Consider the following 56,460-nt stretch of genomic DNA (forward strand, 5'->3'; position numbering starts at 1 on the left):
ATGCGCTGCACGCCGGCCGACAGGGCGACCAGCTTGTGGTCGAAGCCCTGGTGCACGCGGTAGGAAATGGCACGGTCGTTGAAAAGGGAGGCGAACACTTCCTTGGCCGCGCGGATGACGTTGTCAACGCCACGGATGTTCAGGAAGGTTTCCTGCTGACCGGCGAACGAAGCGTCCGGCAAGTCTTCGGCGGTGGCGGAGGAACGCACGGCCACGGCCACATCAGGATTACCGGCCGACAGCGCGGCGAACGCGGTGCGGATCTCGGTGTTCAGTTTTTCAGGGAATTCGGCCTCCATGATCCATTGGCGGATCTGGGCGCCGGTCTTGGCCAGGGCATTGACGTCATCGACGTCCAGCGCATCGAGGGCCTTGTGGATCTGATCGTTCAGACCGCTCAGTTCCAGGAAGTCGCGATAGGCTTGCGCCGTGGTGGCGAAGCCGCCGGGGACCGAAACACCGGCACCGGCCAGGTTACTGATCATCTCGCCCAGGGATGCGTTCTTGCCCCCCACATGCTCAACATCGTGTTTGCCGAGCTTATCGAGGGAAACTACGTACTCTACCAAGGTGATCTCTCCACTAACTGTGTTGGAAAAGCTCAGAAACCGGCGGCTCGGGGGAGCGTTGGCCGGCTGTATGGCCTGGACCTGGAAAATAAGTGAGAATGCGGGCCGATGGCGGCCGGCAAATCGCGCCTATCATATCCAGAAATGCTCATTAGCTTAAGGCCCAAGGTGCAAATGAAACGATCTGCTTTCTTTATCTCCGATGGCACCGGTATCACCGCCGAAACCCTGGGTCAAAGCCTTCTGGCGCAGTTCGAAAACATTACCTTCAGCAAATTCACGCGGCCGTACATCGACAGCGTTGAAAAAGCGCGGGCCATGGTACAACAAATCAACAAAGCCGCTGAAACCGACGGTTTCCGGCCGATCATCTTCGACACCATCGTCAATCAGGACATCCGTGAGATTCTCGCAACCTCCAATGGTTTCATGATCGACATCTTCTCGACGTTCCTCGCCCCGCTCGAGCAGGAATTGACCGAGCATTCTTCCTACACCGTCGGCAAATCCCACTCCATCGGCCATAACTCCAACTACATGGAGCGGATCGAGGCGGTGAACTTCGCCCTCGACAACGACGATGGCGCCCGTACGCACTATTACGACAAGGCCGATCTGATACTAGTGGGCGTGTCGCGTTGTGGTAAGACGCCGACGTGCCTGTACATGGCGATGCAGTTCGGCATCCGCGCGGCCAACTACCCGCTGACCGAAGACGACATGGAACGCCTGCAACTGCCGGCCGCCCTGCGCGCCCACCAGCACAAGCTGTTCGGCCTGACCATCGACCCGGACCGCCTCACCGCGATCCGCAACGAACGCAAGCCCAACAGCCGTTATTCGAGCTACGCCCAGTGCGAGTTCGAAGTCCGCGAGGTGGAAAACCTGTTCCGCCGCGAGAACATTCCGCACATCAACTCCACGCATTTTTCGGTGGAAGAAATCTCCGCGAAGATCCTCGTGGAAAAAGGCGTGGAGCGGCGTTTCAAATAGATTTGTAGCGCCCTTGCAGCCGCCATCGCTGGCAAGCCAGCTCCCACAGGGTTTTGTGGTGTACGCAGATTTTGCATTCACAACAAAACCCTGTGGGAGCGTGGCTTGCCCGCGAAGAACGATCACGCAGTCCCTCAGATAACAAACAAATCGACAAACCGGTTCACCGGCGTGGCTTCAAGCCGCGCCTGATCCTTGCACAGCGCCACAATCTCCCCGCTGCGCTGCCCGGTGAACCGGGTGGCCAGATTTGCCCTGAACTTGTCCTCCAGCAATGGGATACCCTCGGCGCGGCGCCGGCGATGCCCGATCGGGTATTCCACCACCACGTTTTCCGTGCTCGAACCGTCCTTGAAAAACACCTGCACCGCATTGGCAATCGAGCGTTTGTCGGCTTCGAGGTATTCGCGGGTGAAACGCGGATCCTCGACGATGACCATTTTCTCGCGCAGCACGTCGATGACCGGATGGGCCTTGTGGAAATCATCCTCGTAGTGCTCGGCCACCAGATTGCCGAACGCCAGCGGCACAGCGGTCATGTACTGGAGACAGTGATCACGGTCGGCGGCGTTGGCCAACGGCCCGACCTTGGAAATGATGCGGATCGCCGATTCGTGGGTGGTGATGACGATCCGGTCGATTTCATGCAGACGATTGCGCACTTGCGGGTGCAGGGCCACGGCGGCTTCGCAGGCGGTTTGCGCGTGGAATTCGGCGGGGAAACTGATCTTGAACAAAACGTTTTCCATCACGTAACTGCCGAACGGCCGCGAGAAGCTGAAGGCGCGTTTGTCTTCGGGCTTGAGCGCCAGATCGTTGTTGGTGTGGCTGAAGAGAACGTCGTAAAAGCCCCATTGTCTGGCAGTCAAGACGCCGGGAATCCCCATTTCGCCACGCATCGCGATATCCGCCAGCCGCACGCCCCGGCTCGATGCATCCCCTGCCGCCCAGGATTTTCGCGAGCCGGCGTTCGGCGCATGGCGGTAAGTACGCAATGCCTGACCATCGGCGAACGCATGGGACAACGCGGATAACAGCTGCTCACGGTTGGCGCCCATCAGTTTGGCGGTCACGGCAGTCGAGGCGACTTTCACCAGAATGACGTGATCGAGTCCTACGCGGTTGAAGGAGTTTTCCAGGGCAATCACGCCCTGAATCTCGTGGGCCATGATCATCGCTTCGAGCACATCGCGCACCGTCAGCGGCGCCTCGCCATTGGCCAGACGCTTTTGCGACAGGTGATCGGCCACCGCGAGAATCCCGCCGAGATTGTCCGACGGATGACCCCATTCAGCGGCGAGCCAGGTGTCGTTGTAATCGAGCCAGCGCACGATGCAGCCGATGTCCCACGCGGCTTTCACCGGGTCGAGGCGGTAGGACGTGCCAGGCACTCGGGCGCCGAACGGCACGACGGTGCCTTCGACGATGGGGCCAAGGTGTTTGGTGCATTCAGGGAAACGCAGGGCCAGCAGGCCGCAGCCCAGGGTGTCCATCAGGCAGTTGCGGGCGGTGTCGAGGGCTTCGGCGGATTCGATTTTACAGGTGAGGACGTAATCGGCGATGTCCTGCAGGACACGGTCGTAGTCGGGACGGTTGTTCAGGTCGACGTTGGCGCTCATGTTCGATTCACTCTTCAAAGTGGTTCGTTGATGGGACCTCGGTTCAGGGCTAATTTTTCTTGTTATTTAAATGCGCAAAGCGCTGAGAGCGATCAGGCTCGCTCTCAGCGAATGTTCGTCAGAACGAATCCCCAGGCACGCGGACGTAACCTTCCATCAGGACGCGCGCACTACGGCTCATGATCGCTTTCTTCACGATCCATTCACCGTTTTCCAGACTGGCCTCAGCCCCGACGCGCAACGTTCCGGACGGATGCCCGAACCGCACCGCATTCCGCTCAATACCGCCCGCCGCGAGGTTTACCAAGGTGCCGGAAATGGCCGCGGCGGTACCAATCGCCACCGCCGCCGTGCCCATCATCGCGTGGTGCAGCTTGCCCATCGACAACGCCCGCACCAGCAAATCCACATCACCGGCGCCAATCGTCTTGCCACTGGACGCCACGTAATCCGCAGGCTTGGCCACGAAAGCCACCTTAGGCGTGTGCTGACGCTTGGCCGCTTCATCCAGATTGGAAATCAGCCCCATGCGCAAAGCACCGTAAGCGCGAATGGTCTCGAACATCTGCAACGCTTTCGGGTCGCTGTTGATCGCGCTCTGCAATTCGGTCCCGGTGTAACCAATATCTTCAGCGTTGACGAAGATCGTCGGGATACCCGCGTTGATCATCGTCGCCTTGAGCGTGCCGACGCCCGGCACTTCCAGCTCATCGATCAGGTTGCCGGTGGGGAACATCGAGCCACCGCCGCCCTCTTCTTCCGCCGCCGGGTCCAGGAATTCGACCTGGACTTCGGCCGCCGGAAAGGTCACGCCGTCGAGTTCGAAATCACCGGTTTCCTGGACTTCGCCATTGGTGATCGGCACGTGGGCAATGATGGTTTTGCCGATATTGGCCTGCCACACGCGAACCACCGCCACGCCGTTGTGCGGAATGCGGCTGGCGTCCACCAGGCCATTGCTGATGGCGAACGAACCGACCGCTGCCGACAGGTTGCCGCAGTTGCCGCTCCAGTCCACGAACGGCTTGTCGATGGACACCTGACCGAACAGGTAATCGACGTCGTGATCGGCCTTGATGCTTTTCGACAGGATCACGGTTTTGCTGGTGCTGGAAGTGGCGCCGCCCATGCCGTCGATCTGTTTGTCGTAGGGGTCGGGGCTGCCGATTACCCGCAGCAACAGGGCATCGCGGGTCGGGCCGGGAATTTGCGCCGCTTCAGGCAGGTCGGTGAGGCTGAAAAACACGCCTTTGCTGGTGCCGCCACGCATGTAGGTAGCGGGGATTTTGATCTGCGGTGCGAACTTAGCTGCGTGAGCCATGGTGCTCCTTATCCGCAAACGCGGGTCTACTGACCCGCGCTCGCACTAACTGATTTAAACGGCAACCGCCGACTCTTCGAGGAAGTCCTGAGCGAAGCGCTGCAATACGCCGCCGGCCTCGTAGATCGACACTTCTTCGGCGGTGTCGAGGCGGCAGGTCACCGGTACGTCGACGCGCTCGCCGTTCTTGCGATGGATCACCAGCGTCAGGTCGGCGCGAGGGGTGCGCTCGCCGATCACGTCGTAGGTTTCGCTGCCGTCGATACCCAGGGTCTTGCGGTCGGTGCCCGGTTTGAATTCCAGCGGCAACACGCCCATGCCCACCAGGTTGGTGCGGTGAATGCGCTCGAAACCTTCGGCGACAATCGCTTCCACACCCGCCAGACGCACGCCTTTGGCCGCCCAGTCGCGGGATGAACCCTGGCCGTAGTCGGCGCCGGCGATGATGATCAGCGGCTGCTTGCGTTCCATGTAGGTTTCGATGGCTTCCCACATGCGCATCACTTTGCCTTCCGGCTCAACGCGCGCCAGCGAACCCTGCTTGACCTTGCCGTTTTCCACGACCATTTCGTTGAACAGTTTCGGGTTGGCGAAGGTCGCACGCTGCGCGGTCAAGTGGTCGCCACGGTGGGTCGCGTAGGAGTTGAAGTCCTCTTCCGGCAGGCCCATTTTCGCCAGGTACTCACCGGCGGCGCTGTCGAGCATGATCGCGTTCGACGGCGACAGGTGATCGGTGGTGATGTTGTCCGGCAGCACCGCCAGCGGGCGCATGCCCTTGAGCGGCCGCGCCCCGGCCAGCGCACCTTCCCAGTACGGAGGACGGCGGATGTAGGTGCTCATTTCGCGCCAGTCGTACAGCGGCGTGACTTTCGGGCCGGTGTCTTCATGGACGGCGAACATCGGAATGTAGACCTGACGGAACTGCTCAGGCTTGACCGAAGATTTCACCACCGCGTCGATTTCTTCGTCGCTCGGCCAGATGTCTTTCAGGCGGATTTCCTTGCCGTCGACCACGCCGAGCACGTCTTTTTCGATGTCGAAACGGATGGTCCCGGCAATCGCGTAGGCCACCACCAGCGGCGGCGAAGCGAGGAACGCCTGCTTGGCGTACGGGTGAATCCGCCCGTCGAAGTTGCGGTTGCCGGACAGCACAGCGGTGGCGTACAGATCGCGGTCGATGATTTCTTGTTGAATCACCGGATCCAGCGCCCCGGACATGCCGTTGCAGGTTGTGCAGGCAAACGCGACGACGCCGAAACCGAGCTGCTCCAGCTCCGTGGTCAGCCCTGCTTCATCGAGGTACAGCGCCACGGTTTTCGAACCCGGCGCCAGCGACGACTTGACCCACGGCTTGCGGGTCAGCCCGAGCTTGTTGGCATTGCGCGCCAGCAGGCCGGCGGCAATCACGTTGCGCGGGTTGCTGGTGTTGGTGCAACTGGTGATGGCAGCGATGATCACTGCGCCGTCGGGCATTTGCCCCGGCACGTCTTCCCACTGGCCGGCGATACCTTTGGCCGCCAGATCCGACACCGCCACACGGGCGTGCGGGTTGCTCGGGCCGGCCATGTTGCGCACCACAGAAGACAGATCGAAGGTCAGGCCGCGCTCGTATTGCGCACCTTTCAGGCTGTCGGCCCACAGACCGATCTGATTGGCGTACTGCTCGACCAGTTGCACTTGCTGGTCTTCACGACCGGTGAGTTTCAGGTAATCGATGGTCTGCTGGTCGATGTAGAACATCGCCGCCGTAGCGCCGTATTCCGGAGCCATGTTGGAGATGGTGGCGCGATCGCCTAGGGTCAACGCGCTAGCACCTTCACCGAAGAACTCCAGCCATGCGCCGACCACTTTCTGTTTGCGCAGGTACTCGGTCAGCGCCAGTACCATGTCGGTGGCGGTGATACCCGGTTGCAGCTTGCCGGTCAGTTCGACGCCGACGCTTTCCGGCAGGCGCATCCATGACGCGCGGCCAAGCATCACGCTCTCGGCTTCAAGCCCACCGACGCCGATGGCAATCACGCCCAGGGCATCGACGTGCGGGGTGTGGCTGTCGGTGCCGACGCAGGTGTCCGGGAATGCCACGCCGTCGCGCACCTGGATCACCGGGGACATTTTCTCCAGGTTGATCTGGTGCATGATGCCGTTACCCGGCGGGATCACGTCGACGTTTTTGAACGCCTTCCTGGTCCAGTTGATGAAGTGGAATCGGTCTTCGTTGCGACGGTCTTCGATGGCGCGGTTTTTCTCGAACGCCTGCTTGTCAAAACCGCCCGCCTCCACCGCCAGCGAGTGGTCGACGATCAATTGCGTCGGCACCACCGGGTTGACCTGCGCCGGGTCGCCGCCCTGCTGGGCAATCGCGTCGCGCAGGCCGGCCAGATCCACCAGCGCGGTCTGGCCGAGAATGTCGTGGCACACCACGCGGGCCGGGAACCACGGGAAGTCGAGGTCGCGTTTGCGCTCGATCAGTTGTTTCAGGGAATCGGTGAGCGTGGCCGGGTCGCAGCGACGCACGAGGTTTTCCGCCAGCACGCGGGAGGTGTACGGCAGGGTGTCGTAGCTGCCGGGCTGGATCGCATCGACAGCCGCACGGACGTCGAAAAAGTCCAGCGGCGTGCCGGGCAGGTTCTTGCGAAATTCTGTGTTCATCGGTCAGGACTCGGTCACGGTGATAACAAAAAGGTGGGGCCTGGCACGGGTCTCAAGATTCACACAGCCCCTTGTGGGAGCGAGCTTGCTCGCGAAAGCGGACTGACATTCAACACTGATGTCGACTGATGTACCGCAATCGCGAGCAAGCTCGCTCCCACAGGGTGTATCGGTGTTCTCAAGCTCCAGGTCAGCCCACCATTCAGCGACGTTCGATTGGCACGAACTTGCGCTGTTCGACGCCTACATACTCGGCGCTTGGACGGATGATGCGGTTGTTGGCGCGCTGTTCGAACACGTGCGCCGCCCAGCCGGTCAGGCGCGAGCAGACGAAGATCGGGGTGAACAGCTTGGTCGGGATGCCCATGAAGTGGTACGCCGAGGCATGGTAGAAGTCGGCGTTGGGGAACAGTTTCTTCTGCTCCCACATGGTCTTGTCGATGGCTTCGGAAACGGGGAACAACACCTTGTCGCCCACTTCGTCGGCGAGTTTTTTCGACCAGCCCTTGATCACCTCGTTGCGCGGATCGCTGTCCTTATAGATCGCGTGGCCGAAGCCCATGATCTTGTCCTTGCGCTCGAGCATGCCGAGGGTGCCTTTGATCGCCTCTTCCGGCGACGAGAAGCGCTCGATCATTTCCATCGCCGCTTCGTTGGCGCCGCCGTGCAGCGGGCCGCGCAGCGAGCCGATGGCTGCCGTGATGCACGAGTACAGATCGGACAGGGTCGAAGCACACACCCGAGCGGTGAAGGTCGAGGCGTTGAATTCGTGCTCGGCGTAGAGGATCAGCGACACGTTCATCACTTTGACGTGCAGTTCACTCGGTTTCTTGTCGTGCAGCAGGTGCAGGAAGTGGCCGCCGATGGACGGCTCGTCCGTCACGCAATTGATGCGTTTGCCGTCGTGGCTGAAGCGATACCAGTAGCACATGATCGCCGGGAACGCGGCCAGCAGGCGGTCGGTCTTGTCGCGTTGCTCGGAGAAGTCTTTCTCCGGTTCGATGTTGCCCAGGAACGAGCAACCGGTACGCATCACGTCCATCGGGTGGGCGTCGGCGGGGATGCGTTCCAGCACTTCTTTCAGCGCTTGCGGCAGGTCGCGCAGCTTGCTCAGTTTGCCTTGATAGTCGGCGAGTTGTGCCTGGGTCGGCAGCTCTCCGTAGAGCAGCAGGTACGCCACTTCTTCAAATTGTGCGTCTGCCGCCAGTTCGCGCACGTCATAGCCGCGATAGGTCAGCCCGGCACCGGCCTGGCCCACGGTGGACAGTGCGGTTTGCCCGGCAACCTGGCCCCGGAGCCCGGCGCCACTGAGTACTTTTGCTTCAGCCATTGTTGTCTCCAATCTTGAATTTATTAGGGAGTACAGTTGCGGCTTACTTCTTCGCCGCAAACAACGCGTCGAGCTTCTGCTCGAAGGTGTGGTAATCGATGCGATCGTAAAGCTCCATGCGAGTCTGCATGGTGTCGATGACATTCTGCTGAGTGCCGTCGCGGCGGATCGCGGTGTAGACGTTTTCCGCAGCCTTGTTCATCGCGCGGAACGCCGACAGCGGGTACAGCACCAGCGACACATCTGCTCCCGCAAGCTGCTCGGTGGTGTACAGCGGCGTCGAGCCGAATTCGGTGATGTTTGCCAGGATCGGCGCTTTCACGCGGCTGGCGAACAGCTTGTACATCTCCAGTTCAGTGATGGCTTCCGGGAAGATCATGTCGGCGCCGGCCTCGATGCACGCGGCAGCGCGATCCAGTGCCGATTCCAGACCTTCAACGGCCAACGCGTCGGTGCGGGCCATGATCACGAAGCTGTCGTCGGTGCGAGCATCGACGGCGGCCTTGATGCGGTCGACCATTTCCTGCTGGGTCACGATCTCTTTATTGGGGCGGTGGCCGCAGCGCTTGGCGCCGACCTGGTCTTCGATGTGAATCGCCGCCGCGCCGAACTTGATCATCGACTTCACGGTGCGGGCCACGTTGAACGCCGAGGCGCCGAAACCGGTGTCCACGTCTACCAGCAGCGGCAGGTCGCAGACATCGGTGATGCGGCGCACGTCGGTCAGTACGTCATCCAGGCCGGTGATGCCCAGGTCCGGTACGCCGAGGGAGCCGGCAGCCACCCCGCCACCCGACAGGTAAATCGCCTTGAAACCGGCGCGCTTGGCCAGCAGCGCGTGGTTGGCGTTGATCGCCCCGACCACTTGCAGCGGATGTTCGCTGGCGACCGCATCGCGGAAACGCTGGCCTGGAGTGCTCTTGTTGGAACTCATGACTCACCTCGTTCAGTGGCTGTCTTGTTGTCGGCGCCGTCCTGGTAGTGACGGGCGATGTTGCGTTTCGAGGCGCCGATGTGACGGCGCATCAACAATTCCGCGAGCTCGCCGTCACGGTCGGCGATGGCATCGAGAATCCGGTGGTGTTCGGCAAAGGCCTGGCGCGGGCGGTTGGGCGTGGTGGAAAACTGGATGCGGTACATGCGCACCAGCTGGTAGAGCTCGCCGCAGAGCATTTGCGTGAGGGTGCGGTTGCCGCTGCCCTGGATGATCCGGTAGTGGAAGTCGAAGTCGCCTTCCTGCTGGTAGTAACCGACGCCGGCCTGAAACGCCGCGTCGCGCTCATGGGTTTCCAGCACCCGGCGCAGTTCGTCGATTTCTTCGACGCTCATGCGTTCGGCCGCCAGACGGCAGGCCATGCCTTCGAGGGATTCGCGGATTTCGTAGAGTTCGAGCAATTCGGCATGGCTGAGCGACACCACCCGCGCACCGACGTGCGGTACGCGCACCAGCAGACGCTGGCCTTCCAGACGATGGATCGCTTCGCGCAGCGGCCCACGGCTGATGCCATAGGTGCGCGCCAGTTCCGGCTCGGAGATCTTGCTGCCCGGAGCGATCTCACCTTTGACGATGGCCGCCTGAATGCGCCGGAAGACGTTTTCCGAGAGCGTCTCGGAGTCGTCGCCATTGATCACCGGGGGATCGAGTTGATCCAGCATATTGTCGACACCTTCAAATCCAATGCGGCAAAAACTAGCGAATCAACCCGCATCAGTCAAAGGATAAATCGAGATTGTCGACAATCGTCTAACAAGCCTTCAAATCAACCCCAAGGGTTATAGACCGGTCCCGACGCTGGCGCCATAAAACCACCGTGCTAGAATGCCGCCCGCATTTGCGAGTCATTTGCACGGCTTGTCATAAAAAGCTGATAGGCACACGAAGGCGCATGGGCAGACAGGATTACCTGATGCCATGGCCCTGAACCGAGAAACGGAACGCTGCTCGCCAGGATTTATGAGACTCAAGCCCTTCCCCACATTCTTTGCATTGTTTTGCCTGCCCGGCCTTGCTGCGGCGGGGGAAAAGACCGTGTACGGCCTCAACGAATACGCTGCCCTCGACGGGATCAACCTGGAAGTGGCGGCGAAACTCGACACCGGGGCGAAAACCGCCTCCCTGAGCGCCCGCGACATTAAACGCTTCAAGCGCAACGGCGAGTCCTGGGTACGTTTCTACCTGGCCATCGACGCCGCGCATTCGCACCCGATCGAACGGCCGCTGGCCCGGGTCAGCAAGATCAAGCGCCGCGCCGGCGACTACGACCCGGAAGAAGGCAAGAAGTACACCGCCCGCCCGGTGATCGAGCTGGACATCTGCATGGGTTCGGCAATGCGCAGCATCGAAGTGAACCTGACCGACCGTAGTGCGTTCCAATACCCGCTTTTGATTGGCTCCGAGGCGCTGAAACGCTTCGATGCGCTGGTCGATCCCAGTCTTAAATACGCTGCCGGCAAACCCGCCTGCACCATCGCCGCTCATACCGCCGAGTAATTTCCATGCGTTCTCTAACCTTCCACCTGAAAGTCTTGATCACCATCCTGGTGTTGCTGGGCGTTTCGGTTACGGCCTATCAGATTTTCGTGCTCGGCATTCCGGTGACCGAAGATGCCACCGACGACTTGTGGAACATCGACGCCAAGGTCGAGTTCGTCGCCAGCACCAAGGATCCGGTGAAGATCCAGATGTTCGTGCCGCCCCTGAGCCGCGATTACGTCAGCCTCAATGAAAGCTTTATCTCCAACAATTACGGCGTGGCGGTCAACCGGGTCGACGGCAACCGCAAGGTCACGTGGTCGGCACGCCGGGCCAAGGGCAACCAGACCCTTTATTACCGTCTGGTGCTGACCAAGCGTTACACCGCTGAAAAAACCAAGATCAAGGGCCCGACGTTCCGTGACAGCATGGCCATCGAAGGCCCGGAAAAGATCGCCGCCGAAGCCCTGCTCGCCCCGATCCGCCAGCACTCGGCCGACGTCGAGACCTTCATTGGCGAAGCGATCAAACGCGTCAACAACGTCAACGACGACAACGTGAAACTGCTGCTGGCCGGCGATCCGTCGACGCCGCACAAAGCCAAAATCGTCGAATTGCTGCTGTCCATCGCCCACGTGCCGGTGGAAAAAGTCCACACCATCCGCCTCGTCGCCGATCAACCACAAACCCCTGAACTGTGGCTGCGCAGCTTCAACGGCACCGACTGGCTGTACTTCAACCCGGAAACCGGCGAGCAAGGCCTGCCCACTGACCGCCTGCTGTGGTGGAGCGGTGATGAAAACCTGATCACCGTCGACGGCGGCAAGAAAGCCAACGTGACCTTCAGCCTGAACAACAGCGAGATGAACGCGATTCGTCTGGCCAAGCTGACCGATGAAAACACCGACGCCAACTTCCTTGAATACTCGCTGTACGGCCTGCCGCTGCAAACCCAGCAGACCTTCATGATCATGGTGATGATCCCGATCGGCGTGCTGGTGATCCTGATCCTGCGCAACCTGATCGGCCTGCAGACCCTCGGCACGTTCACGCCGGTGCTGATCGCCCTGGCCTTCCGCGAGACGCAGTTGGGTTTCGGCATCCTGCTGTTTACCGTGATCACCGCACTTGGTTTGTCACTGCGCTCGTATCTGGAACATTTGAAGCTGCAAATGCTGCCGCGCCTGTCGGTGGTGCTGACCTTCGTGGTGGTGCTGATTGCGGCGATCAGCCTGTTCAGTCACAAGCTCGGACTTGAGCGCGGTCTGTCGGTAGCGCTGTTCCCGATGGTAATTCTGACCATGACCATCGAGCGCCTGTCGATCACCTGGGAAGAACGCGGCGCCAGCCATGCCATGAAAGTGGCGATCGGCACGCTGTTCGCGGCGTCCCTGGCGCACCTGATCATGACTGTTCCGGAACTGGTGTACTTCGTATTCACCTTCCCGGCGATCCTGCTGATTCTGGTGGGCTTCATGCTGGCCATGGGTCGCTACCGCGGTTATCGCCTGACCGAGCTGGTGCGTTTCAAGGCATTCCTGAAGAAGGCTGACGGCTGATGTTCGGTTTCTGGAAGACCTGGAAGGCCCTGGAAGCCCGGGGCATCATGGGCATCAATCGGCGTAACGCCGACTACGTGCTCAAGTACAACAAGCGCAGCCTGTACCCGATCGTCGATGACAAGATCATCACCAAGGAACGCGCAATCAAGGCCGGCATTCACGTGCCGGAACTGTATGGCGTGATTTCCACGGAGAAGGAAATCGACAAGCTCGGCGAGATCATCGGCGGGCGCAACGACTTCGTGATCAAGCCGGCCCAGGGCGCCGGCGGTGACGGCATCATCGTGGTCGCCGACCGTTTCGAGGGCCGCTATCGCACGGTGTCGGGCAAGATCATTGCCCATGAAGAGCTGGAGCATCATATCTCCAGCATCCTCACCGGTCTGTATTCGCTGGGCGGCCATCGCGATCGGGCGCTGATCGAATATCGGGTGACCCCGGACCAGATCTTCAAAAGCATCAGCTACGAAGGCGTGCCGGACATCCGCATCATCGTGCTGATGGGTTACCCGGTGATGGCGATGCTGCGCCTGCCGACCCGTCAATCCGGCGGCAAGGCCAACCTGCACCAGGGCGCCATCGGCGTCGGCGTCGACCTGGCTACCGGCCTGACCCTGCGCGGTACGTGGCTGAACAACATCATCACCAAACACCCGGACACCACCAACGCGGTGGACAGCGTGCAACTGCCCTACTGGGACGGTTTCATGAAGCTCGCGGCCGGTTGCTATGAGCTGTGTGGCCTGGGTTACATCGGCGTGGACATGGTGCTGGATCAGGAAAAAGGCCCGCTGATTCTGGAGCTGAATGCGCGGCCGGGGCTGAACATTCAGATTGCCAATGATTGCGGCCTGACGTTACGCACCCATGCGGTGGAAGCGCATCTGGAAGAGCTCAAGGCGCGCGGGGTGACGGAGTCGGTTGAAGAGCGCGTGGCGTTTGCTCAGGAGTTGTTTGGGCATGTTCCGGCGGTCGAAGGCTGACATCGTTCATGATCGTTCCCACGCTCCGCGTGGTAACGCCACCATGGACGCTCCGCGTCCATGGTGACGCGGAGCGTCACGGGATGCATTCCCACGCAGAGCGTGGGAACGATCAAGCGATCGAGCGCGATACCTGCCGCCAATCTGCCAATCCACGACATCCCCTCTAGGAGCCATTCCCGGAGGGGACTACAATCCCCTCCCCGCCTCGATGGCCGATCTGCCCCGCCCATGTTGACCTGTTCCGTACACCCGCTGCCCTACCGCGCCAACCCCGCCGACTATTTCGCGGCCGTCCGCCACGCGCCCGGCGCCGTGCTGCTCGACAGTGGCCGGCCGAGTGCCGACCGTGGCCGTTATGACCTGCTCAGTGCCTGGCCGCTGGAACAGCTGGCGGTTTTGCCGGACGAGCGCGGCGACCATTTCCTGCAACGTCTGCGGGACAATCTGACCCGATTGGGCGAAGCGCAATTGCCCGACGGGTACGAATTGCCCTTCGCTGGCGGCCTGATCGGTTACCTGAGCTACGACTTCGGTCGGCATCTGGAAAACCTGCCGAGCCAGGCCCGGGATGACCTGCAACTGCCCGATGCACGTTTTGGTCTGTACGACTGGGCCTTGATCAGCGATCACCAATCGGCCACCAGCCAATTGGTGTTTCACCCCTCTGTCAGCGCCAGCGAGAAACAGCGGCTGATCGATGTATTCAGCCAACCGGCAAGCACCGCTCTGACCCCGTTCAAGCTCAACAACCCGATGGCAGCCGATCTTTCGGCCGATGAATACCGTCAGGCATTCGAGCGCATCCAGCATTACATCCAGGCCGGCGACTGCTATCAGGTCAACTTCGCTCAACGTTTCCGCGCACCGTGCCAGGGCGATCCATGGCTGGCCTACTGCAAATTGCGCGAAGCCTGCCCGACACCGTTTTCAGGATTTCAGAGCCTGCCCGACGGCAATGCGGTGTTGAGCCTGTCGCCCGAGCGCTTCGTTAAAGTCAGCCAGCGTCAGGTGGAAACCCGCCCGATCAAGGGCACCCGCCCCCGTGGCGCGACCCCGGCCGAAGACGCGGCGAACGCTGCCGAACTGCTGGCCAGCCCGAAGGATCGCGCGGAAAACCTGATGATCGTCGACCTGCTGCGCAACGACCTGGGCCGCACTTGCCGCATCGGCTCGGTGCGGGTGCCGGAGTTGTTCAGCCTGGAAAGTTATCCGAACGTGCATCACCTGGTCAGCAGCGTGACCGGTGAGCTGGCGGAAGATCGCGACGCTCTTGACCTGATCGCCGGCAGCTTCCCCGGCGGCTCGATCACCGGCGCACCGAAGATCCGTGCGATGCAGATCATCGACGAACTGGAGCCGACCCGACGCGGTTTGTATTGCGGTTCGTTGCTGTACCTGGACGTGCGCGGCGAGATGGACAGCTCCATCGCCATTCGCAGTCTGCTGGTAAAGGATGGACAGGTGTGCTGCTGGGGCGGCGGCGGGATCGTCGCCGATTCGGACTGGCAGGCGGAGTATCAGGAGTCGATCACCAAGGTCAGAGTGCTGCTCGAAACCCTGCAGAACCTCTGACCAGGACGCTTGATCGTTCCCGTGTCGCGGCGACTGCGGTGATCGTTCCCACGCTCCCCGTGGGAATGCAGCCCGGGACGCTCTGCGTCCCAAAGCGGACGCAGAGCGTCCATTGAGGCATTCCCACGCAGAGCGTGGGAACGATCATGTGGTTGCTACAAAGTCAGGTCGCGGTTCGAAGCCTTGAGGAATTCCTGCTTCAACTCGGCAAACGTATGCACCGCCGGAAACTGCGGAAACTCGCGAATCACGTTATCCGGCGCATGGAACAGAATCCCCGCATCCGCTTCGCCCAGCATGCTGGTGTCGTTATAGGAATCCCCCGCCGCAATTACACGGTAATACAGGCTCTTGAAGGCCAGAACCGACTGACGCTTCGGATCTTTCTGACGCAACTGGTAGCTCGTCACCCGCCCGGTGTCATCGGTAATCAGTCGGTGACAGAGCAAGGTCGGAAAGCCCAGCTGACGCATCAGCGGCTGGGAAAACTCATAGAAGGTGTCCGACAGAATCACCACCTGAAACCGCTCGTGCAGCCAGTTGACGAACTCCGCAGCGCCGTCCAGTGGCTTGAGGGTGGCGATCACTTCCTGAATGTCCGAAAGTTTCAGGCCATGCTCGTCGAGGATGCGCAGGCGCTGCTTCATCAGCACGTCGTAGTCGGGAATGTCCCGGGTGGTGGCCTTGAGCGATTCGATTCCGGTTTTTTCGGCGAAGGCGATCCAGATTTCCGGCACCAGCACCCCTTCAAGATCAAGACAGGCGATTTCCACAAGACACTCCCGTTTGTAATGTTTATTGAGTCGAGCGAGCCCGAACTCTAGCGGCTCGACCTGGAGCGCGCAACGCAGAGGCTACCCCGGCGGACGTTGCTTTTTGTTACCATCGCCGCCATATAGAGCGCCCAGCGCCACCGACCTGTAGGAAGCCGCCCTGATGAGCCCAACGTTCGACGTCGTGGAACTCGCCACGACCTATGCCAACAAATCCGCGCAGGACATCCTCAAACTCGCGTTCGCCGAGTTCGGCGATGACCTGTGGATATCTTTCAGCGGCGCCGAGGATGTGGTGCTGGTGGACATGGCCTGGAAGCTGAACAAGAACGTCAAAGTGTTCAGTCTCGACACCGGCCGCCTGCATCCGGAGACCTACCGCTTCATCGATCAGGTGCGCGAGCACTACAAGATCGACATCGAACTGATCTCGCCGGACTACACGAAACTTGAACCGTTCGTGAAGGAAAAAGGCCTGTTCAGTTTCTACAAGGACGGCCATGGCGAATGCTGCGGGATCCGCAAGATCGAGCCGCTGCGCCGCAAACTGTCCGGCGTCAAAGCCTGGGCCACCGGCCAGCGCCGCGACCAGAGCCCCGGGACCCGCAGCGCTGTTGCGGTGATGGAAATCGATACAGCGTTCTCCACCCCGGAGCGCACCTTGTACAAATTCAACCCGCTTGCACAGATGACCAGTGAGGAAATCTGGGGCTACATCCGCATGCTGGAGCTGCCGTACAACAGTCTGCATGAGCGCGGTTTCATCAGCATCGGCTGCGAACCGTGCACCCGCCCTGTCCTGCCGAACCAGCACGAGCGAGAGGGTCGCTGGTGGTGGGAAGAAGCGACCCAGAAGGAATGCGGGTTGCATGCCGGGAATATCATCAGCAAGGGGTAAATCCCCAGCCCCGATGATGCGACTGTGGGAGCCAATCAGCTCCCACAGTGTTCTCTACCCGCCTTGAAAAATGTGTACACACGAATGTCACCATCGGTGCCATTTATGTGTGCACTTTTCGTTTCTGCGCCCTGAAAAGTTACATCAAGCTCCAGAAGCACTCCCTCCAGACGCTCGCAAAAATTCCTTTCGAAAAATAAATACCTGTTCGAACGGTCAATTTATATCGCCCGTATTTCAACGACTTGGCGCTCTTCAATAACTTTTCGAAATCAGCGGTCTTTTTCATAGATCGCGGACTGGCACAGATCTGGCTTTAGTGCATACATGTTTTGTATACAAAACCGCAAAACATGAACCCACACTTTCGATCCGCAAGCCTGAAGCGCCCTATCCCGTACAGGCTGCAGATGCCCCGTAACCAGTGATGTTCCAGCGCTGCGACGAAGATCTGCCGAGCCCGAGCGCTCATGCACAGTCATCGCCGCCTGAACATCAGGAGCCTGCCGGAATGCGTACGAGTCTCTCCAACAACAACATCGCGCTGAATCTGCCCGCCTCTTCCACCCTCGACCACAGCGCGCCCGGTGACGGCATCACCGAACCGCTGCAACTGAGCCCGCGTCTGCACAACAGTGACCTCGCACCGACCAGGGTCGAAGGACGGCGCTGGGGCAAATACAGCATCTTCGCCCTGTGGACCAACGATGTGCACAACATCGCCAACTACTCGTTTGCCATCGGTCTGTACGCCCTGGGGCTGGGCGGCTGGCAGATTCTGCTGTCGCTGGGGATCGGCGCGGCGCTGGTGTACTTCTTCATGAACCTGTCCGGTTACATGGGGCAGAAAACCGGCGTGCCGTTTCCGGTGATCAGCCGGATCAGTTTCGGCATTCACGGGGCGCAGATTCCTGCATTGATCCGGGCGGTGATCGCCATCGCCTGGTTCGGGATCCAGACGTACCTGGCGTCGGTGGTATTTCGCGTGTTGCTCACGGCGATCCATCCCGGATTCGCCGATTACGACCACAACTCGATCCTCGGCCTGTCGAGCCTGGGGTGGGTGTGTTTCGTGGCGATCTGGTTCGTGCAATTGGCGATCCTCGCCTACGGCATGGAAATGGTCCGCCGCTACGAAGCCTTCGCCGGGCCGGTGATTCTGCTGACCGTCGCCTGCCTCGCCGCGTGGATGTACACCCAGGCCAACGCGACCATCGCCTGGTCAATCCGCGAGCCACTGACCGGCGGCGAGATGTGGCGCAACATTTTTGCCGGCGGTGCCTTGTGGCTGGCGATCTACGGCACGCTGATCCTCAACTTTTGCGACTTCGCTCGTTCCTCGCCGTGCCGCAAAACGATCAAGGTCGGAAACTTCTGGGGTCTGCCGGTAAATATTCTGGTGTTCGCCGGGATCACCGTCCTGCTGTGCGGTGCGCAATTTCAGATCAACGGACGGATCATCGAAAGCCCGACCGAGATCATCGCTTCGATCCCCAATACGTTCTTTCTGGTGCTCGGCTGTCTGGCCTTTCTGATCGTCACCGTGGCGGTGAACATCATGGCCAACTTCGTCGCCCCGGCCTTCGTGCTCAGCAACCTGGCGCCGAAGTATCTGACTTTCCGTCGCGCCGGGCTGATCAGCGCAACGATTGCCGTGCTGATTCTGCCGTGGAATCTCTACAACAGCCCGCTGGTGATCGTGTATTTCCTGTCCGGCCTCGGCGCCCTGCTCGGCCCACTGTACGGCGTGATCATGGTCGACTACTGGCTGATCCGCAAAGGCCGGATCCATGTGCCGCAGCTGTACAGCGAAAGCCCGAACGGGGCGTATTACTACAGCCGCGGGGTCAATCTGCGGGCGGTCGCGGCATTCATTCCGGCCGCGCTCATCGCCATCGTCCTGGCACTGGTGCCGGGCTTCCATAACGTTTCACCCTTCTCCTGGCTGATCGGCGCCGGCATTGCCGGGATGCTCTACCTGATCATCGCCAAACGCCAGCCGCACTACGCCGATGTGGATGGTGAAGCCATTGCCGTCGACAACGTCAGCCACTGAATCTTTTGGCGGCTCTTCACAGGGCCGCAGAACCAACCGTAATAAGGACTTCCCATGCGAATTCTCGTGGTCAACGTCAACACCACCGAATCCATCACCCAGGCCATCGCCCGTTCGGCGCAGACTGTCGCCTCGCCCGGCACCGAGATTGTCGGCCTGACCCCGCATTTCGGCGCCGATTCAGTCGAGGGCAATTTCGAAAGTTATCTGGCCGCCATCGCCGTGATGGACCGGGTGATGTCCTACGACCAGCCGTTCGACGCCGTGATTCAGGCCGGCTACGGCGAACACGGTCGCGAAGGTTTGCAGGAACTGCTCAACGTACCCGTGGTGGACATCACCGATGCGGCGGCGAGCACTGCGATGTTTCTGGGCCATGCGTATTCGGTGGTCACCACACTGGATCGCACAGTGCCGCTGATCGAGGATCGGCTGAAACTGTCCGGCCTGTGGGACCGCTGCGCCTCGGTGCGCGCCAGTGGCCTGGCGGTTCTGGAGCTGGAGCACGAGCCGCAACGGGCGTTGGAAGCGATCGTGCATCAGGCGGAACTGGCGGTCATTCAGGATAAGGCCGAAGTGATCTGCCTCGGCTGCGGCGGCATGGCCGGACTTGATGAGAAGATTCGTCAGCGCACCGGAGTACCGGTGGTGGATGGCGTCACTGCGGCCGTGACCATCGCCGAATCGCTGGTGCGACTGGGGCTGTCGACATCCAAGGTGCGCACGTATGCGACGCCGCGTCCAAAAACCATCATCGGTTGGCCAGCTCGTTTTGCGCGTTGAACCGTTCGGCAAGGCCCAGGGTTGAAAACTGCTCGATGACAAAATCGACGAACGCACGAGTCTTGCCCGGCAACAGTTTGTGTTCAGCGTAATAGATGGAGATGTTGCCATCGTCGACGTACCAGTCCGGCAGGACGCGCTGCAAAGTCCCCGCCTCAAGGTAGCCGACGGCGAACGGCATGCTCACCAGCGCGATCCCCAACCCCTGCGCCGCCGTGGCGCAGGCGGCTTCGGAATCGCTCATGGTCATTCGGGCCTTGAGGGTCAGAGGGCTGTGTGGTCGGGTGCGATGCGTCAGCTGCCAGGAGCGTACACGCCCGGTTTGCGGTGAGCGGATCAGGATGCCGTCGTGCAACTTAAGGTCGTCCGGCTCGTTGATCGGTGCGTACCGATCCAGATAATCGGCGCAAGCCACCAATACCCGATGCGCCGGCGTCAGCCTGCGCGCCACCACGCCTTGGGGCAATTCGAAACCACCACCAATCGCCGCATCGAAACCCTGGCCGATCAAATCGACCTGACGGTTATCGAAGTGCCAGTCCGGGTTGATCGCCGGAAACCTTTTCAGGAACTCTCCCAACAACGGCACGATGTACAAGCGGCCGAACACCGTGCCCATGCTGACTTTCAGTGTGCCCGCCGGTTGCCCGCCAGCGCTGGCCAGATTGTTTACCGCATTCTGGATGGTGGTCAGGCTGCCGCTGACCTCACTCAGAAACAATTGCCCCGCTTCCGTCAGAGTCAACCGACGGGTGCTACGCTGGAACAGCCTCACGCCGAGGCGCACTTCCAGTTTCGCCACGCTTTTGCCCACGGCGGCCGGTGTCAGGCTCAGGCGTCGTGCGGCTTCGGCAAAGCTGCCGACTTCGGCGCTGCGCACGAAGCATTCGATACTGCTGAAGGTTTCCATGGCCACCACTCTAAACTTTTGGTTTACACAGACTATAGCAACCACGGTCTACTCGCCTGGGGGCGAGAGGCAGATACTCGACACCACACCAAGGCAGCCCGCCTTGAAACTTCTGGAGATCGAACATGACCACTCAACACCTCAGCGGTAAAGTCGCTCTGATTCAAGGCGGCTCTCGCGGCATCGGTGCCGCCATTGTCAAACGTCTGGCCGCTGAAGGCGCCGCGGTTGCCTTTACCTACGTCAGCTCGGCCGCCAAGGCTGAAGAACTGCAAAACAGCATCACTGCCACCGGCGGCAAAGCCCTGGCGATCAAGGCTGACAGCGCCGACGCCGACGCCATCCGCAACGCGGTGAACGCCACTGTCGAAACCTTTGGCCGCCTCGACATTCTGGTCAACAACGCCGGTGTGCTGGCCGTCGCGCCGCTGGAAGACTTCAAACTGGAAGACTTCGACCAGACCCTGGCAATCAACGTACGCAGCGTGTTCATCGCCAGCCAGGAAGCCGCCAAACACATGGGCGAAGGCTCGCGCATCATCAACATCGGCAGCACCAACGCCGACCGCATGCCCTTCGCCGGTGGCGGCGTGTATGCGATGAGCAAGTCCGCCCTGGTCGGCCTGACCAAAGGCCTGGCCCGCGACCTCGGTCCACGCGGTATCACCATCAACAACGTGCAACCCGGCCCGGTCGATACCGACATGAACCCGGCTCACGGCGATTTTGCCGACAGTCTGATACCGTTGATGGCAGTGGGTCGCTACGGCAAGGCCGAAGAGATCGCCAGCTTCGTTGCCTACCTGGCAAGCCCGGAGGCTGGTTACATCACCGGTGCGAGCCTGACCATCGATGGCGGTTTCGGCGCCTGATTGATCAGATGGTCGATAACGAAAAACGCCGCCCTCCTTTAACAGAGGGGCGGCGTTTTTATGTCGGCGGTTTGATCAGGCCCAGTCGAGCGCCGGCAATCCGCATGCACTCGGCGTGAACGCTTTCAATGTACGAAGAATCCCGTCGGCGTGTGCGTATTTTTCATCGGCCATGGCGGCATCGGGAATGGCGATGGCGGTCATGCCGGCTGCTTTCGCGGCTGTCACGCCGAACGGTGAATCTTCGAACACCAGGCAATCTTGCGGCGCAACACCCAGGCGCCGAGCGGCGGTGAGGAAGATGTCCGGCGCCGGCTTGGCCGCGCCGACTTCCGGATCGTCAGCGGTAACAATGAAGTCGAACAACGCGAACCAGTCGCGGTGCAACGTGGTTTTCTGACCGAACGACTGGCGCGATGAACTGGTGCCGACCGCAATCGGAATGTTGTGCGCCTTGAGGTGGCGGATCAGTTCCTCGGCACCCGGCATCGCCTGCGCGGTGGGAAAGCGCTCGCGCATCAGTGGCTCGCGGATCACCAGAAACTCTTCGGCGGTAATCGGCAGATCCAGCGCCTCGACCACATAACGGGCCAGATCACCGGCGCCACGCCCGATAATGTTCTGCTTGATGCTCCAGTCGAACGTGCGCCCGTAACGCTCGGCAATCAGCGAGGTGACCTCGGTGTAGATGCCTTCGGTGTCCAGCAGCAAACCGTCCATATCGAAAATCACGGCCTTGATCGGGCCGAACGCCTTCAGCGGTGCATTCATCATCGGATCCGTTATCAAAGACATCCCGGGCGGCGTGGGGAGCGCCGCTGCTCGGATCTGATTAAAGGTTTCAGCAGCATAACGAGCGTGGCCGAGGTTGAGCAACGGGCAATGTCGGTTGTCCGCCGAACGCTCTCCCGCACATTTAGAGAATTGCCCTACAGACATCGCCTACTCGGCTGACTTCTTTCCTGTTTGATCCCCCGCAAAGTTTCGCGCCATTCCCCTGATGCGCGCGAGTGACTGCATGCTTCCATCTGACCAGCTCCTGAAACTGAACAACAGCATTGGTTTGCTGGTGGTCGCTGCGCTGAACCCTGACAAGCCTGACGTCGAAAAGCTGGTTCGTGAGTTTCGCCTTTGTCTCAACAACTATGACGCCTGGGCCGAGCAGTTCTGGACGGTAACCGCGCTGGGTGTCGAGCAAGTGTTCCAGGTCGGCAACGACGTCCGGCTCAGTGCACCGGTTACCAGCCGCAAACCCATCAGTTCCTCCGTGGCCATGTGCTCCGCCACGGGCTCCCTGACGCTGGTGCACATGTTCGAAGCCGCGCGGTTTGTGCCGATCGGCGATACGCCCGTGATCCTTGAACCGGTCATTTCCGACGTCGACGGTGTTCCGGGTTTTGGCGAACCGCGGCGTTACACCATCGGCCCCGGCGGCATTCTCAAGGTCGACGACTGCGACCGGGGCCAGCGTTATCGCATCACCTTCTTTCCCGATGTTTCCGCGGCGCATATCCAGACGTTGTACGCCTCGTATCAGGGCCTTCTTATGGTCTGGAAGGCTGGTTGCGTGAGGAATGGAAAGGGTTTCAACCGCAGTGGACGGAGTTTTCCAGCGCCGGTTTAAGCGAGCGTTACGGGCAGTTGCAACAGGCTGACTGGCACGGTTTCGAATCCGCGCTGAACGGTGTCTGGGATGACGTGAAACAGCTGTTTGCCTTGCTCGCCGACTTGCAGGCCAACAGTGAAAAACTTCTGCAATACCTGTCCAGCGTTGAACTGGATGCCTTGCTCGAGGCGTCCACCGAGGCCATCGCCAACGGCCTGCTGATGCTCAGCGACGAGCCGTTGCTGTTCATTTACCTGGCGGCCTTTACCAGTTGGCTGAAGATGTTGCCGCCGCAGTTTCTGGCCGAGGTGGTGGCTGAGGTACGCGCTGAACTTCTGGTCAGTTTTCTGCTGATGTGCGTGTCAGGTGGCATGGGTGTGCCGCTTCAGTTGAGCACCAAAGTACTGGGCAAGATCAAATCGTCGCGTGCCCGGGAATGGCTGGCGGCTTCGGCGTTGCGACTGGCGCAGATGACCTCGGCGCCCGATCTGACCCGACATGCGGGTGCGTTGAAGCCGTTGATGGTTAATGCGCGGCAGGCGCCGTTGCGACCAACACCCGCTGTCCCGCTGGAGATTCGCACGGCGGATGCACAGATGCTGACGGTTGCGAATCCGGCCGCCATTGTCCGTGACAAGTCCCACGGCATGACGCGAATGGAACGGCATGAGCCTCGCGATGATGCTTCGGATCAGGCGAAAAATCCCAACGGTGACAGCGCCGATTGTGCGCCGTTGACCTGCACCAACGGCTGTCCGGTGTCGATGGTCACCGGGGAAGAACTGCTGACGTTGACTGACGGTGTACTCGATGGGCTGTTGCCGTTCGAGTTCAGCCGCTTGTATCGCAGCAGTGCGGCTGAGATCGATGCTGGATTGGGGTTTGGCTGGAGCCATTCGCTGGCGCATCGTCTGGAGGTTGATGGCGCGGCGGTGGTCTGGGTCGACCATGAAAACCGGCGCACGCGGTTTCCGTTGCCGAGCGTTGAGCGGCCGGCGATTCACAACAGTCTGTCGCGGGCGGCGATCTTTCTCGGGGATGAACCGGAAGAGTTGATCGTTGCGCTGGCGGGTGAGGCCGCGCGGTTTTATCACTTTCGGGTTGGGCGTCTGACCGCCATCAGCGATGCGTACGGCAATCGTCTGACGGTGCATCGGGATCTTTCCGACCGGATTCAGCGACTGGATAACGGGGCCGGTCGGTCGTTGTTGCTGCGCTATGAGCGGGCGCATCTGGTCGCGGTCGATTATCAGGTCTGGTGCGAGGCGGCCTGGCGTACCGAGCAGACGCTGGCCAGTTACCGCTTTGATGCCCGCCATCGATTGATCGAGGCGACCAACGCGGTCGGCGAAAGCGAGCGTTACGACTACGACGACCGGCACGTCATCCTGCAACGGCAACTGGCTGGCGGTGCGAGCTTCTTCTGGGCATGGGAGCGGTCCGGCAAGGCGGCGCGTTGCGTGCGGCACTGGGCGTCGTTTTCGCAGATGGACACGCGTTACGTGTGGGATGACGCCGGCAGCGTCACCGTGCATTACGTCGATGGGACTGAAGAAACTTACGTCCACGACGACACGGCGCGGCTGGTGCGTCAGGTGTCGGCGGACGGGGGCGAGCAGCTCAAGGCCTACGATTCGGCGGGCCGGCTGGTCGCCGAGCAGGATGCGCTGGGCGCGGTCACCGAGTACCGCTACGACGATGCCGGACGGCTGATCGCGCTGATTCCGCCGGACGATGCGCCGACGTCCTACGAGTACCGTAACGGTTTCCTGCACAGCCGTTCACGCGGCGATGCCGTTTGGACGTACCGGCGCAATGCTCAGGGTGACGTCACCGAGGCGGTCGATCCCGACGGTCATGTCACCCATTACCACTTTGACGCGCAGGGGCGGTTGCGGTCGATCCGTTATCCGGACAGTGGTCGCCATGTGTTCGTCTGGAACGACCTGGGTCAACTGGTCGAGGAAAGTCTGCCGGACGGCGGGGTTCGGAAGTTTTCCTACGACGCCTTGGGGCGGCGGACGACGGTTCAGGACGAGCATGGTGCGGTCACTCGCCACGCCTGGGACGCCGTTGGCCGGCTGATCCAGACGACGCTGCCTACCGGAGCCACCCGCGCCTGGTCCTACAGCGCCTATGGCCAGATCACCGCCGAACGCGATGAACAGGGGCGCATCACCCGTTACGAGTATGACGACGACCTGCACCTGGTCAGCCGCCGGATCAACCCGGACGGTACACGAGTGCAGTACCGCTACGACCATGCGCAGCTGCTGCTCACGGAAATCGAGAACGAGTCCGGCGAAAAGTACCGGCTGGACTACACGCCGACCGGACTGATCCGACAGGAAACCGGCTTCGATGGCCGGCGCACCGCGTACGTCTATGACCGCAACGGCCATCTGCTGGAAAAGACCGAGTTCGGCGACGACGGCTCGACGCTGGTCACCGCTTACCAACGCGACAGCGCCGGACGTCTGCTGCTCAAGACCCTGCCGGACGGGGTCGAGGTCAGCTATCGCTATGACCGCCTCGGTCGTCTGGTTGGCGTGGATGACGGCCAGGATCACCCGCTGGCCTTCGAATACGACCTGCAGGATCGGCTGGTGCGCGAGCATCAGGGCTGGGGCACCCTGCGTTACACCTATGACGCCTGCGGCCAACTGACCCGCCTGCGCCTGCCGGACAACAGCAAGCTCGATTACCACTACGCCAAGGGCGGTGCGCTGACCGCGATCGACCTCAACGGCGCCTTGCTGACCCGCCACGTCTACCAGAACGGCCGCGAACAGCAGCGCCAGCAAGGCCTGCTGCTCAGCGAATATGCCTACGACGAACAGGGCCGCTTGCAGTCCCACGCCGTAGGCCATCAACGCAGCGCGCTGTACCGCCGCGACTTTGCCTACAGCGCCAACGGCAACCTCGAACACATTGCCGACACCCGCCACGGCCAGCGCAGCTACACCTACGACGCCCTCGACCGGCTGATTCGCGTGCGCCACACCCGCGACGATGTGCCGGAAAACTTCGCCCACGACCCGGCCGGCAACCTGCTGATGCAGGACCGCCCCGGCCCGACCCAGATCAAGGGCAACCGCCTGTTGATGCAGGGCGACCGCCATTACGACTACGACGCCTTCGGCAACCTGATCCGCGAACGCCGCGGCCGCGGCCAACAACTCGTCACCGAATACCGCTACGACAGCCAGCACCGCCTGATCGGCCTTACCCGCCCCGACGGCACCAGCGCGACCTACCAATACGACGCCTTCGGCCGGCGCATCCGCAAGACCGTCGACGGCCAGACCACCGAGTTCTTCTGGCAAGGCGACCACCTGATCGCCGAAAGCAGCGAACAACAACACCGCAGCTTCATCTACGAACCGGGGACCTTCCGCCCGCTGGCGATGCTCGACGGCAAAGGCCCGAAACGCGCCTGCCCGTTCTACTACCAACTCGACCACCTCGGCACGCCGCAGGAGTTGACCGACTACAGCGGCGACATCGTCTGGTCGGCCAAATACAGCGCCTACGGCAAGGTCACCTCGCTGGAACTGGCGACCGAGGACTACCTGAACCAGCCTCTGCGCTTTCAGGGGCAGTACTTCGATGACGAAAGCGGACTGCATTACAACCGGCACCGGTATTACGACCCGGAGGTGGGCCGGTACCTGACGCCGGATCCGGTGAAGCTGGCCGGGGGGCTGAACCAGTACCGGTACGTGCCGAATCCCACGGGGTGGGTGGATCCGTTGGGATTGACGTCCAATTGTCCGCCCAAAAATGGGAAATCAGTTGCTTGTTCAGATTTTGGTGAGGTTGAGCTTCCGAATGTTTCCAGACGCGGCGCTTTCAGACAGGCAAAAGCTGATGCAGGGATTCCAAAAGGTCAACAGCCAGACGTACAGTTTGACGAGATCAGTGGCAAACCAGGTCAGTTTATTTACATCAACATGACCGATATAAACGGCAGAAGCATCTTGAACGACTCCGGCATACCCATTAGAACTAGGCAGTATATGTATACTCGAGAGGATGGTTTCAAGCTCATATTGCAAGATCACTCTGCCGGGCATAAATTCGGCGATCCTAGGAAAACTGGAGATCAAGGACCACATTTCAACATCCGCCCCGCAGCCAACCCAAGAACTGGAAAAGTTAAAAATACAGACGAGCACTATCCTTTTAGGAAATAACCATGAAGCACTGGACCGATGTAGCAGAAAGCACTTTTTTCAACATGATCTTTAGCTCCCCAATAGCCATTGGAGAAATTAAACTTTTCATCTTAAATATCGACAACAATTACTCGACCGTCACCTTAGGTTTCGACATACCTGAAATCCCGGACACTCCTCCGAAAAAATGGGAAAAAATGGGATTTAACGCTTGCCGCATAGGTATAACATGCAGCGAAATAGAGGATTTGGCATTACACAATTTACCTACAGACAAAAACCTGAGGTTAACCATCAAAAATACTGGTTCACGGTTTGAAGTTTCGGCCGTCTCTGATAACTCATCGATACACTTCACGACCGCTTTTATATGCCTTCGCGAACCTACGGTTTATCTGACCACCACTCCACTCCATGAAACTTAATTAAAACCTTAAGACCTGAAACTTTAACTTCCATCGCGATATATTTTATTTGGTAGATTTGCGATTTTTTTTATAAAGAGACATGCTCAACCACTTTATTTTGTTTCAGTTGAGATTACTTAAATCTAACGAACAGCACACCAAAAAATCGCTGCAGGAAAATTGATGCGAGTGCCCCATCACTCATCATCATCAAAATCCTCATACTCAAGCTCGTCCTCACCCTCCATAAGCGGAACCGTCGCATCATCCATCAACGACCCCGGATCTTCATTCCCCGGATCATTGATAAACGGCAATCCGCTCGGGCCTTTTTCTTCCTTGCCTTCGGTTTCAGGAGTCATGGCGTACCTCGTCAATTGCATTCGTATACGACGTTCGAAAAGTATGGTCGCCATTCGTTCCTGCGCATGACGCGCAGGCGTAAAAAAACCCGGCTTAAAACCGGGTTTCTGTAGAACCCATCACTCAACGATGACGGTTCTTGTGTTTGTACTTGTGCTTGTGGCCACCACCGGAATGCGACTTGCCGCCATCGTCCCCCAGGTTGTTACCGACCGCACCACCCGCCGCGCCGCCCAGCCCTGCGCCGATGGTCGAACCGGTCGAGCCACCGAGGCTGTTGCCGACCACTGAACCGCCTGCGGCGCCGAGGCCGCCGCCAATGGCGGCTTCCGTACGATTGCGTTTGTTCGCTCCAACGGCACTGCCGGCCGCACCGCCAACGCCAGCACCTACCGCCGCGCCGGTACTGCCACCGAGCTGGCCGCCGACCACATTGCCCAACGCGCCACCCAATCCGCCACCCACGGCGGCAGTGCCATCGCCGGCGGCCATGGCACCTTGGGCCACGAACAATCCCAAAACCAATGCGGATAATGTCAATCGCATACAGACCTCACAGGTCCCGAGTCGGGACGGTACGCCCGCGGAGGGGGCTATGTGGTATTGGAGGCGCATCCGGCAAAAACGTTCAGCAACGAAAAGGCCCGGCATGAAGCCGGGCCTTTTCAGTCACGCGTTGGCAATCAGTGACGCTTATGGCCCTTGGACAGATTGCTGCCCACCGCGCCACCGGCTGCGCCGCCCAGGCCAGCACCGATGGTGGCGCCGGTCTTGCCGCCCAGGCTGTTACCGATCACCGAACCGCCTGCCGCACCGACACCGCCGCCAATGGCCGCTTTGGTACGAGCCCCTTTCTTGGCAGCCAATGCGCTGCCGGCCGCACCTGCCACACCTGCACCAATCGCTGCACCGGTGCTGCCGCCCATTTTCTGACCAACCACGTTACCCAGAGCGCCGCCCAGACCGCCACCCAATGCGGCGGTACCGTCGCCAGCCATCGCACCTTGAGCAACCAGAAGCCCCAGAACCAGAGCAGGCAGAGTTAAACGCATGACGAAAAACCTCAACAGAAGGAATAAAAAAGGTCGCAGATTGAATGCTCTTGCCGCGTCAATGTCCAGCGTCGCAACGCGCTTGGCGCCGATTGGACAGCGAATACAGAAAAGGTTTTATGACGAGCAAAAAAAAGCCCGCTGGGGAGACGGGCTGGAGACTTGCTTTCTAACGGATGGCTTCACCCTACTAACGCAGGTGTGAAAAGTTTGTGAAAAAAACCAGACAAAATCCTCAATCGATGTAAGACGCTTCCTGACCAAGGCAGAGCATAAAAAACCCCGTTCAATGGCGAGGCGTTGCAGGATAAGGATCACTTTCTGGAGCGAGTGGTGACCTTCGGCAGGAACTTCGCCTTCGGCCCCTTGGGTGCCGTGGACTTAATCTTGCCGGTCTGCACCGGGTCCTCGCCAAACCCGGCCTGATACTCCGTCTGGCCGCAGCGCACGCAATTGTTGAATGGAAATTCAGCCCCGTCGTCTTCGATGTACGGATCAGTCATCTCATCACCCCTTTTCAAATGCGGGCCGACACCGGCAAACCCTTTTGCCTGAAAAAATATCGACCTCCAAGGCTTTTGAGACTAGCCGGTCATTCCTGGACTTGTGATTCAGATCATCTGGGGGCCGACGAATGGCCTACGGAAATTAAACACAATGACGAACCATTGGTCCCGCGCCGCTAAAAACGCTGCTGACCTACGACTTGAAAGGCACCGCGCTGCTCAAACCACAGGGCTGATTGTCAGTAAAGGGCCCATTCCATTGAATGGGCTCACATGCCTCAGCGCAACTTGACCGCCGTGCCGGTCGCAAACACCACTACCATGCCACCCTTCCCTGCCGGCATGCTGATCTCGAAATCCACCCCGACCACCGCATCCGCCTGCAAAGCCCGCGCGCGCTCCTTGATCTCGTCAGTCGCCTGAACACGCGCCTCCTTCAACGCCCGCTCCAGCGTCTGCGAACGCCCGCCGAAAAAGTCCCGCATCCCGGCAAACATATCGCGAATCACATTCACGCCCTGCACCGACTCGGCACTGACGATATCCAGATAAGCCGTAATTTGCCGGCCTTCGATGGAGTGGGTGGTAGAAATGATCATGGAGGTCGTCCTTTTACATGCCGGAAATAGCCGCGATTGTAATGCCCTGGCAAAAGGAAGCCGAATCCGTCTCTGTGACCAAAAAATACTGGCGCCAGAATGCACAAAACCCCTGGTTTCCATAGAAACCAGGGGTTTTGTTTACATCGAATTTGGCGGTGAAGGAGAGATTCGAACTCTCGATACAGTTTCCTGTATACACACTTTCCAGGCGTGCTCCTTAAGCCACTCGGACACTTCACCGTATCTCTTCAAACATGTTCTGTCTGTCGAGGCGCGCTAATGTAGTCGAAAGCTTTTCTGATGGCAAACTTTTTTTCAGAATTTTCATGCGGTTAAGAGAAAAAGTCGTTACCCCCCCTCATGGAACCATGACGATCCGGCCAATCTCCGGTGAGCGCAGCCCTTCTATATGGGCGCGAATGCGTCAGCCACGCGTCGTGTCAGTCGGCAAACGGTGACTGGCGGGTCAGTCACAGTGCTTTACCTGACCGGCGACGGTGGGTAACGTCTGCCCATCTTTCTTATAAGGAATTGCGCCATGAGCGACCTGATTGCCTACCACCTCGAAGACGGTATCGCGACCCTGACCCTGAGCAACGGCAAGGTCAACGCCATTTCCCCGGACGTGATCGCAGCCTTCAACGCGGCGCTGGATCAGGCAGTGGCGGATCGTGCCGTCGTGATCATCACCGGTCAGCCGGGCATTCTCTCTGGCGGCTATGACCTGAAAGTGATGACTGCCGGCCCTAAGGAAGCGGTGTCGCTGGTAACCGCCGGCTCGACCCTGGCCCGCCGCCTGCTGTCGCACCCGTTCCCGGTGATCGTTGCGTGCCCGGGACATGCCGTGGCCAAAGGTGCGTTCATTCTGTTGTCCGCCGACTATCGGATCGGTGTCGACGGCCCGTTCAGCATTGGTCTGAATGAAGTGCAGATCGGCATGACCATGCACCACGCCGGCATCGAGCTGGCCCGTGATCGCCTGCGTCGCTCGGCTTTCCACCGTTCGGTGATCAACGGCGAGATGTTTGATCCGCAAAGTGCAGTGGATGCCGGTTTCCTCGACAAAGTAGTTTCTGCCGAGGAACTGCAAGGTGCCGCCCTCGCCGCCGCGCGTCAGCTGAAGAAGATCAACATGACTGCGCACAAGAACACCAAGTTGAAGGTGCGCAAGGCGCTGCTGGAAACTCTGGACAACGCGATCATCCAGGATCAGGAGCATCTGGGCTGATACCCGGCTCGCCCCGATTCAGAAAAGCCCGACCGTCGTGTCGGGCTTTTTCTTGCACGCTCTGTTGAAAACTCGGCAGCAGCTCTAGGACGCCTCTGACCAACAAGTCGGAAACATGCGCTTAAACATCGCCCATCTCCGGACTCTTTAGCGGCAATTGCCGAAAACAGTGCACATCCGTACACTGCGCCACCTTTTGTCCCGATGGGCCTGAAAATGCTGTTTGTGTTTCGTATGTTATTGATGAGCCTGCACTTTATTCTTGCGGGAATACTCGGAGTGATACTCGGGCTGTGCCGGCCATTCAATCCGGACAACAGTCGCCTGTGTGCCCGCCTCTATGCATTGCCGGCCATGTGCATTTTGCGTCTGCGGGTGAAGGCCGATGTGGGCCCATTGATGAACAAACCCGACAGCTGCGTGATCATTGCCAACCACCAGTCCAACTACGACCTGTTCGTGTTCGGTAACGTGGTGCCGCGTCGTACGGTGTGCATCGGCAAAAAAAGCCTGAAGTGGGTGCCGCTGTTCGGGCAGCTGTTCTGGCTGGCGGGCAATGTGTTGATCGATCGCGGGAACGCGCACAAGGCGCGCCGGTCGATGCTGACCACCACTGACACCTTGCAGCACAAGGACACCTCGATCTGGGTCTTCCCGGAAGGCACTCGCAACCTGGGTGAGGAAATGCTGCCGTTCAAGAAAGGCGCATTCCAGATGGCCATCGCCGCCGGAGTGCCGATCGTTCCGGTGTGTGTCAGCAGCTACATCAAGCACATGCGCCTGAACCGCTGGCACAGCGGGAAAATTCTCATACGCTCGCTGCCGGCCATTCCTACCGCCGGACTGACCATGGACGACATGCCCATGCTCATCAGCCAGTGCCGCGAGCAGATGCGCGAGTGCATCGATGCAATGGATCGGCAACTGCAAGCCGCATAAAAAAGAAGCCCGCCCCGTGCGGGTTTTCTTTTGCCCGGTGAACTGTGCAGATTTCACTGACTCTCAAGCAGCGACATGGCTAAGCTGAAGTCATGTCTCCCCTGCCATCTGTCAAGAAGAAGTGAATCACCACCATGGGTCGAGTTGTTGCTGCTGCGGTTTACAGCGCCGGTAAGAAAGTCACCAATATTTCCCTCGACGAAGGCGCGGCCTGGGCCGCCAAGACCGGCCACTTCGTCTGGATCGGCCTCGAAGAGCCGAACGCTCAGGAACTGTCCAACCTGCAACGCCAGTTCAACCTGCACGAACTGGCCATTGAAGACGCCCTGGAAAAGCACAGCCGGCCGAAGCTGGAAACCTTTGGCGACGCGCTATTCATCGTCACCTACTCGCCGGTGCGCGAACACGGAATTCTGCAGTTCATCGAAACCCACATCTTCGCCGGCAAGGGCTACATCATCACCGCCCGCAACGGTCACTCGGCGTCCTACGCCCATGTCCGCCAACGCTGTGAGGCGCGGCCACTGTTGCTGGAACACGGGGAAGATTTCGTACTGTATGCGCTGCTGGATTTCGTCATCGAAAACTATCAGCCGGTGGGTGAAGCGATCCACGCCGAGATAGATGAACTGGAGCGCAACGTGTTGTGCAGCGCACTGAATGAGCACGACATCCAGAAGCTTCACGGCCTGCGTCGCGATGTCCTGCGTTTGCGTCGATACGCCGCGCCGATGGTGGAAATCGGCGAGGAACTGCAGAAGCTGAGCTTCCCCTTCATCGACAAGAACATGCGCCCGTACTTTCGCGACGTACAGATCCACGTGAACCGGCAGATGGAAGATCTGACCACCCTGGCCGACATCGCCAGCCAGACCATCGAAATCGGCGTGCTGCTGGAAGCCTCACGCCAGAGCGTCGTGCAGCGTAAATTCGCTGCGTGGGCGGCGATTCTGGCGTTCCCGACGGCGGTGGCCGGGATTTACGGGATGAACTTCCAGAACATGCCGGAGCTGAGCTGGCATTACGGCTATTTCGGCGTGCTGGGATTTATCACGGTCGGCTGCGTGAGCCTGTGGGCAAGCTTCAAGAAATCCGGCTGGCTATAAGAAAAAACGCCCCCGTTGCAAGGCACGAGGGCGTCAGGGCTCAAGCAGCGGTCGGTTTGTGCGCCACGAAGCGCATCATCCATTCCGCCACGGTGGTGCCGTGGTGCTGATGTTCCAGACTGGCCACGCCCTTGCTGTAGACCTGCTCGCCCAGCGCTTCCTGACGCAGATCCAGCAGCGCTCGCGAATAGTCGTGAATGAATTCCGGATGTCCCTGGAAGCACAGCACCTGATCGTTGATGTGGTACGCCGCGTACGGGCAGAAATCGCTGGAAGCAATCACCGTTGCGTTCTCCGGCAGCACCGTCACCTGATCCTGGTGGCTGATCAAAAGCGTCAGCTCTTCGCGCACCGGGCTCATCCACGGTGCCTTGGCCGCCAGTTTGTAATTGTGAATGCCGACGCCCCAACCTTGCGTAGCACGCTCGCTCTTGCCGCCCAGCAGCAGTGCCAGCAACTGATGGCCGAAGCACACGCCCAGCAGTTTGTCGCCGCGCTCATAACGGGTCAGGAGGTATTGCTTGAGTGTCTGGATCCACGGATCGGTACCAAACGAGTCGGCCTTGCTGCCGGTCACCAGGTAAGCATCGAAGGTCAGGTCATCACTCGGATAATCGCCCTGCATCACGTTGTAGACCGTGAACTCGGCGGCGATCGGTTGCTGCGAGAACAGGCGCTGGAACATCTGCCCGTAACCCTGATATTGATCGACCAGTTCCGGACGCAGGATGTCGGTTTCCAGAATGCAGATGCGTAGCGACATAAAAAATACCTGACACGTGATGGGAATAATGCACACCCCAGAGCCTGCCTCGAAACCACCCGGCAAGGCAAGCCCCGAAATGCGTTCCCAGCCCGTTAGAACAACTCGCCTTTCGCAGCCTTCTCCAGCAGCAGCGCTGGCGGTGCGAAACGCTCACCGTACTGTTCCGCCAGGTACTGCGCCCGCGCGACAAAGTCCTTCACCCCATATTGGTTGATGAACTGCAGCGCACCGCCCGTCCATGCCGCGAAGCCGATACCGAAAATCGAGCCGACGTTCGCATCCGCCGTCGACGTCAGCACGCCCTCCTCCACGCAACGTACGGTTTCAATCGCCTGCACGAACAGCAGTCGATCACGCACGTCCTTCGGCGAAATCTGCCCGTCGGCTTTCTCGAAGCGGGTTTTCAGTTCGGGCCACAGATGCTTCTGCCCACCCGACGGGTACTCATAAAAACCGCCTCCCGCGGCCTTGCCCGGCCGCTTGTATTCGTTGAGCAGCAAGTCAATCACGGCAAACGCCGGGTGCTCAATCAGCGGTTTCCCTTCTGCTTGAAGGTCTTTGGCCGTTTGTTGACGGATATGGCTCATCAGGCTGAGGGAAACTTCGTCAGAGATCGCCAGCGGCCCGACAGGCATGCCGGCCTTGCGCGCTTCGGTCTCGATCATCGGCGCACTGACGCCCTCACCCAGCATCGCAATGCCTTCATTGATGAAGGTGCCGAATACTCGCGAAGTGAAGAAGCCGCGACTGTCGTTGACCACAATCGGGGTTTTCTTGATTTGCAGTACGAAATCGAACCCGCGTGCGAGGGTTTCGTCGCTGGTTTGCGCGCCTTTGATGATTTCCACCAACGGCATTTTTTCCACCGGGCTGAAGAAGTGCAGGCCGATGAACTTGCCTTGATCCGGTACTGCGGTCGCCAAACCAGTGATTGGCAAGGTAGAGGTGTTGGAAGCAATCACCGCGTCGGCGCCGACCACTTGCTGCGCCGCTGCCGAGACCTTGGCCTTGAGTTGACGATCCTCGAACACCGCCTCGATGATCAGATCGCAGCCTGCCAGATCGGTATCGCTTTCAGTGGTCTGGATACGCGCCAGAACCGCTTCACGCTGTTGCGCATTCATCTGCCCGCGAGCAACTTTCTTGTCCAGCAACGCCGCCGAATGCGCCTTGCCCTTTTCCGCAGCCGCGAGGTTGACGTCCTTGAGCACGACGTCGATCCCGGCCGACGCGCTGACATAGGCGATTCCCGCGCCCATCATGCCCGCGCCGAGGACGCCCACACGCTTCGTCACATAAGGCGCAAAACCCTGCGGCCGAGAACCGCCGGCATTGATTTCATTGAGCTGGAACCAGAAGGTGCCGATCAGGTTTTTCGAGATCTGGCCAGTGGTCAGTTCAGTGAAATAACGGGTTTCGATCAGGTGCGCCGTGTCGAAATCCACCTGCGCGCCTTCCACCGCCGCGCACAGAATCTTCTCCGGCGCCGGCAACGTGCCCTGGGTTTTGGTGCGCAGGATCGACGGCGCAATCGCCAGCATCTGCGCGACTTTCGGGTTCGACGGCGTACCGCCGGGAATCTGATAGCCCTTTACGTCCCAACGCTGCACGGCCGCAGGATTGGCCAGAATCCAGGCCCGGGCCTTGGCCAGCAACTCATCGCGATCCGCCGCCAGCTCATCGATCAAACCCGCCTGCAATGCCTGTTGCGGACGAACCTTCTTGCCTTCGAGCAGATATGGCAGAGCCTTTTCAATACCGAGCATGCGCACCATGCGCACCACGCCACCGCCGCCCGGCAACAGCCCGAGGGTCACTTCCGGCAAACCGAGCTGTATCGACGCATCGTCCATGGCCACGCGGTGGTGGCAGGCCAGGCAGATTTCCCAGCCGCCGCCGAGCGCCGCGCCGTTGATCGCCGCGACCACCGGTTTGCCGAGGGTTTCCAGGGTGCGCAACTGCCCCTTGAGGGTCAGCACCATGTCGTAGAAAGCCTTGGCTTCGGGCTTGCCAACCTTGATCAGTTCATTCAGGTCGCCACCGGCGAAGAAGGTTTTCTTGGCCGACGTGATGATCACCCCGGCGATGTCATCTTTTTCCGCCTGCAATCGGGCGACGCTTTCGGCCATGGCCTCGCGGTACACCGCGTTCATGGTGTTGGCGCTCTGGCCCGGCATGTCGATGGTCAGGAGGACGATGCCGTCCTGGCCTTTTTCGTAACGAATGGCTTGGGTCATGACAGGATTCCTTGGGGTCAGAGGCGTTCGATGATGGTGGCGATACCCATGCCGCCGCCGACGCACAGCGTCGCGAGGCCGTAGCGCAGGCGTCGGGCTTCCAGTTCATCGAGCAAGGTGCCGAGGATCGCGCAACCGGTGGCCCCCAACGGGTGGCCCATGGCGATCGAGCCGCCATTGACGTTGACCTTGTCCGGGTCGACAGCCATGTCCTTGATGAACTTCAGCACCACCGAGGCAAACGCCTCGTTGACCTCGAACAGGTCGATGTCTTCCACCCGCAGCCCGGCCTTGGCCAGCGCCTTGCGAGTGGCCGGCGCCGGGCCGGTGAGCATGATGGTCGGGTCAGTGCTGGTGATCGCCGTGGCGACGATCCGCGCCCGGGGTTGCAGGCCCAGCGCCCGCCCCTTGGCCTCGGAGCCGATCAACATCAGTGCCGCGCCGTCGACGATCCCCGAGCTGTTGCCCGGCGTGTGCACATGGTTGATGCGCTCGACATGGCTGTAGACCCGCAATGCCGTGGCGTCGAAACCCATCTGGCCGATCATCTCGAAGCTCGGCTTGAGCTTGCCCAGACCTTCAAGGGTCGACTCTGCACGAATGAACTCATCGTGATCGAGCAGGATGATGCCGTTCTGGTCCTGCACCGGCACCAATGACTTATTGAACGAACCGTCGGCCCGGGCGCGAGCGGCTTTGTGCTGCGAGTGCAGCGCGTAGGCATCGACGTCCTGACGGCTGAAACCTTCAAGCGTGGCGATCAGATCCGCGCCGACGCCTTGCGGTGTGAAATGGCTGTGCAAATTGGTTTGCGGATCCAGCGCCCAAGCGCCGCCGTCGCTACCCATCGGCACGCGGGACATGGATTCCACACCGCCGACCACCACCAGGTCTTCGAACCCGGAGCGCACTTTCATCGCCCCCAGGTTTACCGCCTCCAGCCCTGACGCGCAGAAGCGGTTGATCTGCACGCCCGCGACGCTGACGTCCCAATCGGCCACCTGCACGGCAGTCTTGGCGATGTCCGAGCCCTGATCGCCAATCGGCGTGACACAACCGAGCACGACGTCATCGACCTGGCTGGTGTCCAGTTCGGTACGAACCTGCAAAGCGCTCAAGAGCCCGGCCACCAGGTTCACCGGTTTGACGCTGTGCAGCGAACCGTCGGCCTTGCCCTTGCCACGGGGCGTACGTAACGCGTCGAAAATCAAAGCTTGGGTCATGACGTCCTCGAACCTGTGCGGTGAGTGAAATTCGTGCTGTCACTGTTGTCTTCGCAGGTCATGGATTCAATGACCACAGCGCTCAATGACGTTGACGCGCACGCTCAGACGGACGGTCATCCGTGCCTTGGTTAACCGGTTCAGGTGCGCGAGCTGTCTAGCAAAAGGGCGACAAAGAAGCTGGCAATGGGCCTCATGCCTTTTTAATCGCGATCAGTATGAAATACATACGAAATGGATCTAAGCGAAGCGTGACGCGGGCCCTAAGGTGAAGATGTACGTCATTGTCGTCGGGTTTTGCCGAGACAGGCGTTCGCTACAGGAAGTGCAGCGCTTGCCATCATGGACATGCAGGCAAGCATCAGGAAATAACAAAAAAGGCGGTCAAGCCATGTTCAAACAACCGAAAGTTCGTCAAGCAGGGCTCATTCTTTTCGCCACGACGCTGTTGTTGATTCTGCCGAATCTGACCAAGGTCATCGGCTGATTCAAGCGGCAGGTATAGTTCATCGCCACTGAAAATGTGACTGGCCCGCTATCCGGGCCAGCGTGGCTGTGCCAATCTCTGCGCACTTCCACGACATGGACGGCGATCACTTGAAAACGCTCATTATGTTCGGGGCCATGCTGCTGAGCTTGCCCCTGTCTGCCGCACAGCTGAATTTGGAGCTGGGCGAGAACAGCCGCATCTGGCAGACCGAGGAATTGCTCAAGCATCCTCAGGTACAAACCCTCACGATCAAGAATGATGTGTCCTACAAGAAGGACATGACTTATCGCGCCGTGCCGATGGCCGCGCTGCTGCCCGGCATCAAACCGGACGATCACCTGCAAGCCGTAGCGCTGGACGGTTTTGCCGCTGAGCTGTCCGCCGCGCCGCTACTGAACAACAAGGGTTCGCGCGCCTGGCTGGCCATCGAAGATCCGGCACAGCCCTGGCCGCCGCTGTCGGAGGGCAAGCACAGCGCCGGGCCGTTCTATCTGGTGTGGACCGATCCGCAGGCCGGCAATATCAGTCCGGAACAATGGCCATTTGAAGTCGCGAGCATCAAGCGCATGGCGCCAGTGGCCGAGCGCTTCCCTGCCCTGCTGCCGGATCCTGCGCTGAAGGCCGATGATCCGGTGAATCAAGGTTTCGCGCTATTCCAGAAGAATTGCCTGGCCTGCCATCGCCTCAATGGTGCGGGCGATGCGCAATTCGGGCCGGACCTGAATATTCCATACAACCCGACCGAATACTTCGGCGCGGACTTCCTCAAGCGCTACATCCGCGATCCGCAGAGTCTGCGCCAGTGGCCACAGGCGAAGATGCCGGGGTTTTCCGCCGAGGTGTTACCGGACGCGGATCTGCAGAAACTGGTGGGGTACTTACAGCACATGGCCGGGCGCAAGGTTGCGCCCGCCAAGTAAACCGACAACATCGTTTACTGCTGTTGCACCGAGATAACCGGCGCAGGTGTCGGCGACACCAGCACTTTCGCGTGCATCTGCTCTGACCCGCCGCCCCGACGCATGCCCCGCACCGGGCAGGCGTCGAGGTAATCCAGGCCCACCGCCAATTTCAAGTGTCGTTCCGGCCGCGCCAGTTCATTGGTCACGTCAAAGCTGTACCAGGCGTCATCGATCCAGGCTTCGGCCCAGGCGTGACTGGCCAGGTGTTCGCAATCCTCGCTGTACAGATAACCCGACACATAGCGCGACGGCACACCGAGGCTGCGCGCACAGGCCAGAAATGCGTGGGCGTGGTCCTGGCAAACACCCGCACGTCCGGCGAAGGCCTCGGCGGCGCTGGTGTCGACCTCGGTGGAACCCGGCGTGTAGGTCATGTGCTGGTTCAGCCCATGCATCAGGTCAATCAATGCGTTGCGGTCCCGTCGTTGTTTGCAGGACTTCTCGGCGAACGCCCGCAGCGCCTCGTCAGCCTCGGTCAGCCGGGTGAAACGCAGGAACGGCAGCGCCGACTGGCTCTCATGCTCCGCTTCGCGCAATTCGTCGATATCAACCTGCCCACGGGCACCGATGATGATCGCTTCGTGGGGCTCGTCCATGGTCAGCACATGCAGGATGTTGCCGAACGGATCGAGCTGGGCCCGCACCGGGCGCGGCAGGTCGAGCTGCCAGCTCAGCACATGCTGACGCTCGCTGTCGTGGGGTGTCAGGCGCAGGTACTGGATGCTCGCGCGCACCTGATCTTCGTAGTGATAGGTGGTCTCGTGGCTGATGGAAAGTCTCATGCGGCCTCCAGGTAGGAACTGTGAATGGCGTTGCCCAACTGGCGAACCAGCGGGATGAACTCGGTGAGCCAGGCGTGCAGCCCTTCCTCGAGAATTTCTTGAATGCCGGTGTAGCGCAGGCGTGCGTCCATTTCCGCTGCAAGCCGTTGCGCGGGACGACCGTTTGCCCCCGGCAACTGCGCCAGAATCTGGTCGATTTCTTCGGTGCAGGCCCGCAGCGAACGCGGCACATCGGCACGCAACAGCAGCAACTCGGCCACATGCCGGGCGCCCGGCGCATCGCGATAGATCTCGGTGTAGGCCTCGAACGATGACAGCGCTCGCAACAGCGCACTCCACTGGTAATAGGCGTGAGCGGTGCCATCGCTGACCGCTTCGGCTTGATCACCCGCCATTTCATAGCGAGCATCGAGTAGTCGCAGCGTGTTGTCCGCGCGCTCGATGAACGTGCCCAGGCGAATGAAACGAAACGCATCGTTACGCATGATGGTGCCGTAGGACGCCCCCCGGAACAGATGCGAACGTTCCTTGATCCACTCGCAGAAGCGGCTCATGCCATAGCGGCTGAGGCCCTGATTGGCAATCCCGCGGATCTCCAGCCAGGTGGCGTTGATGTTCTCCCACATGTCGGCGGTGATCCGACCGCGCACCGCGTGGGCGCTGGCTCGCGCCGCACCGAGACAGCTGTAGATGCTCGCGGGGTTGGCCGCGTCGAGGGCGAAAAAGTGCAGCAATCGTTCGGCATGCAACTCGCCGTGGCGTTCCAGGTAATCGTCCAGCGTGCCGGTGATCAGCAGCGGCATCGCCAGTTCGTGCAGACCGTCGCCACGGCCGTCCTGCGGCATCAGCGACAGCGAATAGCTGACATCGAGCATGCGGGCGAGGTTTTCCGCCCGCTCCAGGTAACGCGACATCCAGTACAGATCCGAGGCAGTTCTACTTAACATGGCAGGCTTCCTTCAATCCTCGACCACCCAGGTGTCCTTGGTTCCGCCACCCTGGGATGAATTCACCACCAGAGAGCCTTCACGCAGGGCGACACGGGTCAAACCGCCGGGCACGACCCGGGTTTCGCGGCCGGACAATACGAACGGGCGCAGGTCGATATGGCGCGGCGCAATGCCGTTTTCGACAAAGGTCGGACAGGTTGACAGCGACAGCGTCGGTTGCGCGATGTAGGCGTGAGGCTTGGCCTTGATCCGCTCGCGGAATGCATCGATTTCCGCTGTCGTCGCTGCGGGCCCCACGAGCATGCCGTAACCGCCGGAGCCCTGAGTCTCCTTGACCACCAGATCGGGAAGATTGGCCAGCACGTGGGAAAGCTCGGACGGATTACGGCATTGCCAGGTCGGCACGTTCTTCAGGATCGGTTCTTCGTCGAGGTAGAAACGGATCATCTCGGTGACAAACGGATACACCGATTTGTCGTCCGCCACGCCGGTGCCGATCGCGTTGGCCAGCACCACGTTGCCCGAGCGATAGGACGACAGCAGCCCCGGCACGCCGAGCATCGAATCCGGGCGGAAGGCCAGCGGATCCAGAAACGCGTCGTCGAGCCGGCGGTAGATCACGTCCACCGCTTTCGGGCCGTCGGTGGTGCGCATGAAAACCTTGTCGTCGCGCACGAACAGGTCCGCGCCCTCCACCAGTTCCACGCCCATTTCCCGAGCGAGGAACGCGTGCTCGAAAAACGCGCTGTTGAAACGACCTGGTGTCAGCACCACGACGCTCGGGTCGTCGATCGGGCTTGAACTTTTCAGGGTGTCGAGCAACAGGTTCGGATAATGGTCGATCGGGGCGATGCGCTGGGCGGCGAACAGCTCGGGGAACAGGCGCATCATCATCTTGCGGTCTTCGAGCATGTAGCTCACGCCGCTCGGCGTGCGCAGGTTGTCCTCGAGCACGTAATACGTACCGTCGCCGTCACGCACCAGATCGACGCCGGAAATGTGCGAATAGATATCGCGGTGCAGATCCAGCCCCTGCATCGCCAACTGGTATTGCTCGTTGGCCAGCACCTGCTCGGCTGGAATGATCCCGGCCTTGATGATGCGCTGCTCGTGGTAAAGGTCGGCGAGGAACATGTTCAGCGCCTTGACCCGCTGGATGCAGCCGCGCTCGACAATCCGCCACTCGCTGGCGGGGATGCTGCGCGGAATGGTGTCGAAGGGAATCAGGCGTTCTGTCCCTTGCTCGTCCCCGTAGAGCGTGAACGTGATCCCGGCACGATGGAACAGCAGATCGGCCTCGCGTCGCCGCTGGGCCAGCAATTCGTCAGGCGTCTCGGCCAGCCAGCGGGCAAACTCCCGGTAATGCGGGCGGATCTGGCCGCCGGCATCGTACATTTCATCAAAATAGGTGCGGATCATGCCGTACTCCTTGTCACTCCGGACATACAGGCCATCGCAAGGCCCGTGCCATCGGCATAAACGCTTTGATATCAATCGGTTGGATATTCACGTCGCACGCACCGCACCATTCCTGTGCGGCAAATGCCCCAACCTGATCGCCCCCGCTTCATTGCGACGCAGTCCCGTCGCCTATCACCAGCATAGTCAGAGTTGATTTCACTGCCCGCCGGCGGCTGAGGATAATCCGCGCATCCGCTGCAAAAACGTCCCTGACGAAGCCCGCAGCCCCCACTGATCCGGCTTGCCTCGGCAGCCCTCCCGGCCGTAACCCTGACCGGTTTCCTCTCCTTCCGGTCTTCCCTTTCAGCCACCTCTTCAGGTGGCTTTTTTTTGCGCCGGTTTCTTGTTTCAGGGTTTTGCCGTGAAATGTTCAAGGTGCAGAAACGACAACGGCCGACCCGAAGGTCAGCCGCAGTTCGACATGTTGCGAGAGTAATCAGTTCAAACGGTGCCGGCTGCGGATCTCCTGTTTCACGCCCCAGCCTTCGATGATGCCGCCCAAAGGCTCGACCACCGCCGAAAAGCCCTGCTCGAAATCGCCAATATCGTCGTAGGTTGCGTACATCACTTTGCTCAATTCCAGCGACCAGGCGCCGTCGTCGCGCGCACTGACCTGGGCATTGATGGATTCACCGCGAAACTTGCCTGCCGCCCTGCGCGCCCGCTCCTCGTCCGGGAAAATGGCGTAGAACTCGATGGGATGGAATCGGGAAAAATCGAAACCGCCTTCTTTCATGCGGCGCAGCACGCTGCTGCTGATGTCTTCTTGATAGGCTGTGCTCATGAAACGTCCCCCTCGCATAGATGGATAGACTTTCCGTATTCCCTGCACCTGGCCGAACAGCCCAGGCATTACGGCAACCGCGTTGCCGCCGGGAAACAAGCATGTAGCTGACAAGACCAGACCTTAGCGATCCGTTCGCTGATCTCGCTTGCAGAGTAGCCCCAAGAGAGAGCCGCTGCCAAGGCCTGGCAAGTAATGTAAAAGAAGATTCAGATTGGGGTGATGCTGCGGATTTCGATGCTGTGCTGGGTTTTCAGGCTTTTTACGCCGGCATCGGCGGTGCGCCCTTCCAGGTCGTTCAGGTCAAGCTCGGCGGCGACCGGCAGCAATCGTTCCTTGATGAGGCGGGCTGCCCGTTCATGACTGGGGCATTCCTCGCACTCGAAGACTTCGTCGATCGTTTCACCATGATCGTCCACGAAAGTGACTTTCCACTTTGACATCGGAGCCTCCTCGATCAAACCCGCAAGTGGGCTTACATCTATCTCGACTTTTGTCAGGATTGATCGTTCCCGGGGATTGCAGCCTTGAACATTAAAAAAAAGCCGAGGCCGGTGTGTTTTCGCACACAGGCCTCGGCTTTTTCTTACCCGCGAAGGATCAGTCGTTGCTTGGCTTGTTCACCGCTTGCAGCACGTATTGCGGCAAGGCGAAGGCGCCGATGTGAATTTCCGGGTTGTAGTAGCGGGTGACGATGCCGCTGCCGATGAAGCGCTGTTGCAGGATTTCGCGGCTCAGCTTGCGGTAGGCCGGGTTGGTCGAACCCCAGGCAAACGTCATCGAACCGCCGATGTAGGTCGGCACGGCCGCCTGATAGAAGTGCCAGTCCGGGAACAGGCTGCGCAGGCGGCCGGCGGTGGTTTTCACTTCTTCGATCTGCATGAACGGCGTGCCGTTCTGGGTCACGAGGATGCCGCCCTCGTTCAGGCAGCGGTGGCAGGCCTGGTAGAAGTTTTCCGAGAACAGCACTTCGCCCGGGCCGATCGGGTCGGTCGAGTCGGAAATGATCACGTCGAATTTTTCGGTGGTGGTGGCGACGAAGCGCATGCCGTCGTCGATCACCAGATTCAGGCGCGGATCGTCGTAGGCGCCCCTGGAGTGGTTCGGCAGGAACTCCTTGCACATGTCGACCACGGTGCCGTCGATCTCGACCATGGTGATGTGCTCGACGCTCGCGTGTTTGGTCACTTCGCGCAGCATGCCGCCGTCGCCGCCGCCGATGATCAGCACGCGTTTGGCGGTGCCGTGAGCAAGGATCGGCACGTGGGTGAGCATTTCGTGATAGATGAATTCATCGGCTTCGGTGGTCTGGATCACGCCGTCCAGCGCCATCACCCGGCCCATGCGCGGGTTCTGGAAGATCACCAGGTGCTGATGTTCGGTGCGCACTTCGTGCAGCAGTTTTTCCATGCGAAAACGCTGGCCGTAGCCTTCGTAAAGGGTTTCCAGGTATTCGCTGGTCTTGGTGACGGTCATGGTGAAGTGCTCCGATGAATGCGCGGGCGCCAATCGTCAGGTTCGATCGCCCGGGAAAGGCGCGCATTCTACGTTGCCGAAGATGACAGGTCGAACCTTCCGCTGACAGACGACATTTTGAAGCCGCAGAAAGGCAAATGTGGGAGCGAGCTTGCTCGCGAAGAGGCCATCCGACTCAACACATTTGCTGAATGAAAAATCGCCTTCGCGAGCAAGCTCGCTCCCACAGGAAAGAACCTGTTCAGTTGTGAAACTAGATCCGCACGTTGCCCCGCGGCCCGGCAATCGCCCAAATGATCAGGCCCAGTACCGGCAGAAGGATGATCAGCAGCACCCAAAGGATTTTCATCCCGGTCTCGGCGCCGCTTTTCAGCACATTGATGATCGCCCAGATGTCGAGCGCAAGAATGATCAGGCCGACCAGGCCGTTGAACGTGGAACCCATAGTGTCGCTCCAGAATAGTGGCATGCACTTTTAGGATAGACGGCCGCGCACAGGGTTCCCTTTTATTGCGTTCAGACGTGAACGGCGACCTTCAGGGCCTCCAGCCACGGCGCGGCAGCAATGCCGACTTCGGCGCACAGTTCCATTACCCGTGGCACGTCGTTGCCGTAGACCAGCACCACTTGCAGCTCGTCGTCGAGCAACTGGCTGAAGTTCATCAGCGTGTAACCGCCGTTTTCCTTGTTCAGGCTGCTCATCTGCACCTGGATGCGGTTGAGCGCGGTCAGCGCTTCGGTCTTGGCCAGTTGCTTGGGCTTGAGGTTGAACTCGACGCCTGGCCCGAACGAGGCAATGATCTGCGCGAACAGGTCAACGTAGGTGTCGGCCTGGAACAGCACGGTCTCCGGCAGACTGCCGACCACGACCCACTCGCCCAGCGGAATCGGGAAAGTGTCGTCGTAGTTGATGTCCGGGTTGGCGGTCAGAAAGGCGTCGGCATCGGCGTAGGCCTGTGCCGCTTCGTCAGCGACCTTCAGGATCTCGTCTTCGCCCATGCAGCCGGAGCTGATTTTGCTGATGAGTTCGGCGAGTGCGGCTTTCATGGGGGCGGATCCTGTGGCGAAGGGAATTTTGAGGGCGCGAAGGATAGCGCATTCTCGCCTTCGCCACAGAGCGGGTTCCGGCCAGCGGCTTCAGCCCAGCAGTTTTTCCAGCTGCGCGGTGGTGTCCACAGCGCCCATGGTGCGGGCAGCGTCCAGCGCGGTGATGCCGTTGGCATCCTTGGCTTTCGGGTCGGCGCCCTGGTCGATCAAGTAGTCGACGATTTCAACGCGGTTGAACATCGCCGCCATCATCAGCGCCGTGCGTCCGTCAAAGGAAGCGCCTTCGATCTGCGCCCCACCGGCAACCAATGCCTTGACCACCGCCAGATCCCCCTTGAACGCCGCGCCGGCAATCGGGCTCTGGCCGTTGCCGTTGCGTTGTTCCGGGTCGGCCTTGTGCTTGAGCAGCACTTGCACCGCGTCCACGTGACCGTAGTAACTGGCGAGCATCAGCAGGGTGTCGCCCTTGCTGTTGGTCAGGTTCACCGGTAGGCCCGCCGTGATCAGGCGATCCAGCATCACCGCATCGCCCTCGCGCGCCTTGTTGAATACCTGTTCGGTGAATTCGGCAGCTTCTTCGGGGGTCATCTGGCGGCTTTGGTCGGACATTGGGCAACTCCACTTTCGGTCAATCGGAAAGCCGATAGTTTCCCGAGCGCGGCGATAGCTGTCATCCCCTTTTTTCCAAGACCTCCGATAGCCAATATCAATAGCGGTACTTGCCTGCCCGGATATCCGCGAGAATTTCATCCGTCAACTGCACGTAGGTTTCGGTCCCCGGCAGCCAGGCATAGATCGGGTCATCCCCCGTCAGACCGGGATCGAAGCCTTCGTTTTTCAAGCGCGTCTTCTGGTATTTGAAGGTGCCGGTGGTTTCCATTTTCACCTTGACCCGCAAGAACAGCGGCACCGCGTAGGCCGGCATCCGTTGGCGGGCGAAGGCCAGCAATTCGGCGAAATCCAGGGTTGCCAGCGACTCGGCCGGGGTGATCGCCGCCATCCCGGCGCGGCCATTGGTGTTGGGGATTTCCACGCCATAGGCCACGGCTTCGGAAATGTGCGGGTGCTGGAGCAGCAGATTTTCAACCTCGGTGGTCGAGACGTTCTCGCCCTTCCAGCGGTAGGTGTCGCCGAGACGGTCGACAAACTGCGCATGACCGAAACCGATGTTGCGCAGCAGATCGCCAGTGTTAAAAAAGCGATCGCCCTTGGTGAATACGTCCTGCAGCACGACCTTGGCGGTTTTCTGCGGATCGGTGTAACCGTCCAGCGGCGCCTTGTCGTCGATTCGCGCCAGCAGCAGGCCCCGCTCGCCCCGGCCGACCTTGCGCATGAACCCGTCAGCGCCACGAATCGGCTCGCCGCTTTCCTGATCGTAGGCGACCAGCTCCCAGGCCATCAGCGAGAAACCGATGGTGTTGTCGAAGTTGAGGATGTTGGTGAAGCCGATATTGCCGTCGCTGGCGGCGTACAGCTCGCAAATGTGTTGCACCCCGAAACGGGTCTTGAACTCGGCCCACGCGCCGGGCCGCAGACCATTGCCAATCATCTTGCGCACGTCGTGACGGCTGTCGTCGGCGCTGAGCGGCTGATCCACCAGATACCGGCACAACTCGCCGACGTAACCGATGGTGGTGGCGCGGTAGCGGCGCACATCGCTCCAGAATTGCCGGGCGCTGAACTTGCGGCGAATGGCGAAGCCGGACGCGCCGTTGACCGCCGAGCCCCAGCACACGCAAAGCCCGGTGGCGTGGTACAGCGGCAGGGTGCAGTAGACGATGTCGTCCGGGCGCATGTCGAGGGCGATCATGCCGAAGCTCGCCGAACTGCGCATCCAGCGCCCGTGCTTGAACACGCCGGCTTTCGGCAAACCGGTGGTGCCGGAGGTGTAGATATAGAAACAGGGGTCGTCGAAAAAAATCTGCCGGCTGCTGGCCGGGTTGTCGCCCGAGGCGTCGGCACTGGCGCTGATCAGGTTGATATAGCCCTCGGGCGCGATGCCCGGATGGCTGAAGGTATCCTGATCGGCGACGAACCAGATGCGCATTGCAGGGATCGACACTTGCTCGCGTACCGCCGCAAATGCCGGCAGCAGTTCCTCACCGACGACGATCGCCGCCGGCGTCACCAGGTTGATGCTGTGAATCAGCGTATCGCGGGTCTGCGAGGTATTGAGCAGCGCGCTGACGGCGCCGACCTTGGCCAGCGCCAGAATCGTCACCAGCAGTTCCGGGCGGTTCTCGATGAACACCGCCACCACATCGCCCTTGCCTATGCCCTGCCCGATCAGATAGTGGGCGATGCGGTTGGCCCACTGGTTGACCTGTGAATAACTCAGCACCACCTCGCCCGAGAGCAGCGCAGGGCCATCAGGGTTGCGCAGGGTCGCTTGCTCGAATGTCCAGCCCAGGCCACAGGTTTGGGTCGGATCCTTGACGTTGGCCACCTTCATGCCTTTCACCACCCGTGGGATGGCTCTGGCAATCGTCGGCAGTTTGCGGAGCATCATGCCCCAGGTAATCGTGTCGCTCGGCGCGTGGCGCATGGCAGCTCCCGTTCGACCTTGACGTGCAGGCCGGATTTTTATTGTCGGGCAATCGGGTGAGGCAACCGGCGCTTCTCGAGCGAGGGTCGAGGCCGAAAATACGTCAGGGATTCGCGGGCTGTACACGCGGTTTTTGCAATGTTTTGTATCCGCCAGCGCTACAAGACGAAGCGCGATTGCGGCAGTCCGGAATGGTTCCATCAGATCGACAACGATCCCGCAAAATGCAGGATGCACGATGGCCATTCATGCAGATTGCACGACAGGAGAAATCAATGAATTTTATATGTTGTTGATTTATAAGGATTTTTAAAAACGAAAATACTGGCACAATCGCTGCAACTCCCTACGCATGCTTGCCATTCAAGTGCATACGGAGCGAAAGACATGAACCTGATCCAAGAAAAATTTACTTCCCTGTTCTCCAACTTCGCCGTCACCACTGCGCCACGTCCTGATGGCGGGATTTTGCTGACCCTGAAGAGTGCCGACGGCAAAGTGTTCAAACGCGTGCTCTCCTATCAGCAATTGCACGCCGCCGACCAATTGTCGTGGGCGATCAGCGCGATCCGCCGTGATCTCGCGGAACAAGCCAGCGAGCTGCCGCAAATCGGCATGCTGCAAAGTCAGCAGCGTTTTGCCCTGCCGACCTATCACTCGATGTAATTCGAACACCGTAAAAAAACAGGCCGTGAAGCTTTCGCTTCACGGCCTGTTTTTTTACGCGTCGATTGTGTGAACTCAGAAGGCTTCCGGTTCGATCCCGGTAAAGCTGTCGACGGTCACATGCCCTTCCAGCTCCCCGCCCTCACGGGCCAGCCCGCAAGTTTGCAGACCGGCGGCCCTGGCGGCGTCGAGCTCCTGGACGATGTCGGACAGGAACAGAATTTCTTTCGGCTCCACTCCGATGGCCTGCTGGATATTGCTGTATGACTGCGCTTCGCGCTTCGGGCCTGACGTGGTGTCGAAGTAGCCGCTGAACAGCGGCGTCAGATCCCCGGCTTGCGAGCAGCCGAAAATCAGCTTCTGCGCCTGGATCGAACCGGACGAATAAACAAACAGTTGATATCCGGCCTGATGCCAGCGCTGGAGCGCTTCGACGGCGTCCGGGTAAACATGCCCCTTCAACTGCCCGGCCTGATAACCCTGTTCCCAGACCATGCCCTGCAACGCTTTCAGCGGCGTGGCTTTGCGGTCTTCGGCGATCCACGCCAGCAGAATTTCCACGACCCGCTCAACGTCGGCGTGCGGTTCGTTGCTGTCGCGGCGCACCGCGTCCAGTTGCTCGGCGACGTCAGCGCGCTGGGCATTCTGGCGAACGAAGTCCGGCAGATGTTTCGCTGCGTACGGGAACAGCACGTCGAACACAAAACTCACCGCGCTGGTGGTGCCTTCGATGTCAGTGAGAATGACCTTGATCGACATCGGTTCAGTCCTCCAGACGCGGGAAGCGGCCGGCAATGTCTTCGCCGGTGAAGTTGGCGACCCAGCCTTCAGGGTTGTTGAACAGGCGGATCGCAACAAAGTGCGGGTTCTCGCCCATGTCGAACCAGTGCCTGGTGCCGGCCGGTACCGAAATCAGGTCGTTCTTTTCGCACAGCACGGCGTAGACGTAATCGTCGATGTGCAGGGTAAACAGGCCACGACCGGCGACGAAGAAGCGCACTTCGTCTTCGCCATGGCGATGTTCTTCGAGGAACTTGGCGCGCAATTCGGCTTTTTGCGGATGGTCGCTGTTGAGGCTGATCACATCGACCGTGATGTAGCCGCGCTCGGTCATCAGTTTGTCGATCTGCTCTTTATAGGCCCCGATCACCTCTTCCTGGCTGGCGCCGGGCTGGATTTTCGCGGCGGCCTGCCAGCGGTCGAAGCGTACGCCCTGCTCGGCCAGGGTCGAGGCGATGTCTTCGAAATGGGTCAGCACCTTGTTCGGAATTTCGGGGCTGGAAACGTGATAGACGGACAGGCTGCTCATGGGGCACTCCTCGGTATCGGCCTTGCCGTCCGGTTCTTTCAGACCGGTCGGGCACTGCATTCATCAGGCAAATGGGCTGGTTCTGGTGAAGTCAGCCTTGGCGGTTCATGACGCTGCGGGTCTTCAACTCGCATTCAAACAGGAATTCAAAGGCCTCGATCTGGCGCAACGCGTCGCTCATCTGCGCGCCCCAGGTGTAGAGACCGTGGCCGCGAATCAGATAACCGACGCAATCGGGATGGGCGTCGAGCCAAAGCTGCACCTTGGCGGCAAGGCGCGCAATGTCCTGATCGTTGTCGAAGATCGGCACGCGCACCCGGGATTCGTGGGTGGAGATGCCGCTGAAGGCCTTTTGCAGTTCGTAGTCTTCGAACTCGATAAAGTCTTCCGGCGTCAGGCGCGACAGCACCGTGGCGTTCACCGAATGGGTGTGCAACACGGCGCCGATTTGCGGACGCCAGCTATAGAGCTGGGTGTGTAGCAGGGTTTCGGCGGACGGTTTTTTGCCCGGTTCCAGGCTGTTGCCGGACAGGTCGGTAGCGAGCACATCGTCCAGACCCAACTGGCCCTTGTGCTTGCCGGACACGGTCAGCAGCGCTTCGCTCGGTGACAGGCGCGTCGAGTAATTGCTGCTGGTGGCCGGCGACCAGCCGCGACCATAAAGAAAACGCCCGGCGTCGACAATTTGCTGGGCGAGCTGTTCACGGGTAAGGCTCATGGCCTGTCCTCTTGCATTCGAATGGCAATGATAACGGCAGCGGCGAGCGCTGCGAGACTGGCAATACTAAAGGTCAATGTCGCGCCGAGGGCATTCCAGCTGTAGCCGGAATACAACGCGCCGAGCGCACCGCCCGTGCCGGCCAGCGCTGCGTACAACGCCTGGCCCTGCCCTTGCTGGCGCGCGCCGAAGCTACGTTGCACGAACGCGATGGCAGCCGCATGAAAGCTGCCGAACGTCGCCGCGTGCAGCACTTGGGCAAACAACAGGATCCACAGGAATTCGGCGAACGAACCTAGCAGCAACCAGCGCAGCGCCGCCAGCAGAAAACTCGCCATCAGCACCCGCCGCAGGGAAAAACGCGCGAGGATCCGGCTCATGGCCATGAACATCAGCACTTCCGCCACCACGCCGACCGCCCAGAGCATGCCGATCACGCCACGGCTGTAACCCAGTCGTTCGAGGTGCAAGGTCAGAAACGTGTAATACGGCCCGTGACTCATCTGCATCAGCGCCACGCAACCGTAGAACGCCAACACGCCGGGATTGCGCAACTGTTTGAGAAAGCCTTCGCCCGTCGGCCGGTTACCCTGAGGCGGCTGAGCGTTCGGCACCCACAAACTGCTGAGCACGATGCCGGCCATGATCAACACCAGCGCCGCCGGGTAAATGTCGAGGCTGAGCCATTCGAACAGGCGCCCGAGGGCGACCACGGTGATGATGAAACCGATCGAGCCCCACAGGCGAATCTGACTGTAGCGGGCGGTCTGGCCCTGTAAATGCGCCAAGGTAATGACTTCGAACTGCGGCAGCACCGCGTGCCAGAAGAAAGCGTGCAAGGCCATGACCATCGCCAGCCAGGCGTAGGTCTTGCTGACGAAGATCAGCGAGAAGGTCAGCAGCGTACACACTGCGCCAAAGCGCACGATCGCCAGGCGTCTGCCGGTGTAATCGCCAAGCCAGCCCCAGATGTTCGGCGCCACGCAGCGCATCAGCATCGGGATCGCCACCAGCTCGCCGATGCGCGCGGCGCTGAATCCGAGGTGATCGAAGTACAGCGCCAGAAACGGCGCCGTCGAGCCAAGCAAGGCGAAATAGAACAGATAGAAACTGGACAGCCGCCAGTACGGGAGCGCCGCCACGGTCAGACCGCGGCGGCTTTGAGATCACCCATCAAAGCTGACCCAGCACCGGAGTGCTCACACGCACGTCGGCGTTCTGGCCACGGTGACGCAACAGGTGATCCATCAACACGATGGCCATCATCGCCTCGGCAATCGGCGTGGCGCGGATGCCGACGCACGGATCGTGGCGGCCTTTGGTAATCACTTCGACCGGGTTTCCATCGATGTCAATCGAACGGCCCGGAGTGGTGATGCTCGAGGTCGGCTTCAAGGCCAGGTGCGCTATGATCGGCTGACCCGAAGAGATCCCGCCGAGGATGCCGCCGGCGTTGTTGCTGAGGAAACCTTGCGGGGTCAGTTCGTCACGGTGCTCAGTGCCGCGTTGGGCGACGCAGGCGAAACCGGCGCCGATTTCCACGCCTTTGACCGCGTTGATGCTCATCAGCGCGTGGGCCAGTTCGGCGTCGAGGCGGTCGAAGATCGGCTCGCCCAGGCCCGGCATCACGCCTTCGGCAACCACGGTGATCTTCGCCCCGACGGAGTCCTGATCGCGGCGCAACTGGTCCATGTAGGCTTCCAGCTCCGGCACTTTGTCCGGATCCGGGCTGAAGAATGCATTCTGCTCGACCGATTCCCAGGTCTTGAACGGGATTTCGATCGGGCCCAGCTGGCTCATGTAGCCGCGAATGACGATGCCCTGGCTGGCCAGGTACTTCTTGGCGATGGCGCCAGCGGCGACGCGCATGGCGGTTTCCCGCGCGGAGCTGCGACCGCCGCCGCGATAATCGCGCTCGCCGTATTTGTGGTGGTAGGTGTAGTCGGCGTGGGCCGGGCGGAACAGGTCCTTGATCGCCGAGTAGTCCTTGGATTTCTGGTCGGTGTTGCGGATCAGCAGGCCGATGGAACAGCCGGTGGTGCGACCTTCAAACACGCCAGAAAGGATTTCGACTTCGTCGGCTTCCTGGCGCTGGGTGGTGTGGCGGCTGGTGCCCGGCTTGCGACGGTCGAGGTCGCGTTGCAGGTCTTCAAGGGAAATCTCCAGGCCCGGCGGGCAGCCGTCGACAATGGCGACCAACGCCGGACCATGGCTTTCGCCCGCGGTGGTGACAGTGAACAGCTTGCCGTAGGTATTGCCGGACATGCAGGACGCTCCGTGAAATCGAACCCAAATTCGTGATGCGCGCCAGTATACGCAGGCTAACCGAGTAGTTCATCCTCGAACCTTAGCGGTGTGGGTGAGTCCAACCGGCACCTTGGCAAATGATGGCGTGATGATGCTGCGAGTTTTGATCTTGAGTCTTTCCCTGTTTACCGGCTTCGTCCAGGCGACTGTCCTGCAACGTCCGGTCACGTTGACTACCGACAACGGCGAACTTTTCGGCTCGCTGTTGCTGCCGAAATCCGACAACCCCGTGCCGGTTGTCCTGATCCTTTCTGGCTCGGGTCCTACGGATCGTGACGGAAACAACCCCGATGGCGGGCGCAATGACAGCCTCAAGCGATTGGCCTGGGTGCTGGCCAGACACAACGTCGCCAGTGTGCGTTTCGACAAGCGCGGCGTGGCTGCCAGCCTGGCGGCGACCCCGGATGAGCGAAACCTGTCGGTGGAAGCCTATGTGGCGGACGCCGTGGCCTGGGGACAGAAGCTGAAAGCCGATCCGCGCTTCGGCCCGTTGATCCTGCTCGGCCACAGCGAAGGCGCGCTGATTGCCAGCCTTGCTGCTCCAAAGGTCGACGCAGCGGCGGTCATTTCGCTCTCCGGCACGGCTCGACCGATCGATCAGGTGCTGCGCCGGCAACTGGCCCGCAGCCTCCCTCCTGCGCTGATGCTGCGCAGCAATGAACTGCTCGATAGCCTCAAGGCCGGGCGCACCGACGACAATGTGCCGGCGCCGTTGCAGGTGATTTTCCGTCCGAGCGTGCAGCCGTACCTCATTTCGCTGTTCCGTCAGGATCCGGCAGCGGCCTTCGCCCGGCTGAAAATGCCGGCGCTGATCGTGCAAGGCAGCAACGACATTCAAGTTCAGGTCGATGATGCGAAATTGCTCAAGGCCGCCAAACCGGACGCGCAACTGGCGCTGATCGAAGGCATGAACCACGTGTTGCGCATCGTGCCCAACGACGTGAAGCGGCAACTGGCTTCCTACAAGGACCCGAATTTGCCCCTGGCGGCGGAGCTGGGGACCCGCGTCCTTGAATTTATTGACGGACTTCGCACCCGTTAAGCGCTAGGGGGCGTTCTCAGCTAGTTTTCACGCGTAAAAACTAGCTGAGAACGCCCCCAGACCCTCTAGGACTTTGAAAAACGGCCGATAAGCCTTTGTCGCCAGCGTACCGGCTGGCGGCAAGCAGCTTGGACAGGATCTCGCCGTTATGACTGATACCCAGACTTCACCCGACACCACCGCTGAAAAAGACGCACCGCCAGCGGTCGAGCTGCCATGGGCGGACGTCCACGTCGAGCACCACAAGATGCTCCGCCTGGCGCCGTTACAGACCGACCGCAACACCGGCGGACGGCCGCTGCGCTTCGTTGAGTTCGGTTACGCGGAACGCAACAGCAAAGAACACAGCCTGATGCGCATGGCGATCAAGTTGCCCGCTCAGCGCGTTCGCAAGGAACAGAATCATCTGGACGTGTGGGTCGACCACGCGACCAAACGCGTGCATTTCGGCCCGGACAGCGGTTTGCAGATCGAACCGATGAACCGTGGCATCGGCCGTTTCATGGCCGCCCAGGGCATCAATTGGGCGAAAAAGCGCTGGCCCACCTACACCGTCGACGGCATGGACTTGAACAACAAGGACGCGCTGAACGAAGACACCCGCCTGCGCCGCGACCACTTTCTGCGGGTGCATGGCTTCGACGTGGTTTACGCCGACGCCCAGCATTTGAAGGGTAGCGTCAAGGAAGTCCAGGTCGGTGACCTGCTGGGCGACTGGAACAGCGAAAAGCTGCAGATCGTCGAAATTCTTGAAGCTGCACAGATGTTGCAGCAGGCCGAGCAGAATCTGGCCGAGCAGGAAGTGAAGCTGAAGAAGCAGGAAGACAAGGTCAGCAAGTTCAAGCGCGAAGACGCCGGATTGCGCTTCACCATTACCTGCCTGGTGGCGTTTGCGGTGTTTCAGGCCGGGCTGCTGATCTGGATTGCAACGCACCACTAAGCCAATGATCGTTCCCACCGGGGTGGGAACGATCGTTTCAGGTCAGACGCGGGAAGCGAACAGCGCCTGATGTTCGCGGCACTGTTCGGCAGTCAGCATGAACACGCCATGCCCGCCGCGCTCGAACTCCAGCCAGGCGAAATCGACTTCCGGGTACAGCGCTTCGACGTGTACCTGGCTGTTGCCCACCTCGACAATCAGCAAACCCTTCTCGGTCAGATGATCCGCCGCTTCGGCGAGCATCCGACGCACCAGGTTCAAACCATCGTCGCCGCAGGCCAGGCCCAGTTCCGGCTCGTGCTGGTATTCGTCCGGCATGTCGGCGAAATCTTCCGCATCGACGTAGGGCGGGTTCGACACGATCAGGTCGAAACGTTGACCCGGCAGCCCATCGAAACCATCGCCCTGCACGGTGAACACACGCTCATCGACGCCATGACGTTCGATGTTCTGGTTCGCCACTTCCAGCGCTTCGAATGACAGATCCGCCAGCACCACTTCGGCGTTCTGGAACTCGTATGCGCACGCGATACCGATGCAACCGGAGCCGGTGCACAGATCGAGAATGCGCGCGGGTTCGTCACCGATCCATGGGGCAAAACGGTTTTCGATCAGCTCGCCAATCGGCGAACGCGGGATCAGCACGCGTTCATCGACGATGAACGACATGCCGCAGAACCAGGCTTCGCCCAGCAGGTAAGCGGTCGGAATGCGTTCTTCGATGCGGCGCTTGAGCAGGCGCTGAAGGTTGACCAGCTCATCGTCTTCCAGCGCGCAATCGAGATAGCTGTCGGCGATCTCCCATGGCAGGTGCAAGGCACCGAGCACTAGCTGTCGGGCTTCGTCCCAGGCATTGTCGGTGCCATGGCCGAAAAACAGATCCTCCCCATGGAAGCGGCTGACGGCCCAACGGATGTGGTCGCGCAGGGTACGAAGTCGGGAAGTGATCACGGGGCAGAACTCCAGAAAAAACGACTGGCGATTCTAGCAGCCAAAACGCTCCACGACGACGCAGGAAGGATTCCGGGGCGACGGTAGGACGCTTCCGATTTTCCACTCGGCTATTGAACAGATCGTGTAACTTGACAAGGCTGCAGGCCAGCAACGACGGTGCCTACGATGGTAGCGATTCACAGAACCGCTCAGCCAGAGGACAATGTCGCAAAAGCCCCACCCGAAGGAGCCCCAGAATGTCCGTTCCAAAAACGATGTTTCAACTCAGCGGTCGCGGTTACGCAGCGGCCACGTTGAGCCATGCCACCGTGGTCATCATCGATGCCCAGAAAGAGTACCTCAGCGGCCCGCTGGCCCTGAGCGGCATGGACGCGGCGGTTGCGAACATCAAACAACTGGTTGCCGCCGCCCGTGCAGCCGGCCGGCCAATCGTGCACGTGCGTCACCT

Annotated in this window: 54 protein-coding genes and 1 tRNA gene (2 of these 55 running past the window's edge); 20 read left to right on the forward strand and 35 right to left on the reverse strand. The window is 60.3% G+C overall.

Annotation, left to right across the window (positions count from 1 at the left end; genetic code table 11):
- On the reverse strand, nt 1-569 hold the 5' end (the start) of the coding sequence (gene ppsA / locus MKZ87_RS03680; protein WP_085700247.1) for a phosphoenolpyruvate synthase. Its footprint begins 1,807 nt before the window's first position; only the first 569 of its 2,376 coding nucleotides appear in the window; its start codon is at nt 567-569; its stop codon lies beyond the left edge, outside the window.
- A 174-nt stretch (nt 570-743) separates the two neighbouring features.
- Between ppsA and MKZ87_RS03685 the strand changes: the two genes are divergently transcribed.
- Nucleotides 744-1,562: a pyruvate, water dikinase regulatory protein gene (locus MKZ87_RS03685; protein ID WP_011333245.1), complete on the forward strand. Its 819-nt coding sequence runs from the start codon at nt 744-746 to the stop codon at nt 1,560-1,562.
- A 134-nt stretch (nt 1,563-1,696) separates the two neighbouring features.
- Here the strand turns inward: MKZ87_RS03685 and prpD are convergent, their stop codons facing one another.
- The 6 genes from prpD to MKZ87_RS03715 all read right to left on the reverse strand — a co-directional run bounded on the left by prpD (nt 1,697) and on the right by MKZ87_RS03715 (nt 10,134).
- Nucleotides 1,697-3,181 (reverse strand): 2-methylcitrate dehydratase, encoded by a 1,485-nt coding sequence (gene prpD / locus MKZ87_RS03690; RefSeq protein ID WP_085700248.1) that lies wholly within the window; start codon nt 3,179-3,181, stop codon nt 1,697-1,699.
- Nucleotides 3,182-3,299: 118 nt separating this feature from the next.
- Nucleotides 3,300-4,502 (reverse strand): 2-methylaconitate cis-trans isomerase PrpF, encoded by a 1,203-nt coding sequence (gene prpF, locus MKZ87_RS03695; protein WP_085703550.1) that lies wholly within the window; start codon nt 4,500-4,502, stop codon nt 3,300-3,302.
- Nucleotides 4,503-4,556: 54 nt separating this feature from the next.
- Entirely contained in the window at nt 4,557-7,151 is a 2,595-nt protein-coding gene (gene acnD, locus MKZ87_RS03700; protein ID WP_085703551.1) for a Fe/S-dependent 2-methylisocitrate dehydratase AcnD, read from the reverse strand.
- 202 nt (nt 7,152-7,353) lie between these two features.
- The gene (gene prpC, locus MKZ87_RS03705) at nt 7,354-8,481 is read right to left on the reverse strand and encodes a bifunctional 2-methylcitrate synthase/citrate synthase (RefSeq protein ID WP_085703552.1); all 1,128 of its coding nucleotides are present in this window, start codon (nt 8,479-8,481) and stop codon (nt 7,354-7,356) included.
- Between the two features lie 43 nt (nt 8,482-8,524).
- A complete protein-coding gene (gene prpB / locus MKZ87_RS03710) occupies nt 8,525-9,415 on the reverse strand; it encodes a methylisocitrate lyase (protein ID WP_007951973.1) in 891 nt (296 codons plus the stop codon).
- Nucleotides 9,412-10,134 (reverse strand): GntR family transcriptional regulator, encoded by a 723-nt coding sequence (locus tag MKZ87_RS03715; protein WP_173892848.1) that lies wholly within the window; start codon nt 10,132-10,134, stop codon nt 9,412-9,414. The genes prpB and MKZ87_RS03715 overlap by 4 nt, the downstream gene beginning before the upstream one ends.
- Before the next feature lie 301 nt (nt 10,135-10,435).
- Between MKZ87_RS03715 and MKZ87_RS03720 the strand changes: the two genes are divergently transcribed.
- The 4 genes from MKZ87_RS03720 (at nt 10,436) to pabB (ending at nt 15,074) form a co-directional block, all read left to right on the forward strand.
- Nucleotides 10,436-10,972 (forward strand): ATP-dependent zinc protease, encoded by a 537-nt coding sequence (locus tag MKZ87_RS03720; protein ID WP_085690221.1) that lies wholly within the window; start codon nt 10,436-10,438, stop codon nt 10,970-10,972.
- 5 nt (nt 10,973-10,977) lie between these two features.
- Nucleotides 10,978-12,513, forward strand: a complete 1,536-nt coding sequence (locus tag MKZ87_RS03725; RefSeq protein WP_085700254.1) for an inactive transglutaminase family protein — start codon at nt 10,978-10,980, stop codon at nt 12,511-12,513.
- A complete protein-coding gene (locus tag MKZ87_RS03730) occupies nt 12,513-13,499 on the forward strand; it encodes an alpha-L-glutamate ligase-like protein (RefSeq protein ID WP_085700255.1) in 987 nt (328 codons plus the stop codon). Before MKZ87_RS03725 ends, MKZ87_RS03730 begins: the two co-directional genes overlap by 1 nt.
- A 231-nt stretch (nt 13,500-13,730) precedes the next feature.
- Nucleotides 13,731-15,074, forward strand: coding sequence for an aminodeoxychorismate synthase component I (gene pabB / locus MKZ87_RS03735; protein ID WP_085700256.1), 1,344 nt, complete (start codon nt 13,731-13,733; stop codon nt 15,072-15,074).
- 155 nt (nt 15,075-15,229) lie between these two features.
- Here pabB and thrH read toward each other — a convergent pair whose 3' ends face one another.
- Entirely contained in the window at nt 15,230-15,847 is a 618-nt protein-coding gene (thrH, locus tag MKZ87_RS03740; protein ID WP_085703553.1) for a bifunctional phosphoserine phosphatase/homoserine phosphotransferase ThrH, read from the reverse strand.
- Between the two features lie 163 nt (nt 15,848-16,010).
- Between thrH and MKZ87_RS03745 the strand changes: the two genes are divergently transcribed.
- The 3 genes from MKZ87_RS03745 (at nt 16,011) to MKZ87_RS03755 (ending at nt 19,584) form a co-directional block, all read left to right on the forward strand.
- The gene (locus tag MKZ87_RS03745) at nt 16,011-16,745 is read left to right on the forward strand and encodes a phosphoadenylyl-sulfate reductase (RefSeq protein ID WP_085700258.1); all 735 of its coding nucleotides are present in this window, start codon (nt 16,011-16,013) and stop codon (nt 16,743-16,745) included.
- A 511-nt stretch (nt 16,746-17,256) separates the two neighbouring features.
- On the forward strand, nt 17,257-18,801 hold the full coding sequence (locus MKZ87_RS03750; RefSeq protein ID WP_085703554.1) for an NCS1 family nucleobase:cation symporter-1: 1,545 nt from the start codon (nt 17,257-17,259) through the stop codon (nt 18,799-18,801).
- Nucleotides 18,802-18,855: 54 nt separating this feature from the next.
- Nucleotides 18,856-19,584 (forward strand): aspartate/glutamate racemase family protein, encoded by a 729-nt coding sequence (locus MKZ87_RS03755; RefSeq protein WP_085703555.1) that lies wholly within the window; start codon nt 18,856-18,858, stop codon nt 19,582-19,584.
- Here MKZ87_RS03755 and MKZ87_RS03760 read toward each other — a convergent pair.
- Complete coding sequence (locus MKZ87_RS03760; RefSeq protein WP_085700260.1) at nt 19,553-20,494, reverse strand: LysR family transcriptional regulator; 942 nt, start codon at nt 20,492-20,494, stop codon at nt 19,553-19,555. The genes MKZ87_RS03755 and MKZ87_RS03760 overlap by 32 nt on opposite strands.
- Nucleotides 20,495-20,619: 125 nt before the next feature.
- Here MKZ87_RS03760 and MKZ87_RS03765 point away from each other — a divergent pair, with 125 nt between their 5' ends.
- Nucleotides 20,620-21,366, forward strand: coding sequence for a 3-oxoacyl-ACP reductase family protein (locus tag MKZ87_RS03765; protein WP_085700261.1), 747 nt, complete (start codon nt 20,620-20,622; stop codon nt 21,364-21,366).
- A gap of 75 nt (nt 21,367-21,441) precedes the next feature.
- Here MKZ87_RS03765 and MKZ87_RS03770 read toward each other — a convergent pair whose 3' ends face one another.
- Entirely contained in the window at nt 21,442-22,137 is a 696-nt protein-coding gene (locus MKZ87_RS03770; protein WP_085700262.1) for an HAD-IA family hydrolase, read from the reverse strand.
- 247 nt (nt 22,138-22,384) lie between these two features.
- On the opposite strand from MKZ87_RS03770, the gene MKZ87_RS28975 reads away from it, so the two are divergent.
- Genes MKZ87_RS28975 through MKZ87_RS03780 form a run of 3 tightly spaced genes read left to right on the forward strand, consistent with a single transcriptional unit; the run spans nt 22,385 to nt 27,575 of the window.
- Nucleotides 22,385-22,990, forward strand: coding sequence for a hypothetical protein (locus tag MKZ87_RS28975; RefSeq protein ID WP_416383542.1), 606 nt, complete (start codon nt 22,385-22,387; stop codon nt 22,988-22,990).
- Nucleotides 22,930-27,168 (forward strand): RHS repeat-associated core domain-containing protein, encoded by a 4,239-nt coding sequence (locus MKZ87_RS03775; protein WP_416383543.1) that lies wholly within the window; start codon nt 22,930-22,932, stop codon nt 27,166-27,168. The genes MKZ87_RS28975 and MKZ87_RS03775 overlap by 61 nt, the downstream gene beginning before the upstream one ends.
- 2 nt (nt 27,169-27,170) lie before the next feature.
- Nucleotides 27,171-27,575, forward strand: coding sequence for an Imm50 family immunity protein (locus MKZ87_RS03780; protein ID WP_085705286.1), 405 nt, complete (start codon nt 27,171-27,173; stop codon nt 27,573-27,575).
- Nucleotides 27,576-27,754: 179 nt separating this feature from the next.
- On the opposite strand, the gene MKZ87_RS03785 is transcribed toward MKZ87_RS03780, so the two are convergent.
- The 6 genes from MKZ87_RS03785 to MKZ87_RS03810 form a co-directional block, all read right to left on the reverse strand.
- Nucleotides 27,755-27,919: a hypothetical protein gene (locus tag MKZ87_RS03785; protein ID WP_170929804.1), complete on the reverse strand. Its 165-nt coding sequence runs from the start codon at nt 27,917-27,919 to the stop codon at nt 27,755-27,757.
- 124 nt (nt 27,920-28,043) lie between these two features.
- Nucleotides 28,044-28,466: a glycine zipper domain-containing protein gene (locus MKZ87_RS03790; RefSeq protein ID WP_085701200.1), complete on the reverse strand. Its 423-nt coding sequence runs from the start codon at nt 28,464-28,466 to the stop codon at nt 28,044-28,046.
- A gap of 137 nt (nt 28,467-28,603) precedes the next feature.
- Nucleotides 28,604-28,972, reverse strand: a complete 369-nt coding sequence (locus MKZ87_RS03795; protein WP_039769955.1) for a glycine zipper domain-containing protein — start codon at nt 28,970-28,972, stop codon at nt 28,604-28,606.
- Nucleotides 28,973-29,286: 314 nt separating this feature from the next.
- A complete protein-coding gene (locus MKZ87_RS03800; RefSeq protein WP_085701198.1) occupies nt 29,287-29,475 on the reverse strand; it encodes a hypothetical protein in 189 nt (62 codons plus the stop codon).
- Between the two features lie 281 nt (nt 29,476-29,756).
- Nucleotides 29,757-30,077 carry a YbjQ family protein gene (locus tag MKZ87_RS03805; RefSeq protein ID WP_007959944.1) on the reverse strand — a complete coding sequence of 107 codons (321 nt, stop codon included), beginning with the start codon at nt 30,075-30,077 and terminating at the stop codon, nt 29,757-29,759.
- Between the two features lie 153 nt (nt 30,078-30,230).
- Nucleotides 30,231-30,320: transfer RNA gene (locus MKZ87_RS03810), tRNA-Ser, on the reverse strand.
- Between the two features lie 298 nt (nt 30,321-30,618).
- On the opposite strand from MKZ87_RS03810, the gene MKZ87_RS03815 reads away from it, so the two are divergent.
- From MKZ87_RS03815 to MKZ87_RS03825, 3 genes are all read left to right on the forward strand, one after another.
- A complete protein-coding gene (locus MKZ87_RS03815) occupies nt 30,619-31,308 on the forward strand; it encodes a crotonase/enoyl-CoA hydratase family protein (protein WP_085701196.1) in 690 nt (229 codons plus the stop codon).
- A gap of 216 nt (nt 31,309-31,524) precedes the next feature.
- Complete coding sequence (locus MKZ87_RS03820) at nt 31,525-32,247, forward strand: 1-acylglycerol-3-phosphate O-acyltransferase (RefSeq protein ID WP_085705347.1); 723 nt, start codon at nt 31,525-31,527, stop codon at nt 32,245-32,247.
- Between the two features lie 134 nt (nt 32,248-32,381).
- Nucleotides 32,382-33,353, forward strand: a complete 972-nt coding sequence (locus tag MKZ87_RS03825; RefSeq protein ID WP_011333223.1) for a magnesium and cobalt transport protein CorA — start codon at nt 32,382-32,384, stop codon at nt 33,351-33,353.
- 40 nt (nt 33,354-33,393) lie between these two features.
- Here MKZ87_RS03825 and MKZ87_RS03830 read toward each other — a convergent pair whose 3' ends face one another.
- The 3 genes from MKZ87_RS03830 to MKZ87_RS03840 all read right to left on the reverse strand — a co-directional run bounded on the left by MKZ87_RS03830 (nt 33,394) and on the right by MKZ87_RS03840 (nt 37,579).
- Nucleotides 33,394-34,116 (reverse strand): amidotransferase, encoded by a 723-nt coding sequence (locus tag MKZ87_RS03830; RefSeq protein WP_085705290.1) that lies wholly within the window; start codon nt 34,114-34,116, stop codon nt 33,394-33,396.
- Between the two features lie 95 nt (nt 34,117-34,211).
- Nucleotides 34,212-36,356, reverse strand: a complete 2,145-nt coding sequence (locus tag MKZ87_RS03835; protein WP_085705292.1) for a 3-hydroxyacyl-CoA dehydrogenase NAD-binding domain-containing protein — start codon at nt 36,354-36,356, stop codon at nt 34,212-34,214.
- A 17-nt stretch (nt 36,357-36,373) separates the two neighbouring features.
- Nucleotides 36,374-37,579, reverse strand: coding sequence for an acetyl-CoA C-acetyltransferase (locus MKZ87_RS03840; RefSeq protein ID WP_085705294.1), 1,206 nt, complete (start codon nt 37,577-37,579; stop codon nt 36,374-36,376).
- Between the two features lie 582 nt (nt 37,580-38,161).
- On the opposite strand from MKZ87_RS03840, the gene MKZ87_RS03845 reads away from it, so the two are divergent.
- Entirely contained in the window at nt 38,162-38,989 is an 828-nt protein-coding gene (locus tag MKZ87_RS03845; RefSeq protein WP_085705296.1) for a c-type cytochrome, read from the forward strand.
- A 14-nt stretch (nt 38,990-39,003) separates the two neighbouring features.
- Here MKZ87_RS03845 and MKZ87_RS03850 read toward each other — a convergent pair whose 3' ends face one another.
- From MKZ87_RS03850 to MKZ87_RS03895, 10 genes are all read right to left on the reverse strand, one after another.
- On the reverse strand, nt 39,004-39,813 hold the full coding sequence (locus MKZ87_RS03850) for a transglutaminase family protein (RefSeq protein WP_085705298.1): 810 nt from the start codon (nt 39,811-39,813) through the stop codon (nt 39,004-39,006).
- The gene (locus tag MKZ87_RS03855; protein ID WP_007959974.1) at nt 39,810-40,760 is read right to left on the reverse strand and encodes an alpha-E domain-containing protein; all 951 of its coding nucleotides are present in this window, start codon (nt 40,758-40,760) and stop codon (nt 39,810-39,812) included. Before MKZ87_RS03855 ends, MKZ87_RS03850 begins: the two co-directional genes overlap by 4 nt.
- 12 nt (nt 40,761-40,772) lie before the next feature.
- Nucleotides 40,773-42,182 carry a circularly permuted type 2 ATP-grasp protein gene (locus MKZ87_RS03860; protein WP_039769936.1) on the reverse strand — a complete coding sequence of 470 codons (1,410 nt, stop codon included), beginning with the start codon at nt 42,180-42,182 and terminating at the stop codon, nt 40,773-40,775.
- A 478-nt stretch (nt 42,183-42,660) separates the two neighbouring features.
- Nucleotides 42,661-43,008: a ribonuclease E inhibitor RraB gene (locus MKZ87_RS03865; RefSeq protein WP_085701190.1), complete on the reverse strand. Its 348-nt coding sequence runs from the start codon at nt 43,006-43,008 to the stop codon at nt 42,661-42,663.
- A gap of 209 nt (nt 43,009-43,217) precedes the next feature.
- On the reverse strand, nt 43,218-43,451 hold the full coding sequence (locus MKZ87_RS03870; RefSeq protein WP_085690506.1) for a hypothetical protein: 234 nt from the start codon (nt 43,449-43,451) through the stop codon (nt 43,218-43,220).
- Nucleotides 43,452-43,608: 157 nt separating this feature from the next.
- Entirely contained in the window at nt 43,609-44,484 is an 876-nt protein-coding gene (speE, locus tag MKZ87_RS03875; RefSeq protein ID WP_085701189.1) for a polyamine aminopropyltransferase, read from the reverse strand.
- A 253-nt stretch (nt 44,485-44,737) separates the two neighbouring features.
- A complete protein-coding gene (locus MKZ87_RS03880; RefSeq protein WP_007959984.1) occupies nt 44,738-44,929 on the reverse strand; it encodes a PLDc N-terminal domain-containing protein in 192 nt (63 codons plus the stop codon).
- A gap of 71 nt (nt 44,930-45,000) precedes the next feature.
- Nucleotides 45,001-45,531 carry a hypothetical protein gene (locus MKZ87_RS03885; protein WP_266200298.1) on the reverse strand — a complete coding sequence of 177 codons (531 nt, stop codon included), beginning with the start codon at nt 45,529-45,531 and terminating at the stop codon, nt 45,001-45,003.
- A 90-nt stretch (nt 45,532-45,621) separates the two neighbouring features.
- A complete protein-coding gene (locus MKZ87_RS03890; RefSeq protein WP_085705301.1) occupies nt 45,622-46,140 on the reverse strand; it encodes an ankyrin repeat domain-containing protein in 519 nt (172 codons plus the stop codon).
- A 97-nt stretch (nt 46,141-46,237) separates the two neighbouring features.
- Nucleotides 46,238-48,076, reverse strand: coding sequence for a long-chain-acyl-CoA synthetase (locus tag MKZ87_RS03895; protein ID WP_085705303.1), 1,839 nt, complete (start codon nt 48,074-48,076; stop codon nt 46,238-46,240).
- Between the two features lie 387 nt (nt 48,077-48,463).
- Here MKZ87_RS03895 and MKZ87_RS03900 point away from each other — a divergent pair, with 387 nt between their 5' ends.
- Nucleotides 48,464-48,742, forward strand: coding sequence for a DUF3509 domain-containing protein (locus MKZ87_RS03900; RefSeq protein ID WP_085701185.1), 279 nt, complete (start codon nt 48,464-48,466; stop codon nt 48,740-48,742).
- A gap of 75 nt (nt 48,743-48,817) precedes the next feature.
- Here the strand turns inward: MKZ87_RS03900 and mtnC are convergent, their stop codons facing one another.
- From mtnC to aroC, 5 genes are all read right to left on the reverse strand, one after another.
- Entirely contained in the window at nt 48,818-49,501 is a 684-nt protein-coding gene (mtnC, locus tag MKZ87_RS03905) for an acireductone synthase (protein ID WP_085701184.1), read from the reverse strand.
- A 4-nt stretch (nt 49,502-49,505) separates the two neighbouring features.
- Nucleotides 49,506-50,051, reverse strand: coding sequence for a 1,2-dihydroxy-3-keto-5-methylthiopentene dioxygenase (locus tag MKZ87_RS03910; protein ID WP_085705349.1), 546 nt, complete (start codon nt 50,049-50,051; stop codon nt 49,506-49,508).
- A 91-nt stretch (nt 50,052-50,142) separates the two neighbouring features.
- Nucleotides 50,143-50,769 (reverse strand): methylthioribulose 1-phosphate dehydratase, encoded by a 627-nt coding sequence (locus tag MKZ87_RS03915; RefSeq protein WP_085705305.1) that lies wholly within the window; start codon nt 50,767-50,769, stop codon nt 50,143-50,145.
- Entirely contained in the window at nt 50,766-51,911 is a 1,146-nt protein-coding gene (locus MKZ87_RS03920) for an MFS transporter (RefSeq protein WP_085705307.1), read from the reverse strand. Before MKZ87_RS03920 ends, MKZ87_RS03915 begins: the two co-directional genes overlap by 4 nt.
- A gap of 31 nt (nt 51,912-51,942) precedes the next feature.
- A complete protein-coding gene (gene aroC / locus MKZ87_RS03925) occupies nt 51,943-53,034 on the reverse strand; it encodes a chorismate synthase (RefSeq protein WP_085701181.1) in 1,092 nt (363 codons plus the stop codon).
- 130 nt (nt 53,035-53,164) lie between these two features.
- Here aroC and MKZ87_RS03930 point away from each other — a divergent pair, with 130 nt between their 5' ends.
- Together MKZ87_RS03930 and MKZ87_RS03935 are read left to right on the forward strand one after the other, a co-directional pair.
- The gene (locus tag MKZ87_RS03930) at nt 53,165-54,118 is read left to right on the forward strand and encodes an alpha/beta hydrolase (RefSeq protein WP_085701180.1); all 954 of its coding nucleotides are present in this window, start codon (nt 53,165-53,167) and stop codon (nt 54,116-54,118) included.
- 148 nt (nt 54,119-54,266) lie between these two features.
- Nucleotides 54,267-55,058 (forward strand): hypothetical protein, encoded by a 792-nt coding sequence (locus MKZ87_RS03935; RefSeq protein WP_085705309.1) that lies wholly within the window; start codon nt 54,267-54,269, stop codon nt 55,056-55,058.
- A gap of 42 nt (nt 55,059-55,100) precedes the next feature.
- On the opposite strand, the gene prmB is transcribed toward MKZ87_RS03935, so the two are convergent.
- Nucleotides 55,101-56,009: a 50S ribosomal protein L3 N(5)-glutamine methyltransferase gene (gene prmB, locus MKZ87_RS03940; protein WP_085701178.1), complete on the reverse strand. Its 909-nt coding sequence runs from the start codon at nt 56,007-56,009 to the stop codon at nt 55,101-55,103.
- Nucleotides 56,010-56,248: 239 nt separating this feature from the next.
- Here prmB and MKZ87_RS03945 point away from each other — a divergent pair, with 239 nt between their 5' ends.
- Nucleotides 56,249-56,460 carry the 5' portion of a cysteine hydrolase family protein gene (locus tag MKZ87_RS03945; RefSeq protein WP_011333204.1) on the forward strand. 379 nt of this gene lie beyond the right edge of the window, so only the first 212 of its 591 coding nucleotides appear in the window; its start codon is at nt 56,249-56,251; its stop codon lies off the right edge, out of view.

The organism is Pseudomonas sp. MCal1, assembly GCF_026341415.1.
In the GTDB taxonomy this organism is placed as follows: Bacteria; Pseudomonadota; Gammaproteobacteria; order Pseudomonadales; family Pseudomonadaceae; genus Aquipseudomonas.

Bases quoted from the DNA above. Each gene is read 5' to 3' on its own strand.
- MKZ87_RS03835 (WP_085705292.1), bottom strand. From the start codon at position 36,356: ATGACCCAAGCCATTCGTTACGAAAAAGGCCAGGACGGCATCGTCCTC.
- MKZ87_RS03880 (WP_007959984.1), bottom strand. From the start codon at position 44,929: ATGGGTTCCACGTTCAACGGCCTGGTCGGCCTGATCATTCTTGCGCTC.
- pabB (WP_085700256.1), top strand. From the start codon at position 13,731: ATGTTGACCTGTTCCGTACACCCGCTGCCCTACCGCGCCAACCCCGCC.
- MKZ87_RS03780 (WP_085705286.1), top strand. From the start codon at position 27,171: ATGAAGCACTGGACCGATGTAGCAGAAAGCACTTTTTTCAACATGATC.
- acnD (WP_085703551.1), bottom strand. From the start codon at position 7,151: ATGAACACAGAATTTCGCAAGAACCTGCCCGGCACGCCGCTGGACTTT.
- MKZ87_RS03900 (WP_085701185.1), top strand. From the start codon at position 48,464: ATGAACCTGATCCAAGAAAAATTTACTTCCCTGTTCTCCAACTTCGCC.
- MKZ87_RS03730 (WP_085700255.1), top strand. From the start codon at position 12,513: ATGTTCGGTTTCTGGAAGACCTGGAAGGCCCTGGAAGCCCGGGGCATC.
- MKZ87_RS03850 (WP_085705298.1), bottom strand. From the start codon at position 39,813: ATGAGACTTTCCATCAGCCACGAGACCACCTATCACTACGAAGATCAG.
- MKZ87_RS03785 (WP_170929804.1), bottom strand. From the start codon at position 27,919: ATGACTCCTGAAACCGAAGGCAAGGAAGAAAAAGGCCCGAGCGGATTG.
- MKZ87_RS03865 (WP_085701190.1), bottom strand. From the start codon at position 43,008: ATGAGCACAGCCTATCAAGAAGACATCAGCAGCAGCGTGCTGCGCCGC.
- MKZ87_RS03845 (WP_085705296.1), top strand. From the start codon at position 38,162: ATGGACGGCGATCACTTGAAAACGCTCATTATGTTCGGGGCCATGCTG.
- MKZ87_RS03895 (WP_085705303.1), bottom strand. From the start codon at position 48,076: ATGCGCCACGCGCCGAGCGACACGATTACCTGGGGCATGATGCTCCGC.
- MKZ87_RS28975 (WP_416383542.1), top strand. From the start codon at position 22,385: ATGCTTCCATCTGACCAGCTCCTGAAACTGAACAACAGCATTGGTTTG.
- prpC (WP_085703552.1), bottom strand. From the start codon at position 8,481: ATGGCTGAAGCAAAAGTACTCAGTGGCGCCGGGCTCCGGGGCCAGGTT.
- MKZ87_RS03685 (WP_011333245.1), top strand. From the start codon at position 744: ATGAAACGATCTGCTTTCTTTATCTCCGATGGCACCGGTATCACCGCC.
- MKZ87_RS03725 (WP_085700254.1), top strand. From the start codon at position 10,978: ATGCGTTCTCTAACCTTCCACCTGAAAGTCTTGATCACCATCCTGGTG.
- MKZ87_RS03825 (WP_011333223.1), top strand. From the start codon at position 32,382: ATGGGTCGAGTTGTTGCTGCTGCGGTTTACAGCGCCGGTAAGAAAGTC.
- MKZ87_RS03770 (WP_085700262.1), bottom strand. From the start codon at position 22,137: ATGAATGCACCGCTGAAGGCGTTCGGCCCGATCAAGGCCGTGATTTTC.
- MKZ87_RS03860 (WP_039769936.1), bottom strand. From the start codon at position 42,182: ATGATCCGCACCTATTTTGATGAAATGTACGATGCCGGCGGCCAGATC.
- mtnC (WP_085701184.1), bottom strand. From the start codon at position 49,501: ATGTCGATCAAGGTCATTCTCACTGACATCGAAGGCACCACCAGCGCG.
- MKZ87_RS03890 (WP_085705301.1), bottom strand. From the start codon at position 46,140: ATGTCCGACCAAAGCCGCCAGATGACCCCCGAAGAAGCTGCCGAATTC.
- MKZ87_RS03750 (WP_085703554.1), top strand. From the start codon at position 17,257: ATGCGTACGAGTCTCTCCAACAACAACATCGCGCTGAATCTGCCCGCC.
- MKZ87_RS03885 (WP_266200298.1), bottom strand. From the start codon at position 45,531: ATGAAAGCCGCACTCGCCGAACTCATCAGCAAAATCAGCTCCGGCTGC.
- MKZ87_RS03755 (WP_085703555.1), top strand. From the start codon at position 18,856: ATGCGAATTCTCGTGGTCAACGTCAACACCACCGAATCCATCACCCAG.
- prpB (WP_007951973.1), bottom strand. From the start codon at position 9,415: ATGAGTTCCAACAAGAGCACTCCAGGCCAGCGTTTCCGCGATGCGGTC.
- MKZ87_RS03745 (WP_085700258.1), top strand. From the start codon at position 16,011: ATGAGCCCAACGTTCGACGTCGTGGAACTCGCCACGACCTATGCCAAC.
- MKZ87_RS03765 (WP_085700261.1), top strand. From the start codon at position 20,620: ATGACCACTCAACACCTCAGCGGTAAAGTCGCTCTGATTCAAGGCGGC.
- MKZ87_RS03815 (WP_085701196.1), top strand. From the start codon at position 30,619: ATGAGCGACCTGATTGCCTACCACCTCGAAGACGGTATCGCGACCCTG.
- MKZ87_RS03910 (WP_085705349.1), bottom strand. From the start codon at position 50,051: ATGAGCAGCCTGTCCGTCTATCACGTTTCCAGCCCCGAAATTCCGAAC.
- MKZ87_RS03870 (WP_085690506.1), bottom strand. From the start codon at position 43,451: ATGTCAAAGTGGAAAGTCACTTTCGTGGACGATCATGGTGAAACGATC.
- MKZ87_RS03915 (WP_085705305.1), bottom strand. From the start codon at position 50,769: ATGAGCCTTACCCGTGAACAGCTCGCCCAGCAAATTGTCGACGCCGGG.
- MKZ87_RS03795 (WP_039769955.1), bottom strand. From the start codon at position 28,972: ATGCGTTTAACTCTGCCTGCTCTGGTTCTGGGGCTTCTGGTTGCTCAA.
- MKZ87_RS03840 (WP_085705294.1), bottom strand. From the start codon at position 37,579: ATGACCCAAGCTTTGATTTTCGACGCGTTACGTACGCCCCGTGGCAAG.
- MKZ87_RS03805 (WP_007959944.1), bottom strand. From the start codon at position 30,077: ATGATCATTTCTACCACCCACTCCATCGAAGGCCGGCAAATTACGGCT.
- MKZ87_RS03800 (WP_085701198.1), bottom strand. From the start codon at position 29,475: ATGACTGATCCGTACATCGAAGACGACGGGGCTGAATTTCCATTCAAC.
- speE (WP_085701189.1), bottom strand. From the start codon at position 44,484: ATGACCGTCACCAAGACCAGCGAATACCTGGAAACCCTTTACGAAGGC.
- MKZ87_RS03830 (WP_085705290.1), bottom strand. From the start codon at position 34,116: ATGTCGCTACGCATCTGCATTCTGGAAACCGACATCCTGCGTCCGGAA.
- MKZ87_RS03720 (WP_085690221.1), top strand. From the start codon at position 10,436: ATGAGACTCAAGCCCTTCCCCACATTCTTTGCATTGTTTTGCCTGCCC.
- prpD (WP_085700248.1), bottom strand. From the start codon at position 3,181: ATGAGCGCCAACGTCGACCTGAACAACCGTCCCGACTACGACCGTGTC.
- aroC (WP_085701181.1), bottom strand. From the start codon at position 53,034: ATGTCCGGCAATACCTACGGCAAGCTGTTCACTGTCACCACCGCGGGC.
- MKZ87_RS03790 (WP_085701200.1), bottom strand. From the start codon at position 28,466: ATGCGATTGACATTATCCGCATTGGTTTTGGGATTGTTCGTGGCCCAA.
- MKZ87_RS03930 (WP_085701180.1), top strand. From the start codon at position 53,165: ATGATGCTGCGAGTTTTGATCTTGAGTCTTTCCCTGTTTACCGGCTTC.
- MKZ87_RS03760 (WP_085700260.1), bottom strand. From the start codon at position 20,494: ATGGAAACCTTCAGCAGTATCGAATGCTTCGTGCGCAGCGCCGAAGTC.
- prpF (WP_085703550.1), bottom strand. From the start codon at position 4,502: ATGGCTCACGCAGCTAAGTTCGCACCGCAGATCAAAATCCCCGCTACC.
- MKZ87_RS03855 (WP_007959974.1), bottom strand. From the start codon at position 40,760: ATGTTAAGTAGAACTGCCTCGGATCTGTACTGGATGTCGCGTTACCTG.
- MKZ87_RS03820 (WP_085705347.1), top strand. From the start codon at position 31,525: ATGCTGTTTGTGTTTCGTATGTTATTGATGAGCCTGCACTTTATTCTT.
- MKZ87_RS03935 (WP_085705309.1), top strand. From the start codon at position 54,267: ATGACTGATACCCAGACTTCACCCGACACCACCGCTGAAAAAGACGCA.